The organism is Kocuria sediminis (genome assembly GCF_009735315.1).
GTDB classification, from domain to species: domain Bacteria; phylum Actinomycetota; class Actinomycetes; order Actinomycetales; family Micrococcaceae; genus Kocuria; species Kocuria turfanensis.
In genome coordinates this window covers 167179-208653 of record NZ_WOGU01000007.1, presented here as the reverse complement: position 1 = coordinate 208653, position 41475 = coordinate 167179, and the positions used below count along the sequence as shown (strand labels likewise).

At 74.8% G+C, this 41475-nt stretch carries 45 protein-coding genes (1 of these 45 only partly in view); 26 read left to right on the top strand and 19 right to left on the bottom strand.

Translation table 11 applies throughout. From position 1 onward, the window contains the following. Positions 1 to 173 precede the first annotated feature (173 nt). Entirely contained in the window at positions 174 to 662 is a 489-nt protein-coding gene (locus GMA12_RS10420; RefSeq protein ID WP_156269448.1) for a GNAT family N-acetyltransferase, read from the top strand. An 11-nt stretch (positions 663 to 673) separates the two neighbouring features. Here GMA12_RS10420 and GMA12_RS10415 read toward each other — a convergent pair whose 3' ends face one another. Both GMA12_RS10415 and GMA12_RS10410 read right to left on the bottom strand, forming a co-directional pair. Continuing rightward, on the bottom strand, positions 674 to 1786 hold the full coding sequence (locus tag GMA12_RS10415) for a DMT family transporter (RefSeq protein WP_370831142.1): 1113 nt from the start codon (positions 1784 to 1786) through the stop codon (positions 674 to 676). Then, positions 1783 to 2376 (bottom strand): TetR/AcrR family transcriptional regulator, encoded by a 594-nt coding sequence (locus tag GMA12_RS10410; protein WP_156269447.1) that lies wholly within the window; start codon positions 2374 to 2376, stop codon positions 1783 to 1785. Before GMA12_RS10410 ends, GMA12_RS10415 begins: the two co-directional genes overlap by 4 nt. Before the next feature lie 200 nt (positions 2377 to 2576). Between GMA12_RS10410 and GMA12_RS10405 the strand changes: the two genes are divergently transcribed. Further along, entirely contained in the window at positions 2577 to 3683 is a 1107-nt protein-coding gene (locus GMA12_RS10405) for a DUF808 domain-containing protein (protein WP_156269446.1), read from the top strand. Between the two features lie 77 nt (positions 3684 to 3760). On the opposite strand, the gene GMA12_RS10400 is transcribed toward GMA12_RS10405, so the two are convergent. From GMA12_RS10400 to GMA12_RS10385, 4 genes are read right to left on the bottom strand one after another with little or no spacing between them, the layout of a single operon-like run. After that, positions 3761 to 4042: a hypothetical protein gene (locus GMA12_RS10400; protein WP_156269445.1), complete on the bottom strand. Its 282-nt coding sequence runs from the start codon at positions 4040 to 4042 to the stop codon at positions 3761 to 3763. A 32-nt stretch (positions 4043 to 4074) separates the two neighbouring features. Then, positions 4075 to 4455, bottom strand: a complete 381-nt coding sequence (locus tag GMA12_RS10395) for a Rossmann-fold NAD(P)-binding domain-containing protein (protein WP_156269444.1) — start codon at positions 4453 to 4455, stop codon at positions 4075 to 4077. A 44-nt stretch (positions 4456 to 4499) separates the two neighbouring features. Beyond that, positions 4500 to 6500 (bottom strand): VWA domain-containing protein, encoded by a 2001-nt coding sequence (locus tag GMA12_RS10390; RefSeq protein WP_156269443.1) that lies wholly within the window; start codon positions 6498 to 6500, stop codon positions 4500 to 4502. A 40-nt stretch (positions 6501 to 6540) separates the two neighbouring features. Continuing rightward, the gene (locus tag GMA12_RS10385; RefSeq protein ID WP_162459716.1) at positions 6541 to 7950 is read right to left on the bottom strand and encodes a sigma 54-interacting transcriptional regulator; all 1410 of its coding nucleotides are present in this window, start codon (positions 7948 to 7950) and stop codon (positions 6541 to 6543) included. A gap of 91 nt (positions 7951 to 8041) precedes the next feature. Between GMA12_RS10385 and GMA12_RS10380 the strand changes: the two genes are divergently transcribed. Next, positions 8042 to 8686 (top strand): MSMEG_4193 family putative phosphomutase, encoded by a 645-nt coding sequence (locus GMA12_RS10380; RefSeq protein ID WP_156269442.1) that lies wholly within the window; start codon positions 8042 to 8044, stop codon positions 8684 to 8686. Between the two features lie 10 nt (positions 8687 to 8696). Beyond that, complete coding sequence (locus GMA12_RS10375) at positions 8697 to 9392, top strand: SCO1664 family protein (RefSeq protein ID WP_370831135.1); 696 nt, start codon at positions 8697 to 8699, stop codon at positions 9390 to 9392. A 123-nt stretch (positions 9393 to 9515) separates the two neighbouring features. Here GMA12_RS10375 and GMA12_RS10370 read toward each other — a convergent pair whose 3' ends face one another. The 3 genes from GMA12_RS10370 to GMA12_RS10360 all read right to left on the bottom strand — a co-directional run bounded on the left by GMA12_RS10370 (position 9516) and on the right by GMA12_RS10360 (position 12573). After that, complete coding sequence (locus tag GMA12_RS10370) at positions 9516 to 10472, bottom strand: helix-turn-helix transcriptional regulator (RefSeq protein ID WP_156269441.1); 957 nt, start codon at positions 10470 to 10472, stop codon at positions 9516 to 9518. Between the two features lie 20 nt (positions 10473 to 10492). Further along, positions 10493 to 11452: an AraC family transcriptional regulator gene (locus tag GMA12_RS10365; protein WP_156269440.1), complete on the bottom strand. Its 960-nt coding sequence runs from the start codon at positions 11450 to 11452 to the stop codon at positions 10493 to 10495. A 68-nt stretch (positions 11453 to 11520) separates the two neighbouring features. Continuing rightward, complete coding sequence (locus tag GMA12_RS10360) at positions 11521 to 12573, bottom strand: helix-turn-helix transcriptional regulator (RefSeq protein ID WP_162459715.1); 1053 nt, start codon at positions 12571 to 12573, stop codon at positions 11521 to 11523. A gap of 341 nt (positions 12574 to 12914) precedes the next feature. Between GMA12_RS10360 and GMA12_RS18285 the strand changes: the two genes are divergently transcribed. Beyond that, positions 12915 to 13394 carry a GNAT family N-acetyltransferase gene (locus GMA12_RS18285; protein ID WP_162459714.1) on the top strand — a complete coding sequence of 160 codons (480 nt, stop codon included), beginning with the start codon at positions 12915 to 12917 and terminating at the stop codon, positions 13392 to 13394. A gap of 22 nt (positions 13395 to 13416) precedes the next feature. Here the strand turns inward: GMA12_RS18285 and GMA12_RS10350 are convergent, their stop codons facing one another. Together GMA12_RS10350 and GMA12_RS10345 are read right to left on the bottom strand one after the other, a co-directional pair. After that, on the bottom strand, positions 13417 to 14202 hold the full coding sequence (locus GMA12_RS10350; protein ID WP_156269437.1) for a hypothetical protein: 786 nt from the start codon (positions 14200 to 14202) through the stop codon (positions 13417 to 13419). After that, on the bottom strand, positions 14199 to 14993 hold the full coding sequence (locus GMA12_RS10345) for a ferritin-like domain-containing protein (protein ID WP_156269436.1): 795 nt from the start codon (positions 14991 to 14993) through the stop codon (positions 14199 to 14201). The genes GMA12_RS10350 and GMA12_RS10345 overlap by 4 nt, the downstream gene beginning before the upstream one ends. Before the next feature lie 117 nt (positions 14994 to 15110). Here GMA12_RS10345 and GMA12_RS10340 point away from each other — a divergent pair, with 117 nt between their 5' ends. From GMA12_RS10340 to uvrA, 10 genes are all read left to right on the top strand, one after another. Then, positions 15111 to 15959, top strand: a complete 849-nt coding sequence (locus GMA12_RS10340) for an alpha/beta fold hydrolase (protein WP_156269435.1) — start codon at positions 15111 to 15113, stop codon at positions 15957 to 15959. Between the two features lie 127 nt (positions 15960 to 16086). Beyond that, entirely contained in the window at positions 16087 to 16761 is a 675-nt protein-coding gene (locus GMA12_RS10335; protein ID WP_170301041.1) for a haloacid dehalogenase type II, read from the top strand. A gap of 123 nt (positions 16762 to 16884) precedes the next feature. Next, on the top strand, positions 16885 to 17646 hold the full coding sequence (locus GMA12_RS10330) for a Mut7-C RNAse domain-containing protein (RefSeq protein WP_206064672.1): 762 nt from the start codon (positions 16885 to 16887) through the stop codon (positions 17644 to 17646). 137 nt (positions 17647 to 17783) lie between these two features. After that, the gene (locus GMA12_RS19300) at positions 17784 to 19496 is read left to right on the top strand and encodes an ABC-F family ATP-binding cassette domain-containing protein (RefSeq protein WP_156269434.1); all 1713 of its coding nucleotides are present in this window, start codon (positions 17784 to 17786) and stop codon (positions 19494 to 19496) included. Between the two features lie 36 nt (positions 19497 to 19532). Beyond that, complete coding sequence (locus tag GMA12_RS10320) at positions 19533 to 19838, top strand: hypothetical protein (RefSeq protein WP_156269433.1); 306 nt, start codon at positions 19533 to 19535, stop codon at positions 19836 to 19838. 406 nt (positions 19839 to 20244) lie between these two features. Next, the gene (locus GMA12_RS10315; protein WP_156269432.1) at positions 20245 to 20724 is read left to right on the top strand and encodes a hypothetical protein; all 480 of its coding nucleotides are present in this window, start codon (positions 20245 to 20247) and stop codon (positions 20722 to 20724) included. Between the two features lie 222 nt (positions 20725 to 20946). Next, positions 20947 to 21360 carry a hypothetical protein gene (locus tag GMA12_RS10310; protein ID WP_156269431.1) on the top strand — a complete coding sequence of 138 codons (414 nt, stop codon included), beginning with the start codon at positions 20947 to 20949 and terminating at the stop codon, positions 21358 to 21360. A 221-nt stretch (positions 21361 to 21581) separates the two neighbouring features. Then, positions 21582 to 21710, top strand: coding sequence for a hypothetical protein (locus GMA12_RS19295; protein WP_276607392.1), 129 nt, complete (start codon positions 21582 to 21584; stop codon positions 21708 to 21710). Then, the gene (locus GMA12_RS10305; protein ID WP_156269430.1) at positions 21707 to 22576 is read left to right on the top strand and encodes an FAD:protein FMN transferase; all 870 of its coding nucleotides are present in this window, start codon (positions 21707 to 21709) and stop codon (positions 22574 to 22576) included. Before GMA12_RS19295 ends, GMA12_RS10305 begins: the two co-directional genes overlap by 4 nt. Before the next feature lie 67 nt (positions 22577 to 22643). Continuing rightward, on the top strand, positions 22644 to 25103 hold the full coding sequence (gene uvrA / locus GMA12_RS10300; protein ID WP_156269471.1) for an excinuclease ABC subunit UvrA: 2460 nt from the start codon (positions 22644 to 22646) through the stop codon (positions 25101 to 25103). Between the two features lie 176 nt (positions 25104 to 25279). Here uvrA and GMA12_RS10295 read toward each other — a convergent pair whose 3' ends face one another. The 4 genes from GMA12_RS10295 to GMA12_RS10280 form a co-directional block, all read right to left on the bottom strand. Continuing rightward, positions 25280 to 25471: an antitoxin gene (locus tag GMA12_RS10295; RefSeq protein ID WP_306438959.1), complete on the bottom strand. Its 192-nt coding sequence runs from the start codon at positions 25469 to 25471 to the stop codon at positions 25280 to 25282. A gap of 172 nt (positions 25472 to 25643) precedes the next feature. Beyond that, on the bottom strand, positions 25644 to 26123 hold the full coding sequence (locus tag GMA12_RS10290) for a nucleoside deaminase (protein WP_156269428.1): 480 nt from the start codon (positions 26121 to 26123) through the stop codon (positions 25644 to 25646). 29 nt (positions 26124 to 26152) lie between these two features. Next, positions 26153 to 26914 carry a YoaK family protein gene (locus tag GMA12_RS10285; protein ID WP_156269427.1) on the bottom strand — a complete coding sequence of 254 codons (762 nt, stop codon included), beginning with the start codon at positions 26912 to 26914 and terminating at the stop codon, positions 26153 to 26155. Between the two features lie 42 nt (positions 26915 to 26956). Next, the gene (locus GMA12_RS10280; RefSeq protein ID WP_156269426.1) at positions 26957 to 27676 is read right to left on the bottom strand and encodes a FadR/GntR family transcriptional regulator; all 720 of its coding nucleotides are present in this window, start codon (positions 27674 to 27676) and stop codon (positions 26957 to 26959) included. Between the two features lie 142 nt (positions 27677 to 27818). Between GMA12_RS10280 and GMA12_RS10275 the strand changes: the two genes are divergently transcribed. The 5 genes from GMA12_RS10275 to GMA12_RS18555 all read left to right on the top strand — a co-directional run bounded on the left by GMA12_RS10275 (position 27819) and on the right by GMA12_RS18555 (position 33077). Further along, the gene (locus tag GMA12_RS10275) at positions 27819 to 29198 is read left to right on the top strand and encodes a GntP family permease (RefSeq protein WP_162459713.1); all 1380 of its coding nucleotides are present in this window, start codon (positions 27819 to 27821) and stop codon (positions 29196 to 29198) included. A 7-nt stretch (positions 29199 to 29205) separates the two neighbouring features. Beyond that, complete coding sequence (locus GMA12_RS10270; protein WP_156269425.1) at positions 29206 to 29973, top strand: glucose 1-dehydrogenase; 768 nt, start codon at positions 29206 to 29208, stop codon at positions 29971 to 29973. 64 nt (positions 29974 to 30037) lie between these two features. Next, positions 30038 to 31057 carry a zinc-binding dehydrogenase gene (locus tag GMA12_RS10265; protein ID WP_156269424.1) on the top strand — a complete coding sequence of 340 codons (1020 nt, stop codon included), beginning with the start codon at positions 30038 to 30040 and terminating at the stop codon, positions 31055 to 31057. After that, positions 31057 to 32604, top strand: a complete 1548-nt coding sequence (locus GMA12_RS10260) for a gluconokinase (RefSeq protein WP_156269423.1) — start codon at positions 31057 to 31059, stop codon at positions 32602 to 32604. Before GMA12_RS10265 ends, GMA12_RS10260 begins: the two co-directional genes overlap by 1 nt. 161 nt (positions 32605 to 32765) lie before the next feature. After that, the gene (locus GMA12_RS18555; RefSeq protein WP_156269422.1) at positions 32766 to 33077 is read left to right on the top strand and encodes an antitoxin; all 312 of its coding nucleotides are present in this window, start codon (positions 32766 to 32768) and stop codon (positions 33075 to 33077) included. 258 nt (positions 33078 to 33335) lie between these two features. Here GMA12_RS18555 and GMA12_RS10250 read toward each other — a convergent pair whose 3' ends face one another. The 3 genes from GMA12_RS10250 to GMA12_RS10240 form a co-directional block, all read right to left on the bottom strand. Further along, complete coding sequence (locus GMA12_RS10250; RefSeq protein WP_156269421.1) at positions 33336 to 34172, bottom strand: alpha/beta fold hydrolase; 837 nt, start codon at positions 34170 to 34172, stop codon at positions 33336 to 33338. Between the two features lie 195 nt (positions 34173 to 34367). Further along, a complete protein-coding gene (locus tag GMA12_RS10245; protein ID WP_156269420.1) occupies positions 34368 to 35117 on the bottom strand; it encodes a class F sortase in 750 nt (249 codons plus the stop codon). Between the two features lie 21 nt (positions 35118 to 35138). After that, complete coding sequence (locus GMA12_RS10240) at positions 35139 to 35909, bottom strand: hypothetical protein (RefSeq protein WP_156269419.1); 771 nt, start codon at positions 35907 to 35909, stop codon at positions 35139 to 35141. A gap of 313 nt (positions 35910 to 36222) precedes the next feature. On the opposite strand from GMA12_RS10240, the gene sigK reads away from it, so the two are divergent. The 6 genes from sigK (at position 36223) to GMA12_RS10210 (ending at position 41291) form a co-directional block, all read left to right on the top strand. Further along, positions 36223 to 36831, top strand: coding sequence for an ECF RNA polymerase sigma factor SigK (sigK, locus tag GMA12_RS10235; protein ID WP_162459712.1), 609 nt, complete (start codon positions 36223 to 36225; stop codon positions 36829 to 36831). A 5-nt stretch (positions 36832 to 36836) separates the two neighbouring features. Further along, positions 36837 to 37652 (top strand): anti-sigma factor, encoded by an 816-nt coding sequence (locus GMA12_RS10230; protein ID WP_240898767.1) that lies wholly within the window; start codon positions 36837 to 36839, stop codon positions 37650 to 37652. Positions 37653 to 37813: 161 nt separating this feature from the next. Continuing rightward, positions 37814 to 38560 (top strand): HpcH/HpaI aldolase family protein, encoded by a 747-nt coding sequence (locus tag GMA12_RS10225; RefSeq protein ID WP_156269417.1) that lies wholly within the window; start codon positions 37814 to 37816, stop codon positions 38558 to 38560. Continuing rightward, positions 38557 to 39471, top strand: a complete 915-nt coding sequence (locus GMA12_RS10220) for a hypothetical protein (RefSeq protein WP_156269416.1) — start codon at positions 38557 to 38559, stop codon at positions 39469 to 39471. The genes GMA12_RS10225 and GMA12_RS10220 overlap by 4 nt, the downstream gene beginning before the upstream one ends. 88 nt (positions 39472 to 39559) lie before the next feature. Further along, complete coding sequence (locus GMA12_RS10215; protein ID WP_156269415.1) at positions 39560 to 40510, top strand: PI-PLC domain-containing protein; 951 nt, start codon at positions 39560 to 39562, stop codon at positions 40508 to 40510. 37 nt (positions 40511 to 40547) lie between these two features. Further along, positions 40548 to 41291 carry an ABC transporter permease gene (locus GMA12_RS10210; RefSeq protein WP_156269414.1) on the top strand — a complete coding sequence of 248 codons (744 nt, stop codon included), beginning with the start codon at positions 40548 to 40550 and terminating at the stop codon, positions 41289 to 41291. A 75-nt stretch (positions 41292 to 41366) separates the two neighbouring features. On the opposite strand, the gene GMA12_RS10205 is transcribed toward GMA12_RS10210, so the two are convergent. Further along, positions 41367 to 41475: the 3' portion of a hypothetical protein gene (locus tag GMA12_RS10205; protein WP_156269413.1), read on the bottom strand. It continues 47 nt past the right edge of the window; the window shows 109 of its 156 coding nt (coding positions 48–156); its start codon lies off the right edge, out of view; its stop codon occupies positions 41367 to 41369.

Here is a 41475-nt window from a genome sequence, read left to right as displayed (position 1 = left end):
CAGGTGCGGGGGCTCCCCACACCCCCAGGCCCCCACCCACCCGGTGCGGGGCCTTTATCCATGCCCCGCCACCGGCCCCGGGACCGGCCCCCACCCACCGACGTGGGGCCTTTATCCGTGGCCGTACGCGACGCAGGAGAAGAGGGGGCGCTCTACCGGCCTAGCATGAGCGCATGCAGCTGCGGCCGACCACTTCCGAGGACCTCGAGGTGCTCCGCACCTGGGTGCCCACCGAGGCCGACATGATCCTGTGGTCGGGGCCGACCTTCACCTGGCCGTTGGACCGCGCGCAGCTCGACATCTACCTGTCGGACGAGCGCCGGCGCTACTGGTCCGGTTTCGCGGCGATCGGGGGACGGATGTCCGGGCACGGGTCCGTGCTGGTGGACGAGGCCGCCGACAGGATGCGGTTGGGCTGCGTCATCGTCGACCCCGCGCTCCGGGGGCACGGACTGGGCCGTCAGTTCGTGACCGCCGCCGTGCAGGAGTCGTTCCGGATCTCGGATCTGCCGGTGCTGACGCTCGGCGTCTACGCCCACAACGCCGCCGCACGGCGGCTCTACGGCAGTCTCGGCTTCCGCGAGACCGGTCTGGTGCGCGACACCAGGGTGGGTGAGCACATCTGGCACGTGCTCGAGATGGAGCGTCCGCGCGCCCTGTGACCGTATCCTCGTCACGGGTGCCGGTTGATCACCTGAGTGGGCCCCGTGGAGCTGTCGACGTGCTGGCTTTCCGGCGCGGGTCCGTGGCCCTCCGACGGCATGGCACCGGGCAGGACGTCGCTGGGCAGGGCCCCACTGTTCTGATCGGCAGTGTTTCGATCGGCACGGGACCGGTCGTCGTCGGCCCGATCGGTGCCGGCACCGTCTCCACGGAGCCGGAGGGCGCCGGGGTCGGCCTCGACGTTGGCCGGCGCGAGGGCGAGGACGACCAGCGCGACGCCGATGACGGTCAACCCGGTCCAGCCGAGACCCGACAGCCGCTCACCGACCACGAGCACGGCGAGCACGGCGGCGACGGCCGGTTCGGTGAGGGTGAGGGTGGTCGCCGTGCTCGGGCGCACCCGAGCGAGACCGAGGCCGAAGAGGAAGTAGCCCAGGAACATCGGGACCAGGGCCGTGTACGCCGCGGCGGTGAACGCCTGCGCCGACTGGAGCAGGGGCGCGCCGGTGAGCAGCAGGACGGGCATCAGGAGAGCCCCGCCGACGCCGAAGACCGCACCCATCGACGCCGCACGGCCCACCTCGTGGCCCATGAGGCGGTGCACCACCCAGGAGTAGAGCGCATAGGTCGTGCCGGCGACCAGGCCGAGCCCGATGCTCGCCGCGGTGGCCGGGGCCGAGGCCGCCGAGTCCCCGGCCCTCGCCAGGCAGAGCATGCCGCTGCCCAGGGTGCCCAGGAGCGCGGCCAGCTTCCACCACCGGCTCAGCGGGAGGCGTTCGATCACCCGCTCCAGGACGCCGGAGGCGAGGGGCGCGGAGGCGAGGGAGACCACCGTGCCGATCGCGACCCCGCCCAGGCGCATCGAGCTGTAGAACGCCAGAGGATAGATCGCGACCGCGACGGCTCCGAGTGCCACCAGTCCCGCGTGCGTCCGCAGCGCCTGCTGTGCCCGGCGCAGGGCGGGCAGGGCGATGGCGGCCTGCAGGAGTCCGCCGATGCCCAGGGCGGCGGCGCCGATGGCCAGGGGCCCGGCCCCGGGGGCGAAGGTCGCGGCGGTCCCGGTCGTCCCCCACAGCATCGAGGTCACCAGGATCGCGGCGATGCCGCCGGCCCGGCCCCTCACCGGGCGGCCAGCAGGTCGGCGGCGATCGCGCGGGCACGCACCAGGCGGGCCGGCTCGCCCTCGAGCCCGGCGCGGGCCATGGATCCCTCCAGCAGGAAGCTCAGGTGCTCCGCCAGCCGGTGGGCGGTGGCCGGATCGGTCAGTCGGCCCAGCGGCTCGAGCAGGAGCTGCTCGACCTCTTCCTTGTGGCGGCGCACGGCGATCCGCGCCGGGTCCGCGGCGGAGAGCTCGGCCGCCGCGTTGAGCAGCCCGCAACCGCGGAACCCATGGTCGTAGGCCGCCGCCGCGTGGTCGGCGTAGGCGTCGAAGACCGCCAGGACGCGCTCCTGCGGGGTGCTGGCGTCCTGCACGCGAGCCCGGTACAGCTGGAGCCACTCCTCGTGGCGGGCCTCGATGTAGGCCTCGACCAGGGCTGCCTTGGAGGCGAAGTTGTTGTACAGGCTCATCTTGGCCACCCCCGCCGACGCGGTGATCGCGTCGATGCCGGTGGCGGCGATGCCGTCGGCGTAGAAGCGCTGGGCGGCGGCCTCCAGGATCCGCGATCGCGCGGACCCCCGACGACGGTCGGCGGCGTGCTGGTCCGTGCTCATGGAACGACCTCCCGGGTGCTGGTTAGACCAGTCTACCTATTCAGTGCTGTGGGGGGTGCAACCGGGGACCGTCCGCAATTCGTGCCGGTGCCGGGCGCTCTCGGGGGAGCATCCGGCCGCCCGAGGACCTACTCTGTCAACATGCTGATCACCACTGCGGCTCCGACCGCCCCTGCTGAGACCGCGCCGGAGGTCCTCCGATGAGCGGCGGTCTGATGGCCCTGCTGGACGACGTCGCCGCCCTGGCCCGCGTCACCGCCGCCTCCGTGGACGACATCGGCGCGGCCGCGGGCCGGGCGAGCGTGAAGGCTGCCGGCGTCGTCGTCGACGACACCGCTGTGACCCCGCAGTACGTCCAGGACGTCACCCCGGCGCGCGAGCTGCCCATCATCTGGCGCATCACCAAGGGCTCGCTGCGCAACAAGCTGGTCTTCATCCTTCCGGTCATCCTGCTGCTGAGCCAGTTCGCGCCGTGGCTGCTGACCCCGATCCTCATGCTGGGGGGCAGCTACCTGTGCTTCGAGGGCGCGGAGAAGATCTGGGCCAAGGTCTCCGGACACGGGGCCAAGTCCAAGACCCCCGTGGTCGAGAAGGGCAAGAGCGCGGAGGACACGATGGTCGGCGGCGCGGTGCGCACCGACCTGATCCTCTCCGCCGAGATCATGGTGATCTCCCTCAACGAGGTCGCCGACGAGCCGCTGTTCTCCCGCGCGGCCATCCTGGTGGTGGTGGCCATCGGCATCACCGTCCTGGTCTACGGCGTGGTGGCCCTGATCATCCGGATGGACGACTTCGGTCTGCACCTGGCCGAGCGGTCCTCCCCGGCCAGCCGGAAGATCGGTCACGGCCTGGTCAAGGGCATGCCCGGGCTGCTCGCGGTGATCTCGGTCGTGGGCACCGCCGCCATGCTCTGGGTGGGCGGGCACATCGTCCTCGTCGGCCTCGACGAGCTGGGCTGGCACCCGCCCTACGAGGCCGTGCACCACGTCGAGACGCTGGTGCACGACGCCGTTCCCGGCGGTCTCGGCGCGGCGCTCGCCTGGCTCACGAACACCTTCTTCTCCGCGGTCCTCGGACTCGTCTGGGGCGCCGTGCTGGTGCTGGCCTGGGAGCTGCTGCCCTTCGGCAAGGGCGAGCACGAGGCCGACCACGAAGCTCCCGGCAAGCACGAGGCCGAGCACGGCAGGCACGAGGACCACGGCGAGCGCCACGGCAAGCACTCCTCGGCGGCCACGGACGGCAGCGCCGCCCCGGACGGGTCCGGCCCCACGCCTCCCGGCGACGGGGGTTCCTCTGCGGTCCGGTGACCGCGACCGCCTGATCCCCGGCGCCTGATCCCCGGCGCCTGATCCCCGTGGCCCGACCGGCCGGGGCGGCCCGGCCCTCACGGTGTGCCCGCGCGCAGCGCGGCCTCGTCCCGCGCGGTGTCCTCACTGGTCCACGGCGCGTACGTCCGGTGCTCCAGGTGCCAGCGCACGGATTCCCGCACCCGCTCCTCGGCCGAGTCCGGGCGCCGGCCCAGGACGTCGTGCGCGGCGTGGGCGTCCGACAGCACGTGCTGCGGGTGGGTCCCGGCGAGGAGCAGGTCGGGGGGCAGCAGCGCGTCGGGCACGCGGACGGACTCCAGTCCGGCCCCGGCCGCGGCGGCGATCTGCTGGATCCACATCCCGATCGTCGGCGTGGTGGGCTCGGCCAGGTTCAGGCGGCGGCCCCGCGCCCGTGGTGCGCCCAGTGCTCGGACCACTGCCTCGGCGACGTCCGTGACGGAGGCTCGGCTCCACAGGAGATTGCCCGCGCCCACGGGGATCCGGTGCCCCCCCCGGCGGCCGCCCGGCGCAGGACGAAGTCCTCCCGGCACTGCGGATCGTGCGGGCCGTAGACCATCGGCAGGCGCAGCACGGTGGCGTCCCGGCGCGCCGGCAGGTCTGCCCGGTCACCGTGGAGGTGCGTCGCCGCGGCGAGCTCGGGCGGTTCCGCGCGCCCCCAGTGGTACACGGCGACCCGGTCGCCGCGGCGCAGCAGGCGGACCACGACGGCCCGGCCGATGAACGACGTGCCGCCCAGCACGAGCACCCTCATGGCGATTCCTCCCGGACCGTCTCAGGCTTCCGGGCGGTGCGCGACTACCCCCACGGGTCGGCGTCGTCGGCGTCCTTGGAGCGGGCGTCGAGGTACTCCTGCAGGACGGCCGAGCCCAGGTCCGCGGGGTCCGGGGCGACCACGCGCCCGTCCACCCGCTCGGCCATCCGCAGCAGGAACCGCTCCAGCCCCGGGTCGTCGCCGAGCCGGAAGAACGTCGTCTGGGCGCCCAGACGGCCCAGTCGGTCCAGCTCCTGGACGGTGGCGCGCAGGGTGGCGGGCTCGGCCGGCCAGGAGAACCAGCTCTCGCCGTCGGGCAGCAGGTGGGCCGTGGGCTCGCCGTCGGTGACGACGAGCAGCACGGGCTGGGCGGAGGGGTGCTTGCGGAAGAAGCGGGTGGCGAGCAGCAGCCCGTGGTGCAGGTTGGTGCCCTGCTCCCGCCGCGGCGGCAGGGACGTGAGCTCCTCGATCCGCAGGTCCCGGGCGTAGCGGCCGAACCCGATGAGCTGGAGCCGGTCCCCGCGGAACCGGGTCGAGACGAGGTGGTGCAGCGCCAGGGAGGTGCGCTTCATCGGCACCCAGCGTCCTTCGGCGGCCATCGAGAACGAGGTGTCCACGAGCAGCGCGACGGCGGCCTGGGTCCGCGCCTCGGTCTCGGCCACCTCGATGTCGCGGACGTCGATCCGCAGTCCCCGTCCGGCGTCACCGCCCTCGGCGACCGTGCGGGTGATGGCGTTGGTGAGGGTGCGGGTCACGTCCCAGGGCTCCGCGTCCCCGAACTGCCACTCCCGGGTGGCGCCGGTCGGCTCCCCGGCCGCGCCGGCCAGCCGGGTGTCCCGGGCGCCGGGCCGGCCGGAGAGCCGCTGGGCGGTGTCCCGCAGCAGCGACTTCCCGAGCCGCCGCACGGCCCGCGGGGAGAGGCGCAGGTCCCCGTCCTGGTCCCGCTGCAGATAGCCGCTCTCCCGCATGGCCCGCTCCAGCTCGGCGAGGGTCCGCGCGGAGACCGCGGCGTCGTCGCCGAGCTGGCGGGCCAGCGCGTCGAGGTCGAGGTCGTCCAGGTTCGCGCCCTCGTGGTGCTGGGACAGCTCGTCGGCCAGCGCGTCGAGCTCGGCGATGTCCTGCAGCACCCCCGTGCCGTCGCCGAGACCCAGGCCCTCTCCGCCCTGGAAGCGCTCCGACCCGCTCCAGTCCTCACCGGGGCGCAGCGCCTGCAGGTTCGCGTCGAGCTGGCCCAGCTGCGCCATGAGGTCCGGGGAGCCGAACGCCTGGGCCGAGAGCTGCATCAGCTCCTGGCGCTGCTCGGGGGTCATGGAGTTCAGCATCCGCTGGGCCGCCGCCGAGCGCTGGGCCAGGGTGTCGATCAGCTCGTCGACCGACTGCGGGTCCTCCGGGAAGTGCTGACCGTGCTTGGCCATGAAGTCCTGGAAGTCCTCGTCGGTGTCCTCGCCGCGCCCGTGCTTCTCCAGCAGCTCGTTGAGGTCGCGCAGCATCTCGGCCACCGCCTCCCGGTCGGCGTCGGTGGCGTTCTCCAGGGCCTGCTTCATGCCGGCGAAGCGCTGGTCCAGGATCTCACGGCCGAGCAGGTCCTTGATCTGCTCGTAGGCCTCCCGCGCGGAGTCCGACTGCCAGTCGTAGGAGGCGAGCTCGCTGACCGCCGCGGCCGTGGAGCGGGGCAGCCCGTCCAGCTGCATCTCGCGGAAGGACCGGTCCATCGGGTCCATCCGGGCATCGCGCAGGAACTGCTCCCGCTCCAGGCGCAGGGCCTTGTCCAGCAGCTGCTTCGCCTCGTCGAGCGTGCCGCCCAGGCGGTGCTGCTTCAGCAGGTCGCGCCGCCGCTGGTGCACGCGCCGGGACAGGTCGTCGAGGCCCTCCCGGCCGCGGCCGCCCCGGCGGAGGAACTCCCGCATCGCCTCCTCCGGCGAGTACCCCGCCATGACGTCCTCCGAGACGGCCGCCAGCGCCTCCGAGAGGTCCACCGGAGGGGCCAGTGGATCCGGCCCCCCGGCGTACCGTCCGTACCGCGATGACCGGTGGTGTGCGGGCATGACGCCCCCTAACGTGTCGTGGCGCTGCCGCGGCGAGCGGTCAGCCGTAGATGGTGCCGTCCTCGTCGGAGTCCTTGGAGATCTTCTGTGCCAGGAACAGCCCTTCGAGGGCCAGTTCGATGGCGCTGGCGCGCTGTCCGGGGCTGGTGGCCCCGAGCCGGGCCGCGATCTCGTCGTAGACCGCGCCGTCGCCGTCGGACTCCGGCAGCTCGGGCAGGGCGGCGAGGAAGTCCCGGGCCGAGACGTCGTCGCCGGTGGAGACCGTGGTGCGGCCGTCGAAGGCCTCCACGACCGGGCCGAGGTCCAGGCCGCGGAAGCGGCCCCGGACGGTCTCGGCGGTCGCCCGGCGCAGCAGGTGGTCGAGGATCGCGCGCTCGCGGCCCTCCTCACCGGACTCGAACTCGATCTTGCCGCCCAGGACGTCGGTGGCCGTCTCGACGTCGACCATGCGGGCGACGGCGTCCTCCTCGCGGCGCACCGTGGCCCGCCGCAGAGCCGCCGCCGCGACCGTCTCCGCGCCCGCGATGGCGAACCGGGCCGAGACCCCCGAGCGCTGGTCGACGGCGGAGGAGTCCCGCAGCAGGCGGGTGAAGCGGGCCAGGATCTCGAGGATCGTCTCGGGGACCTCCGCGACCAGCTCCGCCTCCTGGCGGATGACGGCGATCTCGTCGGCCAGCTCGAGGGGGTAGTGGGTGCGGATCTCGGCGCCGAACCGGTCCTTGAGCGGGGTGATGATCCGGCCCCGGTTCGTGTAGTCCTCGGGGTTGGCCGTGGCCACCACCAGCACGTCCAGCGGCAGCCGCAGGACGTACCCGCGGATCTGGATGTCGCGCTCCTCCATCACGTTGAGCATGGCCACCTGGATGCGCTCGGCGAGGTCGGGCAGCTCGTTGATCGCCACGATGCCGCGGTGGGCGCGCGGCACGAGCCCGTAGTGGATGGTCTCCGGGTCCCCGAGCCGGCGTCCCTCGGCCACGCGCATCGGGTCCACGTCACCGATCAGGTCCGCCACGGACGTGTCCGGGGTCGCGAGCTTCTCCACGTAGCGCTCCGAGCGGTGCCGCCACACGACGGGCAGCTCGTCGCCCTCGAGCAGCACGCGCCGCCGGGACTCCTCCGTCAGGGGCTCCTCGGGGTGCTCGTTGAGCTCCGAGCCCTCGATGGCGGGCGACCACTCGTCGAGCAGACCGGCGAGCGTGCGCAGCAGCCGCGTCTTGCCCTGGCCGCGCTCGCCGAGCAGCACGACGTCGTGACCGGCCAGCAGCGCCCGCTCCAGCTGGGGCAGGACCGTGCGCCCGAGCCCGTGCAGTCCCGGCCAGGGATCACCGCCCTCCGCCAGCGTTCTCAGCAGGTTCTCCCGGATCTCCTGGCGCAGCGGCCGGGGGGAGTGCCCGGCCGCGCGCAGCTCGCCGAGCGTCCGGATGTCGGGTCGATCTGTCCGATCAGTCACAGCGCCACATTAACCCCGGCGTCAAGAGGGCCGGAGTCCTCGGCCCCAGACCCTCTGGTCAGCGCCGCCCCGATCGGTACGCTGGTACATCATGGCAACGCGGAAGAGGCCCCGGAGCACGCTCGTCCTGCTCGTGCGCCACGGCGAGACGCCCACCACCGGCAAGGTCCTGCCGGGGCGGGCGCCCGGCCTGCACCTGTCCGACCGCGGCCGGGCCCAGGCCGAGCAGGTCGCCGAGCGGCTCGCGGGGGTGCCCGTCGACGCGGTGCTCACGTCCCCCCTCGAGCGCACCCGCGAGACGGCGGAGCCCACCGAGGCCCGGACCGGCCGGGCGGCCGTCGTGGACCCCGGGCTGCTCGAGTGCGACTTCGGGGAGTGGACCGGGGCGGAGCTCTCCCGGCTGTCCCGGCTCACGGCCTGGTCGACCGTCCAGCGCGCGCCCTCGACCTTCCGCTTCCCCGGAGGGGAGAGCTTCCCCGAGATGCAGGCCCGGATGGTGGGCGCCGTCGACCGGGCCCGTGCCGAGCACGAGGGCGGGGTCGTGGTCTGCTTCTCGCACGCGGACCCCATCAAGGCGGCCCTCGCGCACGCCCTCGGGACGCACCTGGACCTCTTCCAGCGGATCGTGGTCAGCCCGTGCTCGGTCTCGGCGATCTCCTACGCGCCGGGGCAGGCGCCGGCCGTGCTCACGCTCAACTCCACCCACGAGCCGCTGAGCGGGCTGAGGGTCTCGTGAGCAGGTCCCGGTGAGCGAGCTCGCGCTGCTCGCGGAAGGGCGGATGGAGCTGCTCGGGATGATCCGGGGCAGCAGCAACTCCGCGCTGCTCGTGGAGGTGTGCCTGGAGGACCGCTCCGCCTGGGCCGTCTACAAGCCCCGGGAGGGGGAGCGGCCGCTGGTCGACTTCGCCCCGGGGCTGCACCGGCGGGAGCGCGCCGCCTACCTGCTCAGCGAGATCCTGGGCTGGGGGATCGTCCCGCCCACCGTGGTGCGCGAGGACGGGCCGTTCGGGGTCGGGTCCCTGCAGCTGTTCGTGGAGCACGATCCGCTGGCGCACTACTTCACCCTGTACGACGGCGTCCCCGGCAGCCACGGGGCCCTGCGCCGGATCGCGCTCTTCGACGTCGTGGCGAACAACGCCGACCGCAAGGGCGGGCACGTGCTGCGCGGGACCGACGGCCGGGTGTGGGGGATCGACCACGGCCTGTGCTTCGCGGCCGGCTACAAGCTCCGGACGGTCGTCTGGGACTTCGGCGGCGACCCGGTTCCCGAGGACCTGCTGGCGGCCCTCGCACCCCTGGCGGAGTCCGTTCCCGACGAGCTGGCCGACCTGCTCACCGCACCGGAGGCCTCCGCGCTCCAGCAGCGGGTGTGCCGGCTGCTGGAGCGCCCGGTCCTGCCGGTCGACGTCACGGGGCGCCGGGTCCCCTGGCCCCTGCTCTAGGCCCCGGACCCTGCGGGAGCCCCGGCTGCTGCTGAGGTCCCCGTCCGTGCGGGAACTCCTCACCGGTGCGGGAACTCCTGACCCGAGCTGCCCGGCCGCTGCGGCGCGGGCGGCCCGGGGCACCTAACGGCGCAGCGTCTCGGCCGGGCTCTCGCCGTAGGCCTGCCGGTGGCGGCGGGCGAAGTCCCCGGAGTGCACCATCCCCCAGCGCAGGGCGATGGCCCGGACCGTGTCGCCCGCCTCGGGGTCCGCCTGCAGGAGGTCCTCGTGGGCCGCCGTGAGCCGCAGCTCGCGGAGACAGCCCCCCGGCGTCGTCCCGGCGTGCGAGCGGAAGGCCCGGGTGAGCTCGACCGTGCTCAGGCCCGTGTGGCGGGCGACGTCCTCCACGGTGATCGGCGAGGACAGCTGCGCACGCATGTACTCCACGGCACGCCGGTAGGCGGACTGCCGGTCGGTGGTCGAGGCGCGGCGGGGGCGCGGCTCGCCGAGGAGGGCGAACGCCTCCAGGGTCGCCACCGACATCCTCCGGAGCAGGTCGGCCCGCAGCAGGGGGACGGCGGCGACGGCGGGGTCGGTCAGGGCCTGCTCCACGAACTCGTGGGTGCTGCGCCAGTACCGCTCGCGCGCCGGGGAGACCGGGTGCGGGCCGTCGAAGGCCACCTCGAGCGACTCGTCGCCGAGGACGTCCCGGGCCGTGCGCTGCAGGGCCTCCGGGCCGAGGTTCACCGAGGCGACCGACAGCCGGTCCACCTCGCCGTAGTAGTCCTGGCCCGGCTGGAGCAGGAACAGGCCCGGCCCGCCACCGGCCTGCCCGTCGATCCGCCAGCGGACTCCTCCGGCGCGCGGCAGCATGACCGAGAAGGCTCCCTCGACGACCATGTGCCCGGCGATGCTGCCGCGGAAGGTGAGCTGCCCCAGGCTGAGGTCGGAGTCGCCGTCCATGTCCTGGCTGTACAGGAAGGCCCTCCTGTCCCGGACCGTGCCCATCCGCGCACGGGTGTAGACCTGCTGGAGCGCCTCGTTGGCCACGTCGGGATCGGTGGTCGCAAGGTGCAGGCTCACCGGTGTGGTGGGTGTCATGCTCTGGTCCTCTCGTGGGGTCAGGTGCGCAGCGTGACGGCCGGGGCCCGCCCGTACCGTTCCCGGTAGGCGGCGGCGAAGCGCCCGCGGTGGGTGAAGCCCCACCGTGCGGCGACGGCCTCCACGGTCGCCCCGGTGCTGGGGTCGGCGGCGACCAGGTCCCGGTGGGCGGCGTCCAGGCGGGCGGCGCGCAGATGGGCGGTCGGGGTGGTGTCTAGCTCGCGCCGGAAGGCCGCCTGGAGCCCGCGCACGCTCATCCCGGCGGCCGCGGCGATCTCGGCGAGGCCGATGTCCTGGTCCACGTGCTCGTCGATGTAGGCCACCGCGCGCCGGAGCCCGGCCGGAGCCGCGCGGGGCTGCCCGGGCAGGGCCTGGCTCCGGTCGAGGAACGAGCCGGGGAAGGTGTGGAGCAGCGCGGTGGTGAGGGACCGGGTGAGCTCGGCCCGGATGAGGGGGCTGGCCAGCGCCTCGTCGTCGGTCAGCAGGTTCCGGCCGAGGTGGGCGACGGTGCCCAGCCAGTACCGGGACATGGCCGGGGAGACCGGGCGGGTCCCGGCGAACGCGAGCCGGAAGGTCTCGTCCCCCAGCAGCCCCCGCGCGTGGGCCTCCGCCGCCGCGAGGTCCACGGCCACCGTCATGGCCTCGATGTCCTCCCACCAGCTGGTGTACGTGCGCTGGGGGAAGAGGAAGGGGCCGGTCCGCGGAAAGCGGTCGCCGGCGCTGATGGCACTCACGGCGCCCTGCGTCACGTGGCACACCCGCAGCAGCCCGGCGCCGTCCGTGCGCCCGGTCGTGGAGGAGCCCATGAGCCGGACCCGCTCGTAGCTCACCGGGCCGACCGCGGTCGCGGACAGGTCCATGGAGAACCGGTTCTCGCGGTCCGTGTGCACGTCTCGGATGGCGAAGACCTCGTCGAGCACGGCGACGCCCTCGGCCGGGTCCCGGGTGGTGAACACGGAACGCCGCACCTGGCAGTTCATGCCTGAAACGCTACGCCCCGGCGCGCCCGGCGTCGACCGTTCCGTGCGCGGGGAACTCCGGCCCGCCCTCAGCCGCGCAGGGTCGTGGCGGGGTTCTCGCCGAACCGCTCCCGGTAGGCGGCGGCGAAGCGCCCGGGGTGGCTGAAGCCCCAGTGGGCGGCGATCTCCGCCACGGTGGCGCCGGCCCCGGGGTCCGTGGTCAGCAGCTCGGCGCGCACCGCCTCGAGGCGTACGGTGCGCAGGTGGGCCAGGGGAGTGGTGGACAGCTCCCGGCGGAAGGCCGCCTGCAGTCCCCGCGGGCTCATCCGGGCCGCGCGGGCGATCTCGCCCAGTCCGATGTCCTCCGCGGCGTGCTCCTCCATGAAGGAGACCGCCCGGCGCACTCCGGCGGGCGCCGCGCGCTCCGGCTCCGGTACGGCCGAGCGCTCGAGGAAGCTGTTCGGGAACGCGTGCAGCACCGCGGTGGCCAGGGCGCGGAACGTCTCGGCGCGCACGAGCGGGCTGGCCATGGCCTGGTCGTTGCCCAGCTGGTACTGCCCCAGCCCGGCCACGGACGCGGCCAGGTACTTGGCCATGGCCGGGCTGACCGGTTCGGCGGCCGTGAAGCGCAGGCGGAAGTCCTCGGCGTCCAGCAGGCCGGCCGCGTGCGCCTCCACGGCGGCCAGGTCCAGGGAGAGGGTCAGCAGGTCCAGTTCGTCCCACCGGCAGGTGTAGGAGCGCACCGGGAGGAGGAACGGGGTGGGGCCGGCCGCGGTGGACGTGGCGTCCGTGAAGGCGAGCCGGCCGCCCAGCACCCGTGCGACCCGCAGGGTGCCCGGGGCGTCGATCAGCGCCGCGGCGGGCGCGCCGCTGAGGCGCACCCGCTCCAGACTCAGCCGCTCCACCGCCCCCAGGGCCTGGTGCATGGAGAACGGGGTGTCCGGGGACACCTGGACCCGGGCGGCATAGACGCGCTCGAGGACCTCGACGCCCTCCGACGGGTCGTGGGAGACGAACCGGAGCTTGCGCACGGCCGGTCGCCGGTGCTCCGCCTCGTCCGTACGGCATGCGCGGTGGGACACGTGCGCGGAGAGGACGTCCGACGGGATCGAGAACTCTGCGTCGGGGGCGAGACCAGGCATGGAGAAGTCCTTCGGGTGCGGCGAACGCTCCGGCCGTCTGCTTGACCTGCCGGTGTGGAGCGACCCCGTGCTGCGCTCTGCAGCCCGGGTTCGAGGGCACCGGTGCTCTATTCAGTGTAGTCACCACGGCCCGCGCACCGCGGGACATCATTTCGGCGCGAGGACCTCCGACCTCTGGCCAGCTGAGGTCTCAGGATCTACTCTTGTCAAGAGAGATTGCGTTTTTCGAACTATGGTGCGCCCGGCGGACCGTCATGATTCGACATCTCGCGGCCGGACCGCCCGGCAGGTCCGGGGCGGTGGTCGTCCCGGGGCTCTGCACGACGAGCGAGGAGGGCGTCTTGACCATCACACAGCCTGCTGGCGCGAACCGGGCGACGCAGGTCGTCCTGCGCCCGGCTCGGGTCTCCGACATGTTCCTGCTCATGGATCTCGCCGACCAGGTGGGGTACTGCCTGAACCCCGAGTGGATCCGCACACGCCTCCGGGCCGAGCCCGCGACCGAGGCCCACGTGGTCGCCACGCTCCAGGACATCCCGGTCGGGGCCGCCCACGTCTACCTGTCCCCGCGGCAGACGCCCGGGGGCGCGGTGCGGGCGAGCGTCACGGCGCTGGCCGTGGACGAGGAGCACCGGGACGAGCGGATCGGGTCCCGTCTGCTGACCCGGTGCGAGGAGCTGGCCCAGGAGATGGGGGCGCACACCCTGGAGATCGTCATCCCCTCCCGGCGCCACGAGGACCTGCACGAGTTCTGGCACCGCCACGGCTATGCCCGCGACGACTCCTCGCCCTTCGTCAAGGTGCTCGGCGCCCGCCCGTGAGGGCCCGCGCGCGGAGGAGGACTCAGCCGCGACCGATGCGGGCGAGCGCTGTGCGCACCGACCGGGTGCCGGACGGCCCCCGCAGGGCCGCCACGCCGCCCTCGGACCCCTGGTCGAGCCCCAGCAGGGCGGCGCGGACCTCCGCGGCCGGACGGGTCCGCGTTCCGCGGGCCACGTAGCGGGTGCCGGGCCACTGCCACCGGGACACCGCGATCCGCGCCAGCCGCCGCGCGCCCGGGCCGGCGGCGAGCCGGGCCCGCGCCTCGGCGGTGAAGAACGCGAGGTGGCGTTCCTTCAGCTGCACGGCGGCCCCGGTCGTGGCGGCCAGCCGTGGCTCGGCCGCTCCCAGCCGGCGGTAGGAGTCGGCGAGCACCTCGGTGTCGAGCCGGCTGGTGATCATCTGGGCGGCGGTGACGTCGGCACCCAGGAGGTTGCTGGAGACCGCGCCGAGCAGCGGGCCGAGGCGCTCGTCACGGGCGCGGCGCAGGCGCCCCAGAGCGGTGACCCGGTCCTCCCCGGCCGCCCGGCCGTTGGCGGCCAGGACCGCTCCCAGGGTCTGGACGAGCCAGTGCTGCTCGTAGGCCCAGGTGGTGAGGAAGGCCGTCACCCGCGACTCCGCATGGGTGGGGGTCACCAGGAAGTCCCGCATGCGGTGCAGCAGAGCGCGCTCGGCGGCCTCCAGGCGGGTGAGCGCCTCCAGGGCGGCCGGGCCCAGGTCGCCCAGGGCGGGCAGGTCGAGGTCGGTGGGGCGCAGCTGGAGCGGGTCGCGCATGTAGGCGCGAACGTCGAACCCGGTCGCCGCGCTCACGCCGGCACGCCCCGGGCGTCCAGGGCGTCGGCGACCACGGTCAGCCCCTCCATCCCGGGCAGCTTCGCGATCTGCCGGTCGATGGCCTCGATCTCCCTGCGCCCCTCGGGGCCGGCGAAGAGGTGGGTCATCACGTGGGTGACCTCCTCCTCCGACGAGACGCCGGAGCCGACCGGCTGCCACGCGGTGCGCAGCGCCAGGCGCGCCAGCTTCTGCGCCTTGGGATTGTCCTGCAGCCGGGCCCGGGCCTGGGTGGTGTAGAAGGCGATGTGCTTGGTCTCCTGCGCGGCGATGCGCCGCACCAGCGGGGCGAGCACGGGGTGGTCCTCCAGTGCGGCCAGGCGCCGGTAGCCGGCGGCGGCCGAGCGCTCGTTCACCGCGCCCCAGAGCATGTGCACGGCGACGAAGTCCGTGCCCACGATGTTGGACAGCAGCGACTGCTTCACCGGGCTGATCCGGTCCCGCCAGCCCAGCTTCACGCGCTTGGCCTTGACCTCGTCGAAGGCCACGGTGATCCCGTGCAGGTCCAGGACGTGGGCGAGGGCCTCGCCGTGCCAGAACTCCTCGTGGTTCCAGATGGTCATGAAGGTGGCGACCTCGGGGTCCCGGCGGGACGGGCTGACGAGCATGTCCCGCAGGTAGCACACGGTGTGGAACTCGACGTCGCACATGTAGCGCAGGGTGCGCAGCGTCTCCGGGGGCAGGGGGTCCTCGCGGAACGCGTCGAGCCCGAGGTCCTCCCAGTGCAGGCTGGTGGACTCCTGGGCGAAGCGCTCGATGTCGAAGGCCATGACGTCACTTCCTCTGGTCGTGGTGGCGGTCTCGTGGAAGTATTCGGAGCCGGCGGCGCAGCGGATGGGTGGCCGGAACCCCGGTCCGCCGGACCCCACGAGACAGGAGACGCACCCATGGCAGGACGCACGGCACGGCAGCAGGTCGAGGTGGACGGCGCGCAGCTGTCCGTCCTGACGGCCGGGGACCCCGAGGCCCGGCCTCTGCTGCTGCTCCACGGCACCTTCTGGAGCCGGGTGTGGCAGCCGGTGCTGCCGGCCCTGGGCGAGGCCGCCCGGTGCCTGGCCCTGGACCTGCCCGGCTTCGGCGCCAGCGGCGGAGAGCTCGACGTGGCGCACGCCACCGTCCCGGCCCTGGCCCGGACGGTGCTGGCCGCGGCGGACGCCCTGGGCGTGGAGGAGTTCGACCTCGCCGGCCACGACATCGGCGGCGGGATCGCCCAGCACGTGGCCGCGACCAGCGGGCGGGTGCGGCGGCTGGTGCTGATGAACTCCGTGATGTTCGACTCCTGGCCGGTGCCGGCGGTCGAGCGCTTCCGGGACCCGCAGGTGCGGGCGGCCACCACCGTGGAGGAGCTGCTGGCCGCCCGGGCCGCCTCCACCCGCGGCAGCGTGGCCCGGGAGCTGGGGGAGGAGGAGCTGGCCGACTACCTGGCGCCCTGGCGGGACCCGGTCCGGGTCCGGTCCTGGACGGCGCTGGCCGCCGCGGCGGACCCGCGGTACACGATGGATCTGGTGCCGGCCCTGCAGGAGGCCGCGCTGCCCACCCGGCTGGTGTGGGGCCGCGACGACGACTTCCAGAAGATCGGCTTCGCACGCCGCTACGTCGAGCAGGTCCCGGGCTCCGACCTGGTGGAGGTGGACGGCAGGCACATCCCCACCGAGGACTCCCCGGACGCGGTCGCCGCGGCCATGCTGGAGCACCTCACCGGAGGGGACCGGGGCACGGACCGGCCGGGGGCGTGACGCCGGCCTCGGCCGGTGCGCCGGTGGGGTCGCCGGGCGCCGGGCCGTAGTCTCGGCAGCACGCCGGTGCTGTGCGATCTCGCGCCGGACCCGTGAACAGCAGCGACAACCGTGAGGTGAGAACGTGGTGAGCAGTCCCCGGACGATCGTCTTCGACGTCAACGAGACCCTGTCCGACATGGCCCCGCTGGGGGAGGCCTTCGCCGCGGCCGGGACCCCCGCGCACCTGGCGCAGGTCTGGTTCGCCGGCATCCTCCGTGACGGCTTCGCCGTCACGGCCGCCGGCGGCAACGCGGCCTTCGCCGAGATCGCCCAGGACAGCCTCGTGCGCCTGCTCGCGGAGACCGGCGACGGGGCGGACGAGGCCGCCGCGGGCTCGATCATGTCCGCGCTCAGGGGCCTGGAGGTGCACCCCGACGTCGTCGCCGGGATCGAGGCCCTGAGCCCGCTCGCCGAGCTGGTCACGCTCAGCAACGGTTCGGCGAGCGTGGCCGAGAACCTGCTCGGCCGGGCCGGGGTCCGGGAGCGGTTCCGCGCCCTGCTCAGCGTCGACGACGCCCCGGCCTGGAAGCCGGCCCGGTCCGCCTACGCCTACGCCGCGGCGCAGTGCGGCCGCCCGGCCGAGCAGATGCTGCTGGTGGCCGTGCATCCGTGGGACGTCCACGGGGCGCACGAGGCGGGGCTGCGGACGGCCTGGCTCAACCGCACGGGAGCCCAGTACCCCGGCTACTTCGCCCGGCCGGATCTCGAGGCGGCCGATCTGCCGTCCCTGGCCGCGCAGCTGGGCGGCACCTCGGCCTGATCCGCGGTGCGGCGGGCGGGGACCCGGCCGCGCCGGCCGGCACGTCCGGTCCGGCCCCTCTGCTCCGGAGCGCCGCAGGCGGCCGGGGAGGCGCCGCGCCGGTCGGTGCGGCATCCTGGAGCGGTGGCTCACATCGTGCTGGAGGTCGATCCCGCGCTGTGGTTCCTGCTGTCCCGGCGCCGGCGCGGGCCCCGCTTCCTTCTCGACGTGCCGGGCACGGACACGGTCGGCCACGTGGTGCGCATGATCGGCATCCCGCCGACCGAGGTCGGCGCGGTGCGCCTCGACGGCCACGAGGTCGACCTGGCGGCCCGGCCCACCGCCGCGGCCCGCGGGTCCTCGGAGGCCGGTGGCCCCGGGAGCGGACCCGTGCTCACCGTCGGTGCGCGGCCGAGGCCGCAGCCCACCCGGCACCGTCCTCCGCGCTTCCTGCTCGACGTCCACCTGCGGCCCCTGGCCCGCCGCCTCCGGCTGCTGGGTCTCGACGCCGCCTGGGAGGCCGACGCCGACGACGCCCACCTCGTGGACCGCGCCGCCCGGGAGGAGCGGGTGCTGCTCACCCAGGACCGCGGGCTGCTCCACCGCGGAGCCCTGCCCGAGGGCGCCCTGGTGCGCGGCGAGCGGGCCGACGAGCAGCTGGCCGACGTCCTCGACCGGTTCGACCCGCCCCTGGCGCCGTGGACCCGGTGCCTGCGCTGCGGCGCCCCGCTGGAGGAGGCGAGCGCGGAGGACGTGGCCGACCAGCTGCTGCCCCGCACCCGGCGGGCGTACCGGTCCTTCTCCCGCTGCACCGGCTGCGGGCAGGCCTACTGGCGCGGGGCCCACGCTGGTCGCCTGGATACCGTCGTCGCCCGGGCCCTTGCCGCGCGGCGGCCCCCGGCGTAGCTTGGGGGCCATGTTCCTGTCCTGATGCCCCGGCCCACGTCCGCGGCCGGCACCGTGGATCCGAGCCCGTGCGGCTCCGCGCATCCGGTGCCGCACCGGCCCGGCGGACCCCGCTCCCGCATCGACAGGACCCCACCATGGCCTCTGCCCCGCAGCACCCCCTGCACCTGCGCCTGGACGGCGTCGGCGTCGGCTTTCCCGGCCGCCGTGTCCTCACCGACGTGTCCCTGACCGTCCCGGCCGGTGCGCGCATCGGACTCATCGGCGAGAACGGCGCCGGCAAGACCACCCTGCTGCACCTGGCCGCCGGGCTGCTGGTGCCCGCCACCGGCACCGTCCACCGCCCCGGGCGCACCGGGCTGCTCCGACAGCAGCAGGACCTGCCCGCCCGGGTCACGGTGGGGGAGGTGGTCGAGGACGCCGTCGCCGACGTCCGCGCCCTGGAGCACCGCCTCGCCGCGCTCGCCGCCGGCATCGCCCAGGCCCCCGACGACCTGGCGACCGCGGACGCCTACGACACCGTCCTGCGCGACGCCGAACGCCAGGGCCTCTGGACCCTCGACGCCCGGATCGAGGCGGTCCTCGGCGGGCTGGGCCTCGGCGGGCTGCCCCGGGACCGCCGGATCGGGGAGGTCTCCGGCGGTCAGCGGCGGCGGCTCGCCCTCGCCGCGCTGCTGCTGGCCCGGCCCGCGGCCCTGCTGCTCGACGAGCCGACCAACCACCTGGACGACGACGCCGTGGACTTCCTCGTCACCGAGCTGGCCGGCCGGCGGGGTCCCGTGCTCATGGCCAGCCACGACCGCTGGTTCCTGGACGCCGCCGCCACCGGGGTGGTCGACCTCGACCCGGCGCTCGGCCCGGACGAGTCCGCCGGCGGCCCGGCCCGGCAGGGCACCGTGTCCACCGGCGGCTACTCGGCCTACCTGGACCGGCGCGAGGCCGCCCGCCGCCGCTGGGGCGAGCGCTTCGCCGCCCAGCAGGAGGAACGGCAGCGGCTGCAGGAGGTCGTCGACGTCTCCGGGCGGGAGATCTTCCACACCACGGCCCCCAAGTCCGAGGGCCGCATCACGCGCAAGTTCTACAGCGACCGCGCCGCCAAGACCATCGGCGGCCGGGTCCGCTCGGCCCGCCAGCGGCTCGGCGCGCTCGAGCGCACCGCCGTCGGCGCGCCGCCGGGCCCGCTGCGCTTCGCCGGGATCCCCGGGACCGCGGACGACGCCGCCGCCGGCACCCTGCTCCGGCTGCGCGGGGCGGCCGTCGCGGGGCGGCTGGCCCCGACCGACCTGGTGCTGCACGCCGGGGACCGGCTGCTGGTCCAGGGCCCGAACGGCACGGGGAAGTCCACGCTGCTCTCCCTGCTGGCGGGCGAGCTGCGCCCCGACGCGGGCACCGTGGAGCGCCGGGGCGGCGCCGTCGTCGCACGCCTGGCCCAGGAGGACGACTGGCCGGACCTCGCGGTGCCCGCCGGGACGGCCTACCGCGCCCGGCTGCGGGACCCCGCCCGCGCCCCGACCCTGCGGGACCTCGGGCTGCTGCGCGACGAGGACGCCGCCCGCCCCCTCGGGGAGCTGTCCCCCGGGCAGCGCCGCCGGGTGGCGCTCGCGGCCCTGGTCGCCGAGCCCGCCCCGCTGCTGCTGCTGGACGAGCCGACCAACCACCTGTCCCTGGCCCTGGCGGAGGAGCTCGAGCAGGCCCTGGAGGACTTCCCGGGCACCGTGGTGCTGGCCACCCACGACCGGTGGATCCGGCGGCGCTGGACCGGCCGGGTGCTCTCGGTGCCGCCCACCGCGGCGGGCACGTCCACGGTGGGGCACGGGACGACCCTTGAGGGTGTTCAGAAGCTGGCTTAGTGTTGAGGTCCGTCGACAACCCACGGAGGAGGAGCCATGGCCGCAGCAGTGGACAGGAACCGGTGGCGGAAGGTGCTGGTGATCGCGACCCTGCCGTTCGCGGCGCTGGGCGTCACCGGGTGCGACAACACGGAGTCCGGCGGCGAGGAGGGCGTCGAGCAGGAGGCCACCACCGGGACCGAGGAGACCGCCGGCACCCAGGAGACCGCCGAGAGCGAGGAGACCGCCGCCCCCGGGGCGACCATCGGCGAGGAGGAGAGCGCGCCGGAGGAGGAGAGCGCCACGGAGGGCGAGCTGCCCTACGAGGACGGCGGAGAGGAGGAGGGGCAGGGCGGGAACTGACCTCCCGGGCTCCAGCCCCGCTCCGTCCGGGCGCGGAGGTGCCGCAGCCGTCCTGATCGGCCGCCGCCCGGTCCAGCCCCACAAGAGGGGGCAGGGCCGGGCGTCGTGCTGCTGCGGGCACGGAAGACCCACCGGTGCGCCGCGGTGCCCCACGTCAGGCCGGGGTCGCGGGTCCGCCCCGCCGCGGCGCCGGCGGACGGTCACGGGTGCCCGGCGCCGTGGAGGGCGAGTCACGGACGGGCACACGGTTCCGGTCGGACGCCCTACGGGGTGAGGATGATGTCATCCCCGGCACGGGCGATCGGGGGGACTCCGGTCGAGGTCGTCCGCCGGGGCTGCTCGTCGGTCCGCGCCGCTCGTCCTGGCGGTCGTGCGCCGCGGACGGGCCGGACGCGAAAGGACCGCCGTGACCACGCCACTCGTTCCCGAACTGCCCGAGGTGCCCGGGACCGCGCGCAGCGCCCCCGACCGCGGGGCGGGGCGCCACCGAGCGCCCGACCGCACGATCGAGCGGGCCGCCGTGCTCGCCCTGCTGATGCTCCTCGGGCTGGCACTGGTCCTGGCCGCGGCCACCCGGGTCGCGCCGGTCGTGCCGCTGGTCACCGCCACGGCCCTGCTGCTCGTGGCCGTGGCCGCGCTCGGGCGGGACACCGCCTCCGACCGGCCCGCGCCGCCGGCCCGCCCGGCGGCGGACGGGACCACCTGCGGGCTCGAGGACCCCTCCGACGCCCTGCGCTGCCACCGGCCCGCCGGGCACCCCGGGGCCCACTACGACGAGCGGGCCGACCAGGCGTTCGAGGACACGCTCACCGCCCACATCGGCGACGCCGGGGCCTACTACCTCGACCGGCAGGGCCGCCCGGTGCCCATCGACGACGCCTTCTGAGGAACGCGTCCTGCCCGTCACGTGCCGGAGGACGCCCTCCCGGCGGGGTCGTGTCCGAATCGTGTCCGTCATCTTCCCGCCACGTGGCCGGTGCCCGCTGACCTGGGCCTACGTTGGGGATGTCGCACAGACACGGGGCTCGACGGGCGTCCGGGGGTGGACGCCGCGAGCCGGAACCAGTCGCGAAGCGGTCCCCGCTTCTCCACCGGATGGGACAGAACCATGAGAAGAACCACCAGGGCAGTCACGGCCGCCGTCTTCGCGGCAGGAGCCGGCCTCGTCGCCGCGGCGCCGGCGCAGGCGATGGAGATCTCCGACATCAGCGACGCCACGCGGATCGCCGAGGGGGCCGCCGTCCAGGGCACCTACAGGGTCTCCTGCACCGCGGGCACCAACGTCTTCGTCTCCCTGAGCGTGACCCAGCGGGTCTCCGAGGGGCGCATCGCCAACGGCAGCTATTTCGAGCAGTGGGCCTGTGAGGGCGGTGAGGTCGAGATGGACTACCAGGCCGTGGCCTTCAACATGGCCTTCGACGAGGGGCCGGCCGTCATCTCCGGGTTCATCCAGGAGTGCCAGGCCGAGTTCTGCGGGACCGGCACCAACCTGCCGCTGCAGGTCATCCAGATCACGGACTGATCGCGGCCCCGGCCCCGCCCCGCGCCCCACGTCGGCGGGGGGCGGGGCCGCTCGCCGAGCGCACTCCTGTCCCGCGGGGACGCACTCCCGTCCTGCCGGGCCCGGGGCCGGGAACTCTGCCCGAAAGTCCACTGACCGGCCCCCGCCCCGGACCTAGAGTCGGAGGCATCGACCGCGCCGCCGTTTCCCCCCGCCCCCCGCAGCTGACCGACGACCGCGCCGTGCCCGTCCTCCAGGAGGAGGTCCTCACGAGGCAGCCGGCGCGGGTCGACGCCGTGAGCGGGGCCGACCACGCCGTGCGGGGCTACCGCTCCGCCTTCCGGGACCTCGTGGAGCGGGCCGAACCGTGAGTGCCCCCGCCGTCGAGCTGCGCCGCCCGGAGGGCCGCCGGCACCTCCACCGGGAGCGGATCTGGGGCACCACGGTCACCGTCGACGTCCGTGCCGGGGAGGAGCCCCTGCCGGCCGAGCGCGTCGTGCAGCACGCCCTGGACGTGGCCGTGGCCAACATGGGCTGGGTCGACGCCGTCTTCTCCACCTACCGGCCCGACTCCCTGGTGAACGCGCTGCGGGCGGGCCTGCTCGACGAGCGCCGGCTCACCCGCTCGGACCCGGCGCAGGGGGCCCTGCTCGACGTGCTCCGGCGCTGCCGGGAGGGGCGGCAGCTGACCGAGGGCTGCTTCGACCCCTGGGCCGTGCGCGGCGGCTTCGACCCCTCCGGCTACGTCAAGGCCTGGGCCGCGGAGCGGCTGGCGGACGACCTGGTCCGCGCCGGCTGCGCGAACGTGTGCATCGACGCCGGCGGGGACGTGGTCACCCGCGGGCTCGCGGCGCCGGAGGAGCCCTGGGCGGTGGGCATCCGCCACCCGGACGACCCCGGCGCGGTCTCGTGGACCGTCCTGCCCGGCGACGGGGCGGTCTCGACCTCCGGGACCTACGAACGGCCCGCGCACATCGTCGACCCCCGCACCGGCCGGCCCGCGGCCGGGGCCCGCTCCGCGACCGTCGTGGGCCCGGACGCGCGCCTGGCCGGGGTCCTGGCCACGGCCCTCGTGGTGGCCGGCCGGGACGGGGCCCGCTGGTTCACCGGCCTGGAGGAGTGGTCCGCCTGGGTGGTGGACCCCGCCCCCGCGGACACCGCGTGGACGATCGGCCGGGACCGGCACCGGACCGGCACCGGACCGGCTGAGTCCCGCCGCGAGTCCCCCGGTCGCTAGGGTGGACGCGGTGAGCATCTCCCTCGACACCACTGCGACCACCGCCCCCGACACCGTCCGCTCCGGCATGGTCCGGGTCCGCGGGGCCTCCGAGCACAACCTGCGCCACGTGGACGTGGACATCCCCCGCGACGCGATCGTCGCCTTCACCGGCGTCTCCGGGTCCGGGAAGTCCTCCCTGGCCTTCGGCACCGTCTACGCCGAGGCCCAGCGGCGCTACCTCGAGTCCGTCGCGCCCTACGCCCGGCGCCTGATCCAGCAGGGGCACAACCCCGCCGTGGAGGAGATCACCGGGCTCCCGCCGGCCGTGGCCCTCCAGCAGCGGCGCGGGGCCCCCAGCTCCCGCTCCACGGTGGGCACCCTGACCACGCTGTCCAACTCGGTGCGCATGCTCTTCTCCCGGGCGGGCACCTACCCCGAGGGCGCCGCGGGCAGCCTGGACTCCGACGCCTTCTCGCCCAACACCGCCGCCGGCGCGTGTCCTGAGTGCTCCGGCCTGGGCACCGTGCACGACGTCACCGAGTCCTCCCTGGTCCCGGATCCCGGGCTGAGCATCCGCGAGGGCGCGGTGGCCGCCTGGCCCGGCGCGTGGCAGGGCAAGAACCTGCGGGACATCCTCGTGCACCTGGGCCACGACGTCGACGTCCCGTGGCGGGAGCTGCCCCGGGACGTCCGGGACTGGATCCTGTTCACCGAGGAGCAACCGGTCGTGGAGATCACCCCGCAGCGGGACCGCGTGGCCAAGCCCTACAAGGGCCGGTTCTGGAGCGCCCGCAGCCACGTCCTGCACACCCTGGCGGACTCCGCGAGCCCGCAGATGCGCGAGCGCGTCCTGCGCTTCGTGGCCACCGGCCCGTGCCGCGCGTGCGGGGGCGCCGGCCTGCGCCCGGAGGCGCTCGCCGTGACCTTCGGGGGCCGGACCATCGCCGAGCTCAACGGGGCGCCCCTGGCGGAGCTGGCCGAGGCGGTGCGCCCGACGGCCGTCCTGGAGGGGGCCGGGACCGCCTCGCGCGCGGTGACCTCCGGGGAGCGCAGCGAGGCCGCGGTCACCATCGCCCGGGACCTGCTCGCCCGGCTGGAGGTGCTGCTCGGCCTGGGCCTGGGCTACCTGAGCCTGGACCGGTCCACTCCCACGCTGTCCCCGGGGGAGATGCAGCGTCTGCGCATCGCCACCCAGCTGAGATCCGGGCTGTTCGGGGTGGTCTACGTGCTCGACGAGCCCTCCGCGGGCCTGCACCCGGCCGACGCCGAGCCGCTGCTGGCGGTGCTGGAGGAGCTGAAGGCCTCCGGGAACTCGGTGTTCGTGGTGGAGCACGACATGGCCGTGGTCCGCCGGGCCGACTGGGTCGTGGACGTGGGCCCGCAGGCCGGGGACCGCGGCGGTTCCGTGCTCTACAGCGGCCCCGTGCCGGGGCTGGCCGAGGTCCCGGCGTCCGTCACGCGCCCGTTCCTGTTCCCGGACGGGGAGGCCGCCGCGCCCCCGCCCGCCGCCCGCCGGCCCGAGCGCTGGCTGCGGCTGCGCGGGGTGAGCCGCCACAACCTCGTGGACCTGGACGTCGAGATCCCCCTGGGCGTGCTCACCGCCGTCACCGGGGTCTCCGGCTCGGGCAAGTCCACCCTGGTCAGCCAGGTCCTGGCCGAGACCGTGGGCCGGCACCTGCACGGCGGGGCGGGGCCCGCGGACGACCACGAGGCGACGCCCGCTCCGGGGGCGCGGGTGGGCTCCGTGGAGGGCCTGGAGCACCTGGACCGGCTGATCCGCGTGGACCAGCGGCCCATCGGCCGGACCCCGCGCTCCAACCTGGCCACCTACACCGGGCTCTTCGACGCGGTCCGCAAGCTCTACGCCGCCACCGACGAGGCCCGGGCCCGGGGCTACGGAGCCGGGCGGTTCTCCTTCAACGTGGCCGGCGGGCGGTGCGAGACCTGCCAGGGCGAGGGCTTCCTCGCCGTGGAGCTGCTGTTCCTGCCCGGCACCTACGGCCCGTGCCCCGACTGCCACGGCGCGCGCTACAACCCCGAGACGCTGGAGGTCACCCACCGGGGCCGGAGCATCGCCGACGTGCTGGGCATGCGGGTGGAGACGGCCGCGGAGTTCCTCGCCGACGTCCCGGCCGCCGCGCGCAGCCTGCGCGCCCTGCTCGACGTGGGCCTGGGGTACCTGCGGCTGGGCCAGCCGGCCACCGAGCTCTCCGGCGGCGAGGCCCAGCGGATCAAGCTGGCCACGGAGCTGCAGCGGGCCCGGCGCGGGCACACCCTCTACCTCCTGGACGAACCCACCACGGGGCTGCACCCGCAGGACGTGCAGGCGCTGCTGGGCCAGCTGAACCGGCTCGTGGACGCGGGCAACACCGTGGTGGTGGTGGAGCACGCCATGGACGTGGTGGCCCGGGCGGACCGGGTGATCGACATGGGTCCGTCCGGCGGCGAGGCCGGCGGGCGGATCCTCTGCGCCGGCACCCCCGCCGAGGTCGCGGCGTGCCCCTCGAGCCGCACCGCCCCCTACCTGACCGCCGCCCTCCGCTGACCCGCCCCTCCTCCTGCTGCGCCGAGGCTGCACGCAACCATCTGCGCCGAGGCCGCACGCAACGGCGACCGCGCGCGGGTGGGCGGCCGTGAGCCGCAACCTCGCGGGAACGGGGGGGCACGGGACAGCCCCCGCGCGCCGGGTGGCGGGCGGGGGCTGCGGGGGAGCGCTGCACGTCAGGGCTGCTGCTGGTCCTGGTCCCCGCCGCCCAGGAAGCCGCCGGCCTTCTCCTGCGCCTGGTCGACCTGGCCCTCGTACTTCCTGCCGGTGCGCTCGTCGACGGCGTCGCCGCCGCGGTCGATGCCCTGCTGCACCTTGTCCGGGTGCTGCTCCGCGAAGTCCTTCGCCTTGTCCGCGAATCCTCCCATGTCCACCATGGTCGTTCCCTTCGTCGTTCGGTTCCGGTGGGCGCCGCCCACCGGAGGGACTCTCCCATCCTGGTCCCCGGACGGGGCCCTGGCCACCCCGGGCCGGGATTGCGGCGGACGGCGACGCGTCCGTGCCCGGTCGCCGACACGGGCAACCTCGCGGGTCAGGGGGTCAGGGGCGGTGGCGGGTCGCGTGCAGGGTGCGCACCTCCGGGGCCAGGTCGGGGCACGGGCCGTCCACCGGCACGCCGGGGGCCACCTGGGAGATCGGCAGCGCCGCGACGGGGGCGGGCGGGGCGCCGAGCTCCTGCAGCCACCGGACCAGCTGCGCGGAGGAGGAGGCGTGGACGATGCGGCCCAGTCCCACCCAGGCGTGCGCGGCCGAGCACATGGGGCAGTGCTCCCCGGAGGTGTAGACCGTGGCGGAGGAGCGCTCCTCCGGGGCGAGGTGAGCGGCTGCCCAGCGGGCGATCTCGAACTCGGGATGCCGGGTGGCGTCACCGCCGGCCACCCGGTTGCGGTCCTCGAACAGCACCTCCCCCCGCGCCGAGACGAGCACCGAGCCGAACGGCTCGTCCCCGGCGTCGAGGGCCTCGCGGGCCAGTTCCACGCAGCGTCGCAGGTGTCCGCGGTCGGTCTCCGAGATGCTCATGGGTCCAGCCTACGATCGGGCGCGGCGGCTCACAGGAACACGCGGGCGGGCGGGCGCCGGCGGGAGAGGTCCCGGGCCACCGGGCGGTAGGCCAGGACGAGCAGCAGCAGGGCGACGGGCACCAGGAACAAGAATCCCGCGGCGAGGTAGCCGACCGTCCCGGTCACGCCGCCGAGGAAGAACAGGCCGACGAGCCCGCTCAGCACCCGCAGCTTCCTGCCGTCCCCCCGGACCGGTTCGGGCCCGGGCGTGCGGTTCGGGTAGAGCATCCTGCCGAGCTCGGTCGCGATGTCGGTGATCATCCCGGTGACGTGGGTGGTGCGCACGGGGATGTCGGCGACCTTGCTGATGAGTGCGTTCTGCATCCCCATGGTGAAGCACAGGACAGCGACGGGCACGAGGCCGCGGTGGTGCTCCTCGACGGCCTCGGCGCTCAGGCTGAACACCAGGATCAGGACGCCCTCGAAGGCGAGCACGTTCGCGAACCGGCACCCGAGCCCGCGCCGCCGGCCCCAGTTGAGGAGCAGCGCGCACCAGACGCCGCCGAGCACGAAAGCGCCCAGTCCGACGGCGCCCAGGGACAGGAGCTCCACGTCGCCGTCCACGAGGTGGTCGGCCATGGTCGCGGTCAGGCCGGTCATGTGGGAGGTGTAGAGCGCCACGGCCACGAAGCCGGCCGAGTTGAGCATGCCCGCGACGAGGATCAGCAGGCAGGCCAGGTGATGGTCGTAGCGGGGGCTCCGGCGGGGCCCCGAGACCCGGGACAGGTAGCCGGTGACGGGAGTGGCCATGGGTCCAGCCTAGGAACGGGGCGGCCCGGGGCCAGCAGACCATCAGCCAGAACAGGAGGTGTCCTCCGTCACGTCGGCGACCTCCTCGAGCACCTCCGTCACCACGGCGCGCGCCCGGGTCTCGGCCGTGGCGGCGTCCCCGGAGGCGACGGCGGCGGCCGTGGCCTCGTGGTCCTCGAGCGCCCCGGGAGCAGGCTCCCGCGGCATAAGTCCCAGCGCGGTCCGGCCGGAGAGCACCTCGGCGACCGTCCCGCCCAGGGCGGCCAGCATGGGGTTGCCGCTCGCCGCCAGGAGCAGCTCGTGGTACGCGATGTCGGTCGCCAGGTACTCCGGGTCCGTGCCGCGGTGGGCCTCGCCCAGCGCCTTGAGCCGGGCGGCCAGCTCCACGAGACGCCGGCGGGTGGACTCGTCCGCCCGCGCGGCGGCGAGCCGGGCCGCCACGGGCTCGATCGCCGCCCGCAGCTCGGTGAGGCTCAGCAGCTGGGCGTCCCGTCCGGGGCCGCCGAGCCGCCACCGGATCAGCCGGGGGTCGAACGGGTTCCAGTCCCCGGGCGGCCGCACGGTGACGCCCACGCGCCGCCGCGACTCCAGCATCCCCATGGACTCGAGCACCCGCACGACCTCGCGCACGAGGGTGCGGGAGACCCCGAACTCCTCCTCGAGCCCGGCGAGCGTCAGGACCGTGCCGGGTCCGCGGTCGCCCGAGGCGATGCTGCGGCCGAGCCGATCCAGCACTCCGCTGTGCTGCTCCACCCCGTGCATCCCGGCTCCGTCCCCCGTGCGGTGCCCGTGCTGCCCCCGCTGTTGCCAAAAGTATGATCTTTCTGTCAGCCTAGCGCGTGTCGTGGATCACGACGAGCACCCCCACGGCCTGCGCGCAGGCCCGAGAGCACGGAGACCCTCAGTGGAAGACTGGACACAGACCCTCGGTACCGCCCCGTTGCTGGGCATCGCCGCCGGCGCCATCGCGCTGATCCTGATCCTGGTGATCAGGTTCAAGATGCACGCGTTCCTGACCCTGATCCTCGTGGCGCTGCTGACGGCGTTCGCCACCGGCATCCCCACGGGGCTCGTCGTCGACACGGCCGTGGAGTCCTTCGGGGCCACCCTCGGCCCGGTGGCCCTGCTCATCGGCCTGGGCGCCATGCTCGGCAAGATGGTCGAGCACAGCGGCGGCGCCATGGCCCTCGCCGACAAGCTCGTCGACGTCTTCGGCGAGAAGCGGGCGCCCTTCGCGCTCGGCGTCGCCTCGCTGATCATGGGCTTCCCCATCTTCTTCGACGCCGGCCTGGTGGTCATGCTGCCGATCATCTTCGCCGTGGCCCGGCGCCTGGGCGGCACCAACGTGCTCCTCTACGGCATGCCCGCCGCCGCCGCGTTCTCCGTGATGCACGTCTTCGTCCCGCCGCACCCGGGTCCCGTGGCCGCCACCGAGCTCTACGGCGCCGACCTCGGCCTGGTCCTGCTCCTCGGCCTGCTGCTGGCCTTCCCGCTCTGGTACGTCTCCGGCTACATCTGGGGCAAGCGCGTGGGCACCAAGTACGTCCTTCCCGTGCCCGGGTTCTTCGGGGACATCGACGACGACCAGCCGAAGAACCCGCCGAAGGTCGGCACGATCATCGCCATGCTGCTCCTGCCCCTGGTGCTCATCTTCATGAACACGGGCCTCAACTTCCTGCGGTCGGCGGGCGTCGTGTCGGAGGACGCCACCTGGGTGCAGTTCCTCTCGGCGCTGGGCGAGTCCCCGGTGGCCCTGCTGATCTCCGTCCTCGTGGCCACCTTCGTGCTCGGCACCCGGCGCGGGGAGCACGGCACCGCCCTGGAGAAGGTGCTGGACTCCTCGCTGGGCCCGGTCGCCTCGGTCATCCTCATCACCGGCGCCGGCGGCATGTTCGGCGGCATCCTGCGGGCCTCCGGCATCGGCGACGCCCTGGCGTCCTCCCTCGAGGGCATCGGCCTGCCGGTGATCTTCGCCGCCTACATCATCGCCGTCGTCCTGCGCCTGGCCCAGGGATCGGCCACCGTGGCCCTCGTCACCGCCGCCGGGCTCATGGCCCCGGCCGTGGCCGCCGGGGACTTCAGCCCGGTGCAGATCGCCGCGATCACCCTGGCCACCGCCGCCGGGTCCGTGTTCGCCAGCCACGTCAACGACTCGGGCTTCTGGCTCGTCGGCCGGCTCATGGGCATGGACGTCAAGACCACGCTGAAGACGTGGACCGTCCAGCAGGCCATCGAGTCCGTCCTCGGCTTCGTCATCGTCCTCGCCATCTTCTACGTGGCCTGAGGCAGCGATGAACAGCATCTTCGACATCACCGGCCGGCTCGCCCTCGTCACCGGGTCCTCCCGGGGACTGGGACGGGCCCTGGCCGCAGGCCTCGCCGAGGCGGGCGCCCGCGTGGTCCTGCACGGGCGCGACGACGAGGCCCTCGCCCGGGTGCGCGACGAGATCGCCGGCCGCACGGGCACGGCGCCGGCCACGGCCGCCTTCGACCTCACCGACGCCGACGCCGTGCGGTCGGGGATCGAGGCGGTGGTGGCCGAGCACGGCGTGCCGGACATCCTGGTCAACAACGCCGGGATCCAGCGCCGCGCCCCGTTCGCCGAGTTCACCGCCCAGGACTGGGAGGACATCGTCGCGGCGAACCTCTCCAGCGCCTTCCACGTCTCCCGCGCCGTGGTCCCCGGGATGCAGGAGCGGGGCTCCGGGAAGATCGTCAACATCGCCTCGGTGCAGTCCGTGCTCGCCCGGCAGACCATCGCCCCGTACTCGGCGACCAAGGGCGGGGTGGTCATGCTCACCAAGGGGATGGCCGCCGACCTGGCCCGCTACAACATCCAGGTCAACGCGCTCTCCCCCGGCTACTTCGCCACGGAGATGAACCAGGCCCTCGTCGAGGACGAGGCGTTCAACGCGTGGGTGGTCGAGCGCACCCCGGCCCGGCGCTGGGGGCGCGTCGAGGAGCTCGTGGGCACGCTGATCTACCTGTGCTCGGACGCCTCCAGCTTCGTGTCCGGGCACAACGTCCTGGTCGACGGCGGCATGACCTCCGTCGTCTGACCCGAAACCCCCAGCCACCGATCCGGAAGTCCCGGTCGATCCGGAAGTCCCAGGAAGAGAACCCATGAGAGCCATCGTCATCCACGGCAAGCAGGACCTGCGCGTCGAGGAGCTGCCCACCCCGGAACCCGCCGCGGGGCAGCTCCGGCTCCGGATCGCCTACGGCGGGGTGTGCGGGTCCGACCTGCACTACTGGGCCGAGGGCGCCAACGGGGAGTACGTGGTCCGGGAGCCGCTCGTGCCCGGCCACGAGGTCTCCGGGACGGTGGACCTGGACCCTGCCGGCGAGCTCGCGCCGGGCACCCCGGTGACGGTGCACCCGGCCACGTTCGGCACCCCTGAGCCAGGGATCGAGGACCGGCGTCACCTGTGGCCGGGCGGGGCCTACCTGGGCAGCGCCGCCACCCGCCCGCACACCCAGGGCGGGATGAGCGAGTACCTGCTGGTGCGCCGGGACATGGTCCGGGTGCTCCCGGAGGGCCTCCCGCTGCGCCGGGCGGCCCTGGCCGAGCCGCTGGCCGTGGCGCTGCACGGGCTGACCGTGGCCGGGGACGTGGCCGGCCGGCGCGTGCTGGTCTCGGGGTCCGGGCCCATCGGGCTGCTCACCGCGGCCGCCGCCCTGGCCCGCGGCGCGGCCGAGGTCGTGGCCACCGACGTCCTCGAGGGCCCGCTGGAGCGGGCCCGGGCACTGGGTGTGCACGGCACGGTCCGCATCGGGGCGGACCCGCTCCCGGCCGAGGCCTTCGACGTGGTGCTGGAGTGCTCCGGGGTGCCCGCGGCCGTGAGCCCCGCGCTGGCGGCCGCGCGCCGGGGGGCCGTGGTCGTCCAGGTGGGGATGGTGCCGAACGAGGCCCGGCCCGTGAACCTGGCCCCGCTGGTGTCCAAGGAGCTCCAGCTGCGCGGCTCGTTCCGCTTCGACGACGAGATCGACGAGGCGATCGAGCTGCTCGCCGCCCACCCCGGGATCGAGGGCGTCGTCACGCACGAGATCCCGGCCCAGCGGGCCCTGGAGGCCTTCGCCGCGGCCCGGGACTCCGCGGCCTCCGGCAAGGTGCTCGTGTCCTTCGGCGAGGAGACCCGCTGATGACCGGTCCGCACGCGGACCCCGCTGCCGGCCCGGTGGTGCTCGGGGTCGACATCGGCACCACGAGCACCAAGACGGTCGCGTTCGCGGTGGGCGGCGAGCAGCTCGCCTCCGCCTCGGCGGGCTATCCGCTGGAGGAGCCGCACGGCGGCCACGCCGTGCAGGACCCGCAGCTGATCCTGCGCGCCGTCCTGGACACGGTGCGCGCCGTGGTCGAGGAGGTCGGGGCCGAGCGCGTGGCCGGGCTGTCCTTCAGCTCCGCGATGCACGGCCTGCTCGGTCTCTCGCCCGAGGGGGAGCCGCTCACCCCGCTCGTGACCTGGGCCGACACCCGGGCCAGTGCGCAGGCGGAGCGGCTGCGCGCCGGCGTGGGCGGGCTCGCGCTGCACCGGCGCACGGGCACCCCCGTGCACCCGATGTCACCGCTGCCCAAGCTCGTGTGGTTCCACGAGCAGGAGCCGAAGCTGTGCGAGCGGGTCGCCTTCTGGGCCGGCATCAAGGAGTTCGTGCTGCTGCGGCTGTGCAACGCCCTCGTGGTGGACCACTCGGTGGCCTCCGCCACGGGACTGATGAACATCCACGAGCTGGCCTGGGACGACGAGGCCCTGGCCCTGGCCGGGATCCTGCCCGAGCAGCTGCCCGAGCTCGTGCCCACCACCACCGTCCTGCCCGGGCTCACGGACGGGGCCGCCCGGGCCACCGGGCTGCCCGCGAGCACGCCGGTGGTGGTCGGCGCCAGCGACGGACCCCTCGCGAACCTGGGGCTGGGGGCGGTGCGGCCCGGGGTGGCGGCCTGCTCGATCGGCACGAGCGGCGCCCTGCGCGTCGTCGTCGACCGTCCCGTGGTGGACCCGTTGGGCCGGGTCTTCTGCTACGCCCTCACCCCCGGCCGCTGGGTGGTGGGCGGTGCCATCAACAACGGCGGCGTGGTCCTGGGCTGGGCGGGCGACGCCCTCGCCCCGGACCTCGGCGAGGACTCCCAGGAGGCCCTGTGCGCGCTGGCCGAGAGCGTGCCCGCCGGCTCGGGCGGGCTGCTCATGCTGCCCTACCTGCTGAGCGAGCGCGCCCCGCACTGGAGCTCCCTGCCCCGGGGCGCCTACGTGGGGCTCACGCGCGCGCACGGGCGGGCGCACCTGGTGCGCGCGGCCCTGGAGGGGGTGTGCCAGCAGCTGGGCCTGGTCCTGCAGTCGATGCGCTCGGCCGGCCTGGCGGTGGAGCAGGTCCGGGCCACGGGCGGGTTCGCCCGCAGCCCCCTGTGGCGGCAGATGCTCGCCGACGTGCTGGGCACGGACATCTCCTTCGCGTCCGGGCACGAGGGGTCCGGCTTCGGCGCGGCGCTGCTCGGGATGCAGGCGCTGGGGCTCATCGAGTCGATCGACGTGGCCGCGGACCTCGTGGAGGTGGACTCCACCCTGCGCCCCGACCCGGCCGACGCCGCGGTCCACGCGTCCCTGCAGCCGGTCTTCGAGCAGCTGTACGAGGCTCTCGTGCCGACCTTCACGTCCTTGCGGCGCCTGGCCCCCGCCCTGCCGCTGGAGCGGGACTGACCGCCGCCCGGCAGGAGTATGCCTTCCGGGGCATGTGCGGCGCCGGGAGTCCGACGGGGCCGGCCACAGGTGCTGGCCAGCGCGGCACCAGCTCTGCATGATGGAGTCGTGACAGCACCGCCGCGGACTCGCGGCGGTGACCGCTCTCGGAAGGAGACGTCATGGTGAACTTCAAGGGGCTCACGGCGAAGGCCAAGCAGCTCGCGCAGCGCAACCCGGACAAGGTGAACAAGGTCCTGGACCAGGCCGGGAACTTCGTGGACAAGCGCACCGGCCGGAAGTACGAGCGGCACGTGGACTCGGTCCAGCAGAAGGCCCGGGACTACCTCGGCGGCCACCGCGCCGCCGGGGGGAGCACGCCGGACGACCGGTCCCCGGGTGCCCGGCCGGGCGGAACGGACCGGCTCGGTGGGACGGACCGGCCCGGCGAGGGCCCGGAGGGGATCCGCCCGGACCGCGACCCCCGCGGCTGAGCAGCCGGAGACGCAGCAGCCTGCACCGCAGCAGCGCACGCCGCGGCAGCACACGTGCTGATCGGTGCACGGCCGGGGCCGCCCGGCACGAACGAAGGCCCCGGTCCGCCGGGAGAGGCGGGCCGGGGCCGTCGGACCACCCGCGCAGGGGACGCCGATGGTCCGGGAGAACGCGGGGGGATGTTCTCAGGACATCACGTTACACATTCGTTATCCCTCGCACCAGGCGCGCCGGTGGCCGACCGGGGTCCGGGCCGGTCAGCCGGCCAGGAAGTCCAGCAGGGCCTCGTTCACCTCGGGGGCGTGCGTCCAGAGCATGCCGTGCGGGGCGCCCTCGATCTCGACGTAGCGCGCCTCCGGCAGCGCCTTGGTGAACTGCCGCCCGGTGGCGTCGATCGGCAGGATGTTGTCCGCGGTGCCGTGCACGATCAGGGCCGGGACGTCGATCCGGGGGATGTCGGCGCGGAAGTCGGTCAGCCAGGTGGGCTGCGCGGCCACGGAGGCCACGGCGCCCGAGCGGAACGCGATGTCCTTGCTGGCGTCGACGAGCTCCTGGCTGAGCCGCTCCGTGCCGAGGAAGGTGTCGGCGTTGTAGAAGTTGCCGAAGAACTCGGTGAAGAACGCGTACCGGTCCGCGGTCACGGCCGCGGCGAGCCCGTCGAAGACGTCCTGGGGCACGCCCGTGGGGTTGTCGTCCGTCTGCAGCAGGTAGGGCTCCAGCGAGCCGAGGAAGACCGCCTTGGCCACCCGGGAGGAGCCGTAGGTGCTGAGGTAGCGGGCCACCTCGCCGGTGCCCATGGAGAAGCCCACCAGCACGGCGTCCTGCAGGTCGAGGCGGTTCAGCACGGCGTTCAGGTCCGCGGCGAAGGTGTCGTAGTCGTAGCCGGTGGTGGGCTTGCTGGAGCTGCCGAAGCCGCGGCGGTCGTAGGTGATCACGCGGTGACCGGCCTCGAGCAGGGCCACGGTCTGCTTCTCCCAGGACGACCCGTCCAGCGGATAGCCGTGGATCAGCACCACGGGCTGACCGCTGCCGTGGTCCTCGTAGTACAGCTCGATGTCGGTGCTGTTCTCGGTGCCGACGCTGATGTAACCCATGGACGATCTTCCTCTCGGTCGTTCGGACAATCGGGCGGGAACGGTCGCCCCCGCCGGTTCGAGTCTAGGGAACCACCGCTCTCGACGGTCGTTCCCGTGTGCCGGCACTGGCGAGGCCGCGGGGCAGGCGCGCCGGGCCGCGGAAGTGCTCATCGGTGCGGTGCTGCCCGCGGGCCCGGCCGGCGGCGAGGCGGCTCAGGACACCAGGGACGCGTAGACGACGTAGTTGTCGTCGAACTCGCCGGTGGCCGGGTCGTAGCCGTCGCAGGTGATCAGCCGCAGCTCGGCGGCCTCCGTGTTGCCGTAGACCTCCAGGGTGGGGAAGTCGTCCTTGCCGTACTGCTCCCCGCGGTCGACGGCGAAGACCGCGGTGGAACCGTCCGCCCGGGCGACCTCGATCCTGTCCCCGGGGACAAGGCGACGCAGGTCCGCGAAGACCCCCGGCCCTCCGCCCGTGGCGTTCACGTGCCCCAGCAGCACGGCCGGGCCGCGCTCGCCGGGGGTGGGGGAGCCGGTGTACCAGCTCGCCGGGGACCCGGGGCCCTCGGGCGGGACCTCGAGGGACCCGTCCTCCCGCAGACCCAGGTGCAGCAGCTCGGAGCGGGTGCCGGTGGACGGCACGGTCAGGGAGACGGGCTCGGAGGCGTCCAGGACCGCGGGGCGGTCCCGGGGCGCGGCGGTCGGCGTCGCGCGTGCGGCCGACGGTGTCCCCGTGGGCGACGGCGCGGCCGTGGGAAAGGACGTGGCGGACGACGTGGCGGACGACGTGGGCGAGGACCCCGTCGAGGGCGTCCCGGGGGTGGTGCTCGAGGCCGCCGAGGACGTGCTGCCGGAGGCTGCCGAGGGCCCGTCGCCGGAGCCGGCGGCGCAGCCCGTGGCGAGCAGGACGGCGGCCGCCGCGGAGGCCAGCAGGCCCCCGCGGCGGCCGGTGGCCGATCCCGTCATGACAGGAACCGTCCCGCGGGATCAGGCCCGGGCGGCGCGCCGGCGCAGGGCCCAGGCGCCGCCGGCCACGGCCGCCAGGAGGCCACCGCCCAGCGCCACGGTCTCGGCGCCGGAGCCGGTCTCCTGGGTCACGCCGGTGTCGGCGCCGCCCTCGGGCATCGCGCCCATCTGGGAGGCCGTCAGCGTGCCGCAGGCCGCCGGCAGGGTCGCGGCCGCGGGCAGGGACGGGTCGAGGTCGCTCATCTTCTCCGCGGCGGCGGCCGGCATCTTGGCCGGGTCCACACCGTGGACGACCACGACCGCGGTGCCGCTCTGCAGGGCCTCGGCGGTCGCCGCGTCCAGCTCGAAGGTCCGCTCGTAGGTGTAGGCGGACCCGCCCGGGAAGCGGTCCACGGCGAGGCCGGAGTCGGGGCTGGTGTCGCCCTCGAGGGTCAGCGAGGTGCCGATCATGCCGTAGGAGGGGTGGCCCTCGGTGGTGTTGACCACGCCGTCGCCGTCGGCGTCGGCCTCGGGGCCGGGGCAGGTGCCCTGGCCGTGGATGTGGATGTGCTGGGCGTGCGGGAACGGCCCGTCCATGAAGGTCTCGGCCGCGCCGGTGACGTTCATCGTGACGGTGGCCTCGGTGCCGTGGACGTCGACCATGACGTCACCGGTGGTGCCGGAGTTGTTCAGGGTGCTCAGGGTGGCCTGGGAGGACCACGTGTCCTCCGCGTGGGCGGAGGCGGGGGCAGCGGCCAGGGTGAGGGCGCCGAGGGCCAGGGTGGGGACTGCGAGGAACGTGGACTTGCGCATCAGTTTCTCCTGTGTCGTACCGGGGTTCGTGCCGTGTGCGCACATCTCGATGTGTGCACAGGGGGTTCGGCACCGTGGCGCTCCCGGATGGGTGCGGCCGCAAAGTTTTTTCCGGCGCCCAGAACCGGCGCCCCCGATCCGTCGGATTGCGCCGCGGACCCATCCGCGGCGCGTCCGGTGACGAACACCTGGCATGGAAGGACAGCGTGTGTCGACAGCGCGGCACCGGCCCGATGTGGCAGTCTGCGGTACAGGACTGTCCTCGCCCGGGTGGCGTGCGAGGCGTTGCCCCCCGAGTGAACAGCGAGATCGCGTGAGTGAAGGACCGACCGGCCGCGGCTGCGGCGCGGGGACCCAGTCCCGTTCCTCCGGCGGGACCGACGACCTGGCCGAGCTGCTGCGGCGCAGCGCCGCCGGGGACGAGGCCGCCTTCGCCCAGCTGTACGACGCCACGTGCACGAAGCTGTTCGGGCTCGTGGTGCGGCTGACCCGCTCCCCGGAGCTGGCCGCCGAGGTGGTCCAGGAGGTCTACCTGATGGCCTGGCAGCAGGCGGAGCGCTTCGATCCGCAGCGCGGCACCGTGCTGGCCTGGCTGTGCACCATGGCCCACCGGCGCGCGGTGGACCGGATCCGGCAGAGCCAGCGGGAACGCGTCCGGGACGAGCAGTACGAGCTCCGCCAGGCGGGATCGCCCGCCGACGAGACCTGGGGCGAGGTCGAGCAGTCCCTGGACACCGAGGAGGTCCGCGCGGGGCTGGGATCCCTGAGCGAGCTCCAGCGCGAGGCCGTCTGCCTGGTGTACTACCGGGGCTACAGCCACCGACAGGTCGCCGAGCACCTGGCCGTCCCACTGGGCACGGCGAAGGCGCGGATCAGGGACGGGCTCAACAACCTACGCTCAGCATTGGGGGTGCAGCGGTGAACGACATGCAGGAGGACAACTGGTCCGAGGACGTCCACGGGGACGCGGCGCTCTACGCCGTGGACGCGCTCGAGCCCGAGGAGCGCGCCGCGTTCGAGGAGCACCTCCGGGACTGCGCGGCGTGCCGCGCCGAGGTGGACTCGTTCGGCGAGGTGGGCGCGGCCCTGGCCTCGGCGGTGGCCCAGGACCCGCCGCCTGCGCTGCGCGGGAACATCCTCGCCGCCATCCACGGGACCCGGTCCGGGGCACCCGCCGGGACCCCGGTCCCGTCGCCCGCCGCGACGCCGAGCGCCGCGCCCCCCGGGAGCTCGGCGGACCCGGGACCCGGTGCGGACGTCGTCTCCCTGGCGGAGCGCCGGCGGCCCCGGCGGCAGCGGCTGGCCGCCGCGGCGGCGGCCGCGGTGCTCCTGCCCGGTGCCGCCCTGGGCGGCTGGGCGATCGGGACGCAGACGGAGCAGCGCGAGCAGCAGCAGCTCGCCGCGCAGGAACAGGACCGGCAGGCCCGCCTGCTGGCCGCCGCCGACGTCGCGACCCACCGGCTGGAGGTCGACGGGAGCGCCGCGACCCTCGTGGTCTCCGAGCAGGAGGACGCGGCCATGCTCGTGGCCGCCGACCTCCCGGCCCCGGAGGAGGGACGCGAGTACCAGCTGTGGCTGATGCAGGACGGCTCCCCGGTGCCGGACGCGCACTTCGGCGGCGGGCAGGTGCAGGTGTGGCTGGAGGGGGACGTCGACCGCGCCGGCGCGGTGGCCATGACGGTCGAGCCTGCCGGCGGCTCCGAGACGCCCACGCTGCCGGTCCTGGCCGCCGTGGAGGTCTGACCGAGCACGGAGGAGGGGGCCGGGCTCGCGGTCGTCGGCCGCGGCCCGTGCGGCGGTGGTCACGGCCGCGGTCGCCGCGATGGTCACGGCCGTGGCCGGCGCCGTCGTCGCAATCCCGCGGCGAGGTCGTGCCCCCGTCCGCCCCCTGCCATCATGAGGCCATGACCGAGGCAGACCTTCCCGCGGACGCGGTGCGCACCGGCGTGTGGGCCACGCTCGGCGACGCCCGCACCACGCTCGCGCTCGAGCGCGCCGGCTTCGACTGGGTCGGCGTCGACGCCCAGCACGGACACTTCGACGACGCCGCCCTCCGCGGCCTCTTCGCCCTGCGGCACGAGGCGGCGGCCCCGGTGCTGGTCCGGGTCGCCGCGAACGACCCCACGGCGATCGGCCGGGCCCTCGACGCCGGGGCGGACGGCGTGATCATCCCGCTGGTCCAGGACGCGGAGCAGGCCGAGGCCGCCGTGGCCGCGGCGCACTACCCGCCACGGGGCGCCCGCAGCTGGGGCCCGCTGCCGGGGAGCCGGGACTCCACCGGGGGAGCGGCGTCGACGCCGCGCCCCCGGTGCGCGGTGATGGTCGAGACGGCCCGGGCCGTGTCCGCGGTGGAGGAGATCGCCGCCACCCCGGACCTGGACATGGTCTTCGTGGGGCCCTTCGACCTCTCCCTCGCGCTGGGCCGGGACGTCGACGACCTGCTCGCGGACACCGCGGAGGACGCGCCCCTGCCGGTGATCGTGCGCGCGTGCCGGGCGGCCGGTGTGCTGCCGGGCGCGTTCGCCGGGTCCCCGGAGCGCGCGGCCGCGCTGCGCGGGCAGGGCTTCTCCTGGATCGCGGTGACGACCGACTCGGGTGTCCTGCACCTGGGCAGCGCGGCGGCGCGCGCCGGGCTGACGCCCCCGGCATGACCTCCCGGTCGGCCGGACGGCGCCCCCATCCCCTGCGGTGGGTGCTGTCCCGTGCGATGGTCCGCAGCTGGCTGCACTCGTTCCGGACCAGCCGCAGCGCGCTGTACTTCCGGGCGCGCAACCGCTTCGCGACGACGCCCGTGCGGGGGGACGCCCCCGTCGTCGTCAGCCTCACCTCCTACGGGAGCCGGATCCGCACGGTGCACCTGGCCGTCGAGTCGATGGCGCACGGGACCGTGCGCCCGCGGCGGCTGATCCTGTGGCTGGAGGACCCCGCCGTGGTGGCCGATCCCCCCGCACCGCTGGCGCGGCTGGTGCGCCGCGGCCTCGAGATCCGCGCCACCGAGGACTGGGGCCCCCACAAGAAGTACTACCCCTACGTGCGGTCCGAGGCCCGGCACGAGTTGCCCCTGGTCATCGCCGACGACGACGTCCTCTACGGCGAGACGTGGCTGGAGGAGCTGCTGGCCGTCCACGAGCGGCACCCCGGAGACGTGGTGGCGCACCGGGCGCACCGCATGCGCCTGCAGGCGGGGCGGATCCAGCCGTACGCCACCTGGGTGCCCGGCGCCCCCGCGAGAGCCTCGCTGCAGACCTTCGCCACGGGCACCTCCGGTGTGCTCTACCCGCCGCACCTGCTCGACGCCCTGCGCGAGGCCGGGAGCGGGTTCACGGCGTGCGCGCCCCGGGCCGACGACGTGTGGCTGCACGCCGTCGCCCTGCGCCACGGCGTGGGCACCCGGCCGGTGCACGACGGCCGCACCACGTACCGGCCCATTCCCCGGCTCGTCATCCGAGGTCTCAAGACGACCAATGTGCTCCGCGGAGGCAACGACATGCAGATCGCGGCGACGTATTCCGCCTCGGACGTGGAAGAGTTGGAACGTGCACGGGCGGCCGAGGGCCCCTGAGCACACGGACGGGCGGTTCCCCCGCCTCCCGCCCACCGGCCGTCCCCCCACGGCCACCGACTGCGCTCCCATCCCCCCAGGAGTAACCATGCCGAACGACCCCCACCGACCGGACCCGCTGGACTGCACCTCCGCGGACACCGCCCCCCGGGCGGCACAGCACTCGATCGTCTTCGACTCGCCGGCCGAGCTGGCGGCCTACACGCGGCACGACCGCCTGACGGCCACCGGCCCCCTCCTGCTCGCCCGCCGCGGCGGCTACCACCCCGACGGCCCCTGGCCGTGCTCCGCCCTCGAGTCGGCCCAGAACGTCCTGGCCACCCGGCCGCGGACGATGATCGAGATCGATCTGCGCAGCACCGTGGACGGCCGGTGCGTCGTCCTGCACGAGCCCGTCATGGGGCACGGGAGCACCGGCGTCGGGCCGGTGAGCGAGCAGTCGGCCGACTACGTGCTGAGCCAGCACCTGATGGACAACTACGGGGAGGTCACCCGCTGCCCGGTGCGGGAGGCCGGCGAGTTCCTCACCTGGGCCGTGCTGGCCGGGGCGGTCCTGTGGCTGGACGTGCACCACGTGGCGCCCGAGGCCGTCGTCGAGCTCGTCCGCACCCACCGCGCCGAGAGCCAGGTGGTGGTGGGCGTGCACGGGTTGACGCAGCTGGCCGTCTACCGCCGGATCGCCCCGGACCTCGTCTACTTCGTGCCCACCCACCCGGACGGGCTCGCCACGGCCGAGGACATCCGGCGCGAGGTGCCCGACATCGGGCGGGTCGTCGGCTTCGCCGGCCACTACGTCCCGGACATGGAGACGAGCCTGCGGATGCGCGGGTGGAACGTGCCGATGCGCCTGGAGCTGCACCGCTACGACGAGAACCTGCCCGCCGACGCCCTGGATCCGCACTACTACCGCCGCGCGGTGGAGACCGGCTTCGGCATCCTCTCCACCTGCCACTACCGCGAGGCGGCGGACCTCCTCGGCCTGCCGGGGTGGGCGCCGACGTCCGGGAGTCGGCACGGCCGGGGGCTGAGCCGGCACTGAGCGCCGCGCCCGCCGGGCCCGTCCCTAGACTCGCGGCATGACCTGGAACGCCGTGGCTCTCCCGACGCTGCTGGGACTCACCCTGCTCATGGCCCTCACCACCGCGGTGCTCGCCTCCCGCGGCGTGCCCCGGTGGTCCGCGCCCGGGCTCGCGGTGCTGCGCGCCGCCGCGCAGCTGGCCGCCCTGAGCCTGGTGCTCTCCACGGTCATCGAGCGACTGACATGGGTGGCGGCGGCCCTCGGCGTGATGCTCGTGGCGGCGGTGCTCACCGCGGGCCGTCGGCTGCGGGCGGACCGGTGGTCGATGCTGTGGCTGGCCGTGGCCATGCTGCTTGCCGCCGGGACCACCCTGGCGATCGTGTTCCTCACCGGGGCGATCACCATGGCACCGCAGAACCTGCTGGCCGTGGGGGGCATCGTCATCGGGAACACGATGAGCGTCGCCACGCTCACGGGCCGGAGGTTCCGCGCGGACGTGGTCGAGCGGCGCGAGGAGGTCGAGGCCTGGCTGGCGATCGGCGCCACGCCGCGGCAGTCCACGCTCGAGATCGCCCGGCTCGCCGTGCTCGAGGCCCTCGTGCCCTCGGTGGACCAGACCCGGACCACCGGGATGGTCGTGCTGCCCGGAGCGTTCGTGGGCGCCGTGTTCGCCGGGGCCTCACCGCTGGAGGCCGGGCGGTTCCAGCTCGTGGTCCTGGCCGGGATCCTGACGGCGGGCTCCCTCGTGGCCGTGGCCCTGGTCGAGGTGCTGGGCCGGGCCAGGACGGTGCCCACCGCCTGACCCCGGCACCCCCGTGACCGGGCACGCGCAGGGCGCCCCCGGTCACGGGGGCGCCCTGCGCTCCGGGGCCGGGTGTCAGTCGTCCCCGGGGGCGTCCTCGGGTGCCTCGCCCTCGGCCTGGGAGGGCTTGTTGCCGGCCGGGTCGACGGCCGACTCCACGTCCTGGTCCTCGGGGACGTCCCCC

Coding starts and splice junctions, on each gene's coding strand:
- GMA12_RS10340 (WP_156269435.1), top strand. CDS start 15,111: ATGGCAGGACGCACGGCACGGCAGCAGGTCGAGGTGGACGGCGCGCAG.
- GMA12_RS10225 (WP_156269417.1), top strand. CDS start 37,814: ATGACCGAGGCAGACCTTCCCGCGGACGCGGTGCGCACCGGCGTGTGG.
- GMA12_RS10395 (WP_156269444.1), bottom strand. CDS start 4,455: ATGAGGGTGCTCGTGCTGGGCGGCACGTCGTTCATCGGCCGGGCCGTC.
- GMA12_RS10215 (WP_156269415.1), top strand. CDS start 39,560: ATGCCGAACGACCCCCACCGACCGGACCCGCTGGACTGCACCTCCGCG.
- GMA12_RS10250 (WP_156269421.1), bottom strand. CDS start 34,172: ATGGGTTACATCAGCGTCGGCACCGAGAACAGCACCGACATCGAGCTG.
- GMA12_RS10230 (WP_240898767.1), top strand. CDS start 36,837: ATGCAGGAGGACAACTGGTCCGAGGACGTCCACGGGGACGCGGCGCTC.
- GMA12_RS10345 (WP_156269436.1), bottom strand. CDS start 14,993: ATGGCCTTCGACATCGAGCGCTTCGCCCAGGAGTCCACCAGCCTGCAC.
- GMA12_RS10265 (WP_156269424.1), top strand. CDS start 30,038: ATGAGAGCCATCGTCATCCACGGCAAGCAGGACCTGCGCGTCGAGGAG.
- GMA12_RS19300 (WP_156269434.1), top strand. CDS start 17,784: ATGGCCTCTGCCCCGCAGCACCCCCTGCACCTGCGCCTGGACGGCGTC.
- GMA12_RS10405 (WP_156269446.1), top strand. CDS start 2,577: ATGAGCGGCGGTCTGATGGCCCTGCTGGACGACGTCGCCGCCCTGGCC.
- GMA12_RS10320 (WP_156269433.1), top strand. CDS start 19,533: ATGGCCGCAGCAGTGGACAGGAACCGGTGGCGGAAGGTGCTGGTGATC.
- GMA12_RS10270 (WP_156269425.1), top strand. CDS start 29,206: ATGAACAGCATCTTCGACATCACCGGCCGGCTCGCCCTCGTCACCGGG.
- GMA12_RS10240 (WP_156269419.1), bottom strand. CDS start 35,909: ATGCGCAAGTCCACGTTCCTCGCAGTCCCCACCCTGGCCCTCGGCGCC.
- GMA12_RS10210 (WP_156269414.1), top strand. CDS start 40,548: ATGACCTGGAACGCCGTGGCTCTCCCGACGCTGCTGGGACTCACCCTG.
- GMA12_RS10245 (WP_156269420.1), bottom strand. CDS start 35,117: ATGACGGGATCGGCCACCGGCCGCCGCGGGGGCCTGCTGGCCTCCGCG.
- GMA12_RS10290 (WP_156269428.1), bottom strand. CDS start 26,123: ATGAGCATCTCGGAGACCGACCGCGGACACCTGCGACGCTGCGTGGAA.
- GMA12_RS10285 (WP_156269427.1), bottom strand. CDS start 26,914: ATGGCCACTCCCGTCACCGGCTACCTGTCCCGGGTCTCGGGGCCCCGC.
- GMA12_RS10420 (WP_156269448.1), top strand. CDS start 174: ATGCAGCTGCGGCCGACCACTTCCGAGGACCTCGAGGTGCTCCGCACC.
- GMA12_RS10280 (WP_156269426.1), bottom strand. CDS start 27,676: ATGCACGGGGTGGAGCAGCACAGCGGAGTGCTGGATCGGCTCGGCCGC.
- GMA12_RS10410 (WP_156269447.1), bottom strand. CDS start 2,376: ATGAGCACGGACCAGCACGCCGCCGACCGTCGTCGGGGGTCCGCGCGA.
- GMA12_RS10370 (WP_156269441.1), bottom strand. CDS start 10,472: ATGACACCCACCACACCGGTGAGCCTGCACCTTGCGACCACCGATCCC.
- GMA12_RS10365 (WP_156269440.1), bottom strand. CDS start 11,452: ATGAACTGCCAGGTGCGGCGTTCCGTGTTCACCACCCGGGACCCGGCC.
- GMA12_RS10390 (WP_156269443.1), bottom strand. CDS start 6,500: ATGCCCGCACACCACCGGTCATCGCGGTACGGACGGTACGCCGGGGGG.
- GMA12_RS10360 (WP_162459715.1), bottom strand. CDS start 12,573: ATGCCTGGTCTCGCCCCCGACGCAGAGTTCTCGATCCCGTCGGACGTC.
- GMA12_RS10400 (WP_156269445.1), bottom strand. CDS start 4,042: ATGTGGATCCAGCAGATCGCCGCCGCGGCCGGGGCCGGACTGGAGTCC.
- GMA12_RS10310 (WP_156269431.1), top strand. CDS start 20,947: ATGAGAAGAACCACCAGGGCAGTCACGGCCGCCGTCTTCGCGGCAGGA.
- uvrA (WP_156269471.1), top strand. CDS start 22,644: ATGGTCCGGGTCCGCGGGGCCTCCGAGCACAACCTGCGCCACGTGGAC.
- GMA12_RS10380 (WP_156269442.1), top strand. CDS start 8,042: ATGGCAACGCGGAAGAGGCCCCGGAGCACGCTCGTCCTGCTCGTGCGC.
- GMA12_RS10220 (WP_156269416.1), top strand. CDS start 38,557: ATGACCTCCCGGTCGGCCGGACGGCGCCCCCATCCCCTGCGGTGGGTG.
- GMA12_RS10295 (WP_306438959.1), bottom strand. CDS start 25,471: ATGGGAGGATTCGCGGACAAGGCGAAGGACTTCGCGGAGCAGCACCCG.
- GMA12_RS18555 (WP_156269422.1), top strand. CDS start 32,766: ATGGTGAACTTCAAGGGGCTCACGGCGAAGGCCAAGCAGCTCGCGCAG.
- GMA12_RS10260 (WP_156269423.1), top strand. CDS start 31,057: ATGACCGGTCCGCACGCGGACCCCGCTGCCGGCCCGGTGGTGCTCGGG.